General features: G+C 42.0%; 58 protein-coding genes, 1 pseudogene and 1 other annotated feature (1 of these 60 running past the window's edge). Of the genes and pseudogenes, 47 read left to right on the top strand and 12 right to left on the bottom strand.

Going from position 1 to position 57671, the window contains the following annotated elements; genetic code table 11:
- The 5 genes from ACTHRG_RS10400 to ACTHRG_RS10380 all read left to right on the top strand — a co-directional run.
- Window positions 1-761, top strand: the 3' portion of a protein-coding gene (locus tag ACTHRG_RS10400; RefSeq protein WP_076259238.1) for a branched-chain amino acid ABC transporter permease. Its footprint begins 124 nt before the window's first position; the window shows 761 of its 885 coding nt (coding positions 125-885); its start codon lies off the left edge, out of view; it ends in the stop codon at window positions 759-761.
- A 3-nt stretch (window positions 762-764) separates the two neighbouring features.
- Window positions 765-1826, top strand: a complete 1062-nt coding sequence (locus tag ACTHRG_RS10395) for a branched-chain amino acid ABC transporter permease (RefSeq protein ID WP_076259241.1) — start codon at window positions 765-767, stop codon at window positions 1824-1826.
- Between the two features lie 82 nt (window positions 1827-1908).
- The gene (locus ACTHRG_RS10390) at window positions 1909-3090 is read left to right on the top strand and encodes an ABC transporter substrate-binding protein (protein WP_440231149.1); all 1182 of its coding nucleotides are present in this window, start codon (window positions 1909-1911) and stop codon (window positions 3088-3090) included.
- Between the two features lie 227 nt (window positions 3091-3317).
- Window positions 3318-4106: an ABC transporter ATP-binding protein gene (locus ACTHRG_RS10385; protein ID WP_035329545.1), complete on the top strand. Its 789-nt coding sequence runs from the start codon at window positions 3318-3320 to the stop codon at window positions 4104-4106.
- The gene (locus tag ACTHRG_RS10380; protein ID WP_076259246.1) at window positions 4106-5278 is read left to right on the top strand and encodes a phenylacetate--CoA ligase family protein; all 1173 of its coding nucleotides are present in this window, start codon (window positions 4106-4108) and stop codon (window positions 5276-5278) included. Before ACTHRG_RS10385 ends, ACTHRG_RS10380 begins: the two co-directional genes overlap by 1 nt.
- Before the next feature lie 149 nt (window positions 5279-5427).
- Here the strand turns inward: ACTHRG_RS10380 and ACTHRG_RS10375 are convergent, their stop codons facing one another.
- Window positions 5428-6030 (bottom strand): class I SAM-dependent methyltransferase, encoded by a 603-nt coding sequence (locus ACTHRG_RS10375; RefSeq protein WP_083675357.1) that lies wholly within the window; start codon window positions 6028-6030, stop codon window positions 5428-5430.
- A gap of 95 nt (window positions 6031-6125) precedes the next feature.
- Entirely contained in the window at window positions 6126-6923 is a 798-nt protein-coding gene (locus ACTHRG_RS10370) for a DUF169 domain-containing protein (protein WP_076259249.1), read from the bottom strand.
- A 165-nt stretch (window positions 6924-7088) separates the two neighbouring features.
- On the opposite strand from ACTHRG_RS10370, the gene ACTHRG_RS10365 reads away from it, so the two are divergent.
- From ACTHRG_RS10365 to ACTHRG_RS10350, 4 genes are all read left to right on the top strand, one after another.
- Window positions 7089-7505, top strand: a complete 417-nt coding sequence (locus tag ACTHRG_RS10365; RefSeq protein ID WP_076259251.1) for an SRPBCC family protein — start codon at window positions 7089-7091, stop codon at window positions 7503-7505.
- On the top strand, window positions 7505-7828 hold the full coding sequence (locus ACTHRG_RS10360; protein ID WP_076259254.1) for an ArsR/SmtB family transcription factor: 324 nt from the start codon (window positions 7505-7507) through the stop codon (window positions 7826-7828). Before ACTHRG_RS10365 ends, ACTHRG_RS10360 begins: the two co-directional genes overlap by 1 nt.
- Before the next feature lie 118 nt (window positions 7829-7946).
- Complete coding sequence (locus tag ACTHRG_RS10355) at window positions 7947-9317, top strand: MATE family efflux transporter (RefSeq protein ID WP_076259256.1); 1371 nt, start codon at window positions 7947-7949, stop codon at window positions 9315-9317.
- A gap of 368 nt (window positions 9318-9685) precedes the next feature.
- The gene (locus tag ACTHRG_RS10350; RefSeq protein ID WP_076259259.1) at window positions 9686-10717 is read left to right on the top strand and encodes an STAS domain-containing protein; all 1032 of its coding nucleotides are present in this window, start codon (window positions 9686-9688) and stop codon (window positions 10715-10717) included.
- A 57-nt stretch (window positions 10718-10774) separates the two neighbouring features.
- On the opposite strand, the gene ACTHRG_RS10345 is transcribed toward ACTHRG_RS10350, so the two are convergent.
- Window positions 10775-11404 (bottom strand): flavodoxin family protein, encoded by a 630-nt coding sequence (locus tag ACTHRG_RS10345; protein ID WP_440231148.1) that lies wholly within the window; start codon window positions 11402-11404, stop codon window positions 10775-10777.
- A 133-nt stretch (window positions 11405-11537) separates the two neighbouring features.
- Here ACTHRG_RS10345 and ACTHRG_RS10340 point away from each other — a divergent pair, with 133 nt between their 5' ends.
- The 4 genes from ACTHRG_RS10340 to ACTHRG_RS10325 all read left to right on the top strand — a co-directional run bounded on the left by ACTHRG_RS10340 (window position 11538) and on the right by ACTHRG_RS10325 (window position 14070).
- Window positions 11538-11666, top strand: coding sequence for a hypothetical protein (locus ACTHRG_RS10340; protein ID WP_286148712.1), 129 nt, complete (start codon window positions 11538-11540; stop codon window positions 11664-11666).
- Between the two features lie 104 nt (window positions 11667-11770).
- The gene (locus ACTHRG_RS10335) at window positions 11771-12223 is read left to right on the top strand and encodes a GNAT family N-acetyltransferase (RefSeq protein WP_076259264.1); all 453 of its coding nucleotides are present in this window, start codon (window positions 11771-11773) and stop codon (window positions 12221-12223) included.
- A 122-nt stretch (window positions 12224-12345) separates the two neighbouring features.
- Window positions 12346-13023 (top strand): NAD(P)H-dependent oxidoreductase, encoded by a 678-nt coding sequence (locus ACTHRG_RS10330; protein ID WP_076259267.1) that lies wholly within the window; start codon window positions 12346-12348, stop codon window positions 13021-13023.
- 237 nt (window positions 13024-13260) lie between these two features.
- Window positions 13261-14070: a GNAT family N-acetyltransferase gene (locus ACTHRG_RS10325; protein WP_440231147.1), complete on the top strand. Its 810-nt coding sequence runs from the start codon at window positions 13261-13263 to the stop codon at window positions 14068-14070.
- Between the two features lie 222 nt (window positions 14071-14292).
- Here the strand turns inward: ACTHRG_RS10325 and brnQ are convergent, their stop codons facing one another.
- A complete protein-coding gene (brnQ, locus tag ACTHRG_RS10320) occupies window positions 14293-15633 on the bottom strand; it encodes a branched-chain amino acid transport system II carrier protein (RefSeq protein ID WP_440231146.1) in 1341 nt (446 codons plus the stop codon).
- Between the two features lie 46 nt (window positions 15634-15679).
- Window positions 15680-15922 (bottom strand) — a binding site (T-box leader).
- A 255-nt stretch (window positions 15923-16177) separates the two neighbouring features.
- Between brnQ and corA the strand changes: the two genes are divergently transcribed.
- Window positions 16178-17134 (top strand): magnesium/cobalt transporter CorA, encoded by a 957-nt coding sequence (gene corA / locus ACTHRG_RS10315; RefSeq protein WP_440231145.1) that lies wholly within the window; start codon window positions 16178-16180, stop codon window positions 17132-17134.
- Between the two features lie 106 nt (window positions 17135-17240).
- Here the strand turns inward: corA and ACTHRG_RS10310 are convergent, their stop codons facing one another.
- Window positions 17241-18440, bottom strand: coding sequence for an iron-containing alcohol dehydrogenase (locus tag ACTHRG_RS10310; RefSeq protein WP_440231144.1), 1200 nt, complete (start codon window positions 18438-18440; stop codon window positions 17241-17243).
- Window positions 18441-18737: 297 nt separating this feature from the next.
- Here ACTHRG_RS10310 and ACTHRG_RS10305 point away from each other — a divergent pair, with 297 nt between their 5' ends.
- From ACTHRG_RS10305 to zupT, 5 genes are all read left to right on the top strand, one after another.
- The gene (locus tag ACTHRG_RS10305) at window positions 18738-19676 is read left to right on the top strand and encodes a ring-cleaving dioxygenase (protein ID WP_440231143.1); all 939 of its coding nucleotides are present in this window, start codon (window positions 18738-18740) and stop codon (window positions 19674-19676) included.
- Window positions 19677-19965: 289 nt separating this feature from the next.
- Complete coding sequence (locus tag ACTHRG_RS10300) at window positions 19966-20568, top strand: alpha/beta hydrolase (protein ID WP_440231141.1); 603 nt, start codon at window positions 19966-19968, stop codon at window positions 20566-20568.
- 110 nt (window positions 20569-20678) lie between these two features.
- On the top strand, window positions 20679-21290 hold the full coding sequence (gene wrbA, locus ACTHRG_RS10295) for an NAD(P)H:quinone oxidoreductase (RefSeq protein ID WP_076259291.1): 612 nt from the start codon (window positions 20679-20681) through the stop codon (window positions 21288-21290).
- A 57-nt stretch (window positions 21291-21347) separates the two neighbouring features.
- On the top strand, window positions 21348-22193 hold the full coding sequence (locus tag ACTHRG_RS10290) for a pirin family protein (protein ID WP_440231140.1): 846 nt from the start codon (window positions 21348-21350) through the stop codon (window positions 22191-22193).
- 491 nt (window positions 22194-22684) lie between these two features.
- Complete coding sequence (zupT, locus tag ACTHRG_RS10285; protein WP_076259297.1) at window positions 22685-23494, top strand: zinc transporter ZupT; 810 nt, start codon at window positions 22685-22687, stop codon at window positions 23492-23494.
- Window positions 23495-23793: 299 nt separating this feature from the next.
- Here zupT and ACTHRG_RS10280 read toward each other — a convergent pair whose 3' ends face one another.
- Window positions 23794-24660: a YitT family protein gene (locus ACTHRG_RS10280; RefSeq protein ID WP_076259300.1), complete on the bottom strand. Its 867-nt coding sequence runs from the start codon at window positions 24658-24660 to the stop codon at window positions 23794-23796.
- Between the two features lie 148 nt (window positions 24661-24808).
- Between ACTHRG_RS10280 and ACTHRG_RS10275 the strand changes: the two genes are divergently transcribed.
- Entirely contained in the window at window positions 24809-25342 is a 534-nt protein-coding gene (locus tag ACTHRG_RS10275; protein ID WP_440231139.1) for a topology modulation protein, read from the top strand.
- Between the two features lie 29 nt (window positions 25343-25371).
- On the opposite strand, the gene ACTHRG_RS10270 is transcribed toward ACTHRG_RS10275, so the two are convergent.
- A complete protein-coding gene (locus ACTHRG_RS10270) occupies window positions 25372-27420 on the bottom strand; it encodes a molybdopterin-containing oxidoreductase family protein (RefSeq protein ID WP_440231138.1) in 2049 nt (682 codons plus the stop codon).
- Between the two features lie 197 nt (window positions 27421-27617).
- Here ACTHRG_RS10270 and ACTHRG_RS10265 point away from each other — a divergent pair, with 197 nt between their 5' ends.
- The 7 genes and pseudogenes from ACTHRG_RS10265 to ACTHRG_RS10235 all read left to right on the top strand — a co-directional run bounded on the left by ACTHRG_RS10265 (window position 27618) and on the right by ACTHRG_RS10235 (window position 33728).
- On the top strand, window positions 27618-28298 hold the full coding sequence (locus ACTHRG_RS10265) for a response regulator (protein WP_394579162.1): 681 nt from the start codon (window positions 27618-27620) through the stop codon (window positions 28296-28298).
- Between the two features lie 296 nt (window positions 28299-28594).
- Entirely contained in the window at window positions 28595-30109 is a 1515-nt protein-coding gene (locus tag ACTHRG_RS10260; protein ID WP_404355036.1) for a helix-turn-helix domain-containing protein, read from the top strand.
- Window positions 30110-30183: 74 nt separating this feature from the next.
- Window positions 30184-30378 (top strand): annotated as a pseudogene (locus ACTHRG_RS10255) (oxidoreductase); the annotation flags it as partial.
- Window positions 30379-30740: 362 nt separating this feature from the next.
- A complete protein-coding gene (locus tag ACTHRG_RS10250) occupies window positions 30741-31022 on the top strand; it encodes a DUF3219 family protein (RefSeq protein ID WP_048009952.1) in 282 nt (93 codons plus the stop codon).
- Between the two features lie 22 nt (window positions 31023-31044).
- Window positions 31045-32025 carry an LLM class flavin-dependent oxidoreductase gene (locus tag ACTHRG_RS10245; protein ID WP_404355035.1) on the top strand — a complete coding sequence of 327 codons (981 nt, stop codon included), beginning with the start codon at window positions 31045-31047 and terminating at the stop codon, window positions 32023-32025.
- A gap of 181 nt (window positions 32026-32206) precedes the next feature.
- Window positions 32207-32353 carry a hypothetical protein gene (locus ACTHRG_RS10240; RefSeq protein WP_206701441.1) on the top strand — a complete coding sequence of 49 codons (147 nt, stop codon included), beginning with the start codon at window positions 32207-32209 and terminating at the stop codon, window positions 32351-32353.
- Between the two features lie 313 nt (window positions 32354-32666).
- Window positions 32667-33728, top strand: a complete 1062-nt coding sequence (locus ACTHRG_RS10235) for an SDR family NAD(P)-dependent oxidoreductase (RefSeq protein ID WP_440231137.1) — start codon at window positions 32667-32669, stop codon at window positions 33726-33728.
- A 37-nt stretch (window positions 33729-33765) separates the two neighbouring features.
- On the opposite strand, the gene ACTHRG_RS10230 is transcribed toward ACTHRG_RS10235, so the two are convergent.
- Complete coding sequence (locus ACTHRG_RS10230) at window positions 33766-34875, bottom strand: aromatic acid exporter family protein (protein ID WP_404355033.1); 1110 nt, start codon at window positions 34873-34875, stop codon at window positions 33766-33768.
- Window positions 34876-35071: 196 nt separating this feature from the next.
- Here ACTHRG_RS10230 and ACTHRG_RS10225 point away from each other — a divergent pair, with 196 nt between their 5' ends.
- Window positions 35072-35587 (top strand): YbaK/EbsC family protein, encoded by a 516-nt coding sequence (locus tag ACTHRG_RS10225; RefSeq protein WP_440231136.1) that lies wholly within the window; start codon window positions 35072-35074, stop codon window positions 35585-35587.
- A gap of 89 nt (window positions 35588-35676) precedes the next feature.
- Window positions 35677-36855, top strand: coding sequence for a M20 family metallopeptidase (locus tag ACTHRG_RS10220; RefSeq protein ID WP_440231135.1), 1179 nt, complete (start codon window positions 35677-35679; stop codon window positions 36853-36855).
- Window positions 36856-36898: 43 nt separating this feature from the next.
- On the opposite strand, the gene ACTHRG_RS10215 is transcribed toward ACTHRG_RS10220, so the two are convergent.
- Window positions 36899-37108, bottom strand: a complete 210-nt coding sequence (locus tag ACTHRG_RS10215) for a methionine aminopeptidase (RefSeq protein ID WP_440231134.1) — start codon at window positions 37106-37108, stop codon at window positions 36899-36901.
- 623 nt (window positions 37109-37731) lie between these two features.
- Entirely contained in the window at window positions 37732-38622 is an 891-nt protein-coding gene (locus ACTHRG_RS10210; RefSeq protein ID WP_440231133.1) for a LysR family transcriptional regulator, read from the bottom strand.
- 196 nt (window positions 38623-38818) lie between these two features.
- Here ACTHRG_RS10210 and ACTHRG_RS10205 point away from each other — a divergent pair, with 196 nt between their 5' ends.
- The 12 genes from ACTHRG_RS10205 (at window position 38819) to ACTHRG_RS10150 (ending at window position 49100) form a co-directional block, all read left to right on the top strand.
- Entirely contained in the window at window positions 38819-40627 is a 1809-nt protein-coding gene (locus tag ACTHRG_RS10205) for an assimilatory sulfite reductase (NADPH) flavoprotein subunit (RefSeq protein WP_440231173.1), read from the top strand.
- 25 nt (window positions 40628-40652) lie between these two features.
- Window positions 40653-42374, top strand: a complete 1722-nt coding sequence (gene cysI, locus ACTHRG_RS10200; RefSeq protein ID WP_440231132.1) for an assimilatory sulfite reductase (NADPH) hemoprotein subunit — start codon at window positions 40653-40655, stop codon at window positions 42372-42374.
- Between the two features lie 244 nt (window positions 42375-42618).
- Window positions 42619-43053, top strand: coding sequence for a nuclease-related domain-containing protein (locus tag ACTHRG_RS10195; protein ID WP_440231131.1), 435 nt, complete (start codon window positions 42619-42621; stop codon window positions 43051-43053).
- Between the two features lie 606 nt (window positions 43054-43659).
- The gene (locus tag ACTHRG_RS10190) at window positions 43660-44820 is read left to right on the top strand and encodes a pyridoxal-phosphate-dependent aminotransferase family protein (protein WP_394579134.1); all 1161 of its coding nucleotides are present in this window, start codon (window positions 43660-43662) and stop codon (window positions 44818-44820) included.
- Window positions 44821-44834: 14 nt separating this feature from the next.
- Window positions 44835-45308, top strand: coding sequence for a GyrI-like domain-containing protein (locus tag ACTHRG_RS10185; protein WP_440231130.1), 474 nt, complete (start codon window positions 44835-44837; stop codon window positions 45306-45308).
- Window positions 45309-45367: 59 nt separating this feature from the next.
- Window positions 45368-45889 (top strand): DinB family protein, encoded by a 522-nt coding sequence (locus ACTHRG_RS10180; protein ID WP_404355026.1) that lies wholly within the window; start codon window positions 45368-45370, stop codon window positions 45887-45889.
- Window positions 45890-45979: 90 nt separating this feature from the next.
- Window positions 45980-46132: a hypothetical protein gene (locus tag ACTHRG_RS10175; RefSeq protein WP_440231129.1), complete on the top strand. Its 153-nt coding sequence runs from the start codon at window positions 45980-45982 to the stop codon at window positions 46130-46132.
- 13 nt (window positions 46133-46145) lie between these two features.
- A complete protein-coding gene (locus ACTHRG_RS10170) occupies window positions 46146-46805 on the top strand; it encodes a hypothetical protein (RefSeq protein ID WP_404355024.1) in 660 nt (219 codons plus the stop codon).
- Window positions 46806-46820: 15 nt separating this feature from the next.
- Window positions 46821-47279, top strand: coding sequence for a GNAT family N-acetyltransferase (locus tag ACTHRG_RS10165; RefSeq protein ID WP_440231128.1), 459 nt, complete (start codon window positions 46821-46823; stop codon window positions 47277-47279).
- A gap of 11 nt (window positions 47280-47290) precedes the next feature.
- Window positions 47291-48040, top strand: a complete 750-nt coding sequence (locus ACTHRG_RS10160) for a class I SAM-dependent methyltransferase (RefSeq protein ID WP_404355022.1) — start codon at window positions 47291-47293, stop codon at window positions 48038-48040.
- A 17-nt stretch (window positions 48041-48057) separates the two neighbouring features.
- Window positions 48058-48546 (top strand): NUDIX domain-containing protein, encoded by a 489-nt coding sequence (locus tag ACTHRG_RS10155; RefSeq protein WP_440231127.1) that lies wholly within the window; start codon window positions 48058-48060, stop codon window positions 48544-48546.
- Window positions 48543-49100, top strand: coding sequence for a GNAT family N-acetyltransferase (locus ACTHRG_RS10150; protein WP_440231126.1), 558 nt, complete (start codon window positions 48543-48545; stop codon window positions 49098-49100). Before ACTHRG_RS10155 ends, ACTHRG_RS10150 begins: the two co-directional genes overlap by 4 nt.
- Before the next feature lie 51 nt (window positions 49101-49151).
- On the opposite strand, the gene ACTHRG_RS10145 is transcribed toward ACTHRG_RS10150, so the two are convergent.
- On the bottom strand, window positions 49152-49292 hold the full coding sequence (locus ACTHRG_RS10145; protein ID WP_175609156.1) for a hypothetical protein: 141 nt from the start codon (window positions 49290-49292) through the stop codon (window positions 49152-49154).
- Between the two features lie 67 nt (window positions 49293-49359).
- Between ACTHRG_RS10145 and ACTHRG_RS10140 the strand changes: the two genes are divergently transcribed.
- The 4 genes from ACTHRG_RS10140 (at window position 49360) to ACTHRG_RS10125 (ending at window position 52770) form a co-directional block, all read left to right on the top strand.
- Entirely contained in the window at window positions 49360-49950 is a 591-nt protein-coding gene (locus ACTHRG_RS10140) for a histidine phosphatase family protein (protein WP_440231125.1), read from the top strand.
- Window positions 49937-50962 (top strand): DUF2332 domain-containing protein, encoded by a 1026-nt coding sequence (locus ACTHRG_RS10135; RefSeq protein WP_440231124.1) that lies wholly within the window; start codon window positions 49937-49939, stop codon window positions 50960-50962. Before ACTHRG_RS10140 ends, ACTHRG_RS10135 begins: the two co-directional genes overlap by 14 nt.
- Before the next feature lie 134 nt (window positions 50963-51096).
- Window positions 51097-52047 carry an oxygen-dependent tRNA uridine(34) hydroxylase TrhO gene (gene trhO / locus ACTHRG_RS10130; protein WP_440231123.1) on the top strand — a complete coding sequence of 317 codons (951 nt, stop codon included), beginning with the start codon at window positions 51097-51099 and terminating at the stop codon, window positions 52045-52047.
- Between the two features lie 102 nt (window positions 52048-52149).
- On the top strand, window positions 52150-52770 hold the full coding sequence (locus ACTHRG_RS10125; RefSeq protein WP_440231122.1) for a LysE family translocator: 621 nt from the start codon (window positions 52150-52152) through the stop codon (window positions 52768-52770).
- Window positions 52771-52847: 77 nt separating this feature from the next.
- On the opposite strand, the gene ACTHRG_RS10120 is transcribed toward ACTHRG_RS10125, so the two are convergent.
- Window positions 52848-53594 carry a hypothetical protein gene (locus tag ACTHRG_RS10120; protein WP_250800771.1) on the bottom strand — a complete coding sequence of 249 codons (747 nt, stop codon included), beginning with the start codon at window positions 53592-53594 and terminating at the stop codon, window positions 52848-52850.
- Between the two features lie 99 nt (window positions 53595-53693).
- On the opposite strand from ACTHRG_RS10120, the gene ACTHRG_RS10115 reads away from it, so the two are divergent.
- Together ACTHRG_RS10115 and ACTHRG_RS10110 are read left to right on the top strand one after the other, a co-directional pair.
- The gene (locus tag ACTHRG_RS10115; RefSeq protein WP_440231121.1) at window positions 53694-54158 is read left to right on the top strand and encodes a hypothetical protein; all 465 of its coding nucleotides are present in this window, start codon (window positions 53694-53696) and stop codon (window positions 54156-54158) included.
- A gap of 111 nt (window positions 54159-54269) precedes the next feature.
- Complete coding sequence (locus tag ACTHRG_RS10110; RefSeq protein WP_440231120.1) at window positions 54270-57482, top strand: DEAD/DEAH box helicase; 3213 nt, start codon at window positions 54270-54272, stop codon at window positions 57480-57482.
- The last annotated feature ends 189 nt before the right edge of the window (window positions 57483-57671 follow it).

The following is a 57671-nucleotide window of genomic DNA, read 5'->3' as shown; positions in this document are numbered from 1 at the left end:
TCCTTTTAATTGGAACGTATGTCTGTTTAACGCTTATTACAGCCTACAACATTCCGTTTGTGGCAGCCCTGTTAATCGCTCTCATGTTCAGTGCTGTTTTAGGATTTGTTATTGAACGGATCGTTCTGAGGCCGTTTATTGGAGAGCCCGTCATATCCATGATTATGGCGACCATCGGATTATCGAGCGTTCTTGCCGGGATTGTCCATATTATTTGGGGCCATGAAACACGTGTATTTCCCAAGATTTTCTCTGAACAGCCTGTTAACCTTGGTGAGATCGTCATTGCGCCGGTCTATCTATGGTCACTTGTAATCGTTGTGGTGATGCTTGTCATTTTTACCCTCTTTTTCAAATATTCCAAGCTTGGAATTGCGATGAGAGCAACCGCAGATGATCAGCAGGCGGCAATGTCAATGGGAATCAGCGTAAAAATGATTTTCGCTGTGGCCTGGGCGATTGCCGCCATTGTTTCGGCAGTTGGGGGAATCCTTCTCGGAAACATCAACGGTGTGAATGCATCCCTTTCAGCGATCGGCTTAAAGGTGCTTCCGGTTGCCATTCTTGGAGGACTCGACAGTATTCCCGGTGCGATCATCGGCGGGCTGATCATCGGCATTCTTGAGAGCCTGACCGGCGGATATCTGGATCCATTGGTTGGCGGGGGTCTGAAAGAGGTTATGCCGTTTGTCATCCTCGTATTTATCCTGATGTTCAAGCCGTATGGTTTGTTCGGAAAAAAAGAAATCGAGAGGGTGTAACCGATGAGAAATCCTTTTGTAATGGATTGTGGAGAATTCCATGTGAATTATAAACAAGATATGGCGATCTGGAAGATCACCAGGGTAAGGATGCGCATGTTCATTCTTCTGGCAGCATTTGCAGTCTTCCCGATGTTTGCATCCGATTATATCATTGGACTGGCTACACTTTGCGGAATTGCCGCTATTGGTGCGATCGGTCTGAACATCCTGACGGGCTTTACAGGCCAGATTTCAATCGGGGTAGGGGCCTTTTTGGGGGTAGGCGGGTATACATCGGCTATTCTGACAGCAAAGCTGGGATTAAGCTTCTGGATTGCCATGCCGACAGCCGGTATTGTGACGGCGATAGTCGGCGGACTATTCGGACTGCCATCCTTAAGGCTAAAAGGATTATATTTGGCGATAGCCACTCTTGCAGCACAGGTAATCATTTTATTTGTTATTTCCCGCTGGGATGCGCTGACTGGCGGAACAGCCGGAATGGTCTTATCCAGGCCTGAACTTGGCAGTTTTGTCTTTTACAGTGAACGGAGTTATTACTACCTTATGTTTGTGGTGCTGATTATTACAGCAATCTTCACCCTGAACCTCTTCCGTTCGAGGGTCGGCAGGGCATTCATAGCAGTCCGTGACCGTGATGTGGCAGCAGAGGTTATGGGGATCGATTTGTTTAAATATAAAGTTTTGGCATTTATAGTAAGTTCCTTCTTTGTTGGCATTGCCGGTGCTTTACTGGGCCATTATACAATGGTTGTCAGTCCTGAGCTTTACAGCATTACAGTGTCCATCGAATACTTAGCAATCATACTGGTCGGTGGTCTTGGAAGCGTATTCGGGTCGATTTACGGAGCTGTATTTATTACATTGCTTCCAGTTGTACTAAGATCAGGGGTTGAAATGATGAGCGGGGTATTCCCTGACTTATCAGCTGTCTTAATCGGGATGAAAGAGGTAGTATTCGGCCTTGTGATTATCTTATTCCTGATCTATGAACCGCAGGGCCTCGCGAAAATATGGAAAAACATCAAAGACTATTTTAAGCTCTGGCCATTTTCCTATTAATTCCCGGGTAATAATATCTGAAAATTTTGAAAGTAAATCTTTCAAATTTTTATAAAAAAGAGGAAAAATGAGGGGGAACATTATGAAGAAGGTTTGGAAGGGTTTATTGGCAGCAACATTAATGACTGGAATGCTGGCAGGCTGTTCTGGAGGCAGCGAGGAAGCTTCAGGTGACAAGAAAGGCGGCACTGTTAAAGTTGGCGGTATCTTTGACCTTACGGGAGGTACCGGTGATGTTGGAACACCATATGCAGAGGGTGAAAAAGCATTTTTTGAATCCATTGCTGGCGAGGAGATTAACGGCTATAAGCTCGAATTAATTGGTGATGACTATGCTTATAAAATCCCGGAAGCCCAAAAGCTTTATCAGAAATTAAAATCAAAAGATAAAGTATCAGCCATTTTGGGATGGGGAACAGGGGACACTGAAGCCCTTCGCCAGCAGGTGGCAGCCGACAAGCTTCCATTCATCTCGGCTTCATACTCAGAGAACCTGAAAAATATTGACGAAAGCCCATATAACTTCCTGGCTGCGGCTTCTTACTCCGACCAGGCAAGATCCGTACTGAAATGGATAAAAGACAATCACACCGGCGGCACACCGACTGTAGCATTAATTTACAATGATACGGCCTTTGGCAAATCGCCAATTGAAGATGCCAAAAAATTTGCCAAGGAAAATGGCATTGAAATTGTAGATGAACAAATTGTTGACCTGAAAACACTTGATGCAACATCCCAATTGCTGAACATGGAAAAGAAAGACCCTGATTATGCGATTATCAACCAAACTTGGGGTGCAACAGCAACTATATTAAAAGATGCTAAAAAGCTTGGTTTGGATACACAATTCATTGGATTAAACTGGGCTACCGGAGAAGGCTTGCTTCCTATTGCAGGTGATGCGGCTGAAGGATTTATCGGAGTCGTCACTCATGCCTTCCCATATGAAGATCTGCCTGGAATGGAAGAAATCAAGAAGTTCGTAGAAAGCAAGGGTGAAAAGCTGGAAGACAAGAACCAGAAGTTTATCCAGGGATGGGTGTCCGCCAAAATCATGGTTGAAGGCATGAAGCTTGCTGAAGACCAGACTTCAGGCGAAGGCATCCGTGCCGGCCTGGAGAAGATTTCAAATCTTGATCTCGGCGGTTTAGCCGCTCCGGTTACTTTTTCACCTGACAATCATGCTGGTACAAACCAAGTTCGATTGGCAGAAGTGAAGAACGGCCAGTTTGAAGTGTTCACTGATTATATCGGCTACTAACAAGATGGGGGGCGAGGTTTTATACCCGCCTCCTGTTCACTTTTAAAGGCTTGGCACTTATGTATTAGCAAATAAACTCGAAACTTGGCAAATAAACATGAAAATTGCAAACAAACGATTGAATCCGCAGACAAATTTTTGTTTGTAGAAATAAACAGAGAAGACCACGAATGATTCAGAACATGACCTAGGAACAAAAAAATAGAGATAGCCGGGAGGACAGATGCATGCTGACAATAAATAATGTCGAAGTGATGTACGACAAGGTCATCCTTGTATTAAAAGGGATGTCAATGGTGGTGCCAAAAGGGAAAATTGTCGCTTTGCTCGGCAGCAATGGCGCCGGGAAAACGACGACTCTTAAGGCTATATCCGGCCTGCTGAAAAGCGAAAACGGTGAAGTGACGGATGGATTTATCGAGCTTTATGGCGAGCGCATTGATGTAAGCGATGCTGAAACCATCGTAAAGAAAGGCATTTTTCAGTGCATGGAAGGAAGGCGCGTGTTCAAGCATCTTTCTGTGGAAGATAACCTGATCGCAGGTGCACATACCAGGAAAGACCGGAAGAATATTAAAGGCGATATCCAAAAAGTCTATCATTACTTTCCAAAGCTTGAAATGCTGAAGCACAGGCAGGCCGGATATCTGTCAGGCGGAGAGCAGCAGATGCTTGCCATTGGAAGAGGAATCATGGCAAAGCCAAAGGTGCTGCTTCTCGATGAACCTTCATTAGGACTTGCCCCTCTATTAGTAAAAGAGATCTTCGGGATTATTAAAAAAATCAATGAAGAAGAGGGAACCACTATACTGGTAGTGGAGCAAAATGCCAATGTTGCCTTATCGATTGCCGATTATGGATACATCATGGAAAACGGCCGAATTGTGATGGATGGTACGGTGGACCGGCTTCTTTCCAATCAGGATGTGCGTGAATTTTATCTTGGAATGGGAGATAAGGGCCGGAAAAGCTATAAAGATATTAAATCTTATAAAAGAAGAAAGAGGTGGCTGTAATGGAAGAACTGAAGGAAGTAATTCACCATGCATATAATAATGCCAGCGGATTTAAAAGGCGCCTTGAGGATGCCTGTATTTCCCCAGATGACATACAAACTTTAAAAGACCTTGAGAAAATACCTGTGCTTAAAAAAGATAGATTGCCGGAATTGCAATCTGCAGATCAGCCTTTTGGAGGCTTTGCAGCTGTAAAGCCTAATGAGATGGAACGAATTTTTATGTCGCCAGGTCCGATTTACGATCCGCAAACGACAGGGAAAGATTTCTGGCGATTCTCAGAAGCTCTCAAGAAGGCAGGCTTTGGGGAAGGGGATATCGTACAAAATACATTTTCCTATCATCTCTCACCGGCAGGCTTTATGTTTGACTCCGCACTTCGTGAATTAGGAGCAACTGTCATCCCTGCCGGAACCGGGAATCGGGAGCTTCAGATCCAGATTATGAAGGATGTCAGGGTAACCGGCTACGTGGGAACCCCGAGCTTCTTTAGCCTTTTGCTTGATGCCCTTGAAGAAAAGGGATGGGAGGCGGGAAAAGATGTTGTCGTAAATAAAGCTTTCTTTACTGCAGAAATGCTGACGGAACAAATGCGGAAAAGGTGTGAAGACAATGGGATTTCCGTATATGAAGGATATGGGACTGCAGATTGCGGGTGTCTTGCTTATGAGGACAAATCGGGGCCTGGTTTAAGAATTACAGATTCTGCTGTTGTTCAAATCTGTGACCCGCAGACTGGATCGGAAGTTACAGATGGAGAAGGAGAAGTGGTCGTCACTTTATTTGATAAAAGCTACCCGCTTATCCGCTTTGGCACAGGCGACCTTTCACGCTGGGTTAAAGGGTATGAGGGAAAAAGGATTGCAGGAGTGCTGGGGCGTGTCAGTGATGGGATAAAGGTAAAAGGAATGTTTGTAAGAGAAAAACAGCTGGCGCAGGTATTAAATGAAGCAGGGTATCCGGTATTCCAGGCTGTGGTAACAAATGAGCAGGGGCATGACCAGATTAAGATTTTCATAGAATCGGAAGAAGGATTAAACCCTGAGCTTTCTTCAAAAATCCAGAATGTGATAAGGGTTAAGCCGACACTTGAATTAATAGCGTCAGGCTCTATTAAAAAGGATGAAAAGAAGCTGGTGGATAAGCGGAACTACGAATTAAAGAGGGTGTAGTCAAAGGGGCTGATGGAATCGGCCTTCTTTTTTATGAGGATGTGAAATAGTTAACTTTGATTAATGCGGAAAAAGGAGTTATTCAGCGCAAGCCAAAAATCCCTGGACAATCATCCGCAATCTGTTCACAAATGGCGCCGTTAATGAAATTAACGGCCGCCATCAGGATTCTCACACTCCACCACTAGAAACAATCCTTTATAATAGGGAGTCACGTTCGTTATCTTCATGCCTGAATCCTGTATAGCCTGAAGTGTGTCACGGTTCAGATGGCAGCCGTCGCATATCCGTTTCCAAAGAGGATTGAGGGCTTCCTGGGCAAATGCGAGAGCGTGCTGCTCCATTTTCACATGTTCAAAGAATAGTATTTTTGCCTGTGGCTTGCAGACTCGTTTGATCTCTGTGAGTGCTTGTTCAGGATTTGGGATAGTGCAGAACACCAGGGTGGCAACTGCCGAATCAAAGGTATTGTCCGCAAATTCAAGTTCTTCAGCAGACTGCTGGTGAATGTGAATAGGAACTGAAGCCGCATTTTTCCGGGAAAGTGATTTTTCAATCATCGCCTGATTCGGTTCAATGGCATCGACCCGGTCAGCCTTTTTATATAAGGGGAAGTTAATGCCTGTACCGGCTCCGATCTCGAGCACGCGGCCGGAAGCCATGGAAAGAATCTTACTTCTGATTCGCCGGAATTTTCTTTTTTCGAGAGGCTGCATGGCCAGATCATATAGGGAAGGGAATAAGCTGCTCAATTATTTCACTCATTTCTTAATAGCTGTTTATTCTATTTTACCCTTTTCCCAAAACGAAACAAGCCGGCACCTCGATTGGAGGAGCCAGCTTTCAATCAGGGCATGCTGTCGAACATTTCGTTCAGCTTCTCATATGTGTCCGGATATTTTGCCTCATATTGAAGATAGGCTGGGATAGGGTAGCGCACACCGCCTTTGTGGGTTTGCTTTAATCCATCTGCAAATTCATCTGCCATGGAAAAAGGAATGGTGAAGGCCATTTCGTGATCATGCGTCTGACCGAAGACCCGGTCCCCATAGCATGGGAGGATTACCTGCGGCTTACCGGTTTGTATGGTCTTAATTACAATATCGGCGCAATCTGCCCGGGCAGTAAAAGTGGAAGTAATTTCGCCGCCCGTATGATAGAGTGCGCCAGCCACCATTCTCATGACTTGTGCTGAATTCCCATAAACAGTGATAACATCCGGTTCGAATGCTGCTCTCCCCAGAGGAGCCATCAGCACTGTCCCGGCTTCCTCTTTTGTAAACTTGGCTACGGCCGCTTCGGTTAAGGCGCCAAGATCACAGGTTTTTGTGTACATTCCATCTGTTAAATTTCCTTCTGAGTAATAGTCCAATTCCTCCTCAAACCCGAAAGCAATTTTGGCAATTGGACATGACAAATCTTCTTTGCCCATGGCAATCGCCCAGCCATATCTTCTTGACATCGTTACCCCTTGGCAGATGCTGAAAGTTTTGTTAAAGTCTCTTGCCGGACGCTTGACCCTGTCAGGCATAGAATCTTCCTTTTTCATAACTCTAATGGCAAGCGGAAAGGTGTCAGGACGCACATATGTATGAATAGCCGTTTCCAGATCAGATAGCTTTTGAGCGTGAATGGCTCCCTGCATTAAAATCCCTCCTTAAGATACAATAAGTATTCTGTAGATTATATGGATTAACCTGCATAGTTAGGCTTTATTTTTGCATATATCAGTTGACATGAAACCAAATGGTTTTATATGATACAAATGAAACCAAAAGGTTTTATTTTATATACAAAGGAGAGCTTATAAATGGAAACACTTCAGGATATTAAACAAACTGTAATTCTTAATGCGCCTATTGAAAAGGTCTGGAAGAAAGTTTCTACATCAGAAGGAATCGAAGCGTGGTTTATGCCAAATGATTTTAAGGCTGAACTTGGCTATGACTTTCATATTCAGTCCCCATTTGGCCCGTCTCCATGTAAGGTGACAGAACTGGATGAGCCAAACCGGCTTTCTTTTAAATGGGATACGGATGGATGGTTTGTATCTTTCATTTTAAAAGATTTGGACGGCAAAACGGAATTTACGCTTATACATGGCGGATGGAAACAGCCTGATGAATTGGTTGGGAAAGCTGGACAAGAGAGTGCGGTTATCCGTGAAAGAATGTCTCAGGGATGGACTGGAATTCTTTCGAAGCTTAGCAAGGCTGTTGAGGAATAATGGGTGCTTCTGCCAGGAAACATGATGTGTTTCAGGCAATCGCGGACCCTACGAGGAGAGAGGTTTTAAGGCTGCTGGCTGAAAAAGAACGCCCGATCTCAGAGATAAGCGCGCATTTCCCTATAAGCCGTACCGCCATATCAAAACATCTCCATATTCTCTCAGAAGCCCAATTAGTAAAAGGGGAAAAGGCGGGGAGAGAAAGAATTTACCATCTCCAGCCTGAGCCACTGACTGAATTGAAGCAATGGCTGTCCTTTTATGAGCAATTCTGGAACAATAAGCTGCAAAAACTGAAATATTTAGTTGAAGAAGATGAATGATTTTCTCGAAAAAGAGCGTCCGCAGCTCTTTTTTCTTTTAAACCAAAATGAGGTCTTTATTATAAGAGATATAATATAATAATATTTGTGTTAACTATTTTGTGAAGGAGTCATCAGGATGTATCAGACATTTACTTTACAGGAGAAGATCAGGCAAATAACAATCATGTTAATTCCCATATTAATCACGCAGTTTGGCATGTTTGCAATGGTCTTTTTTAATACAATTATGTCAGGGAGATATAATGCTTCCGATCTTGCTGGCGTAGCGATTGGCTCCTCCATTTGGAATCCTGTGTTTACCGGGCTTAGCGGAATATTAATGGCTGTATCCCCAATTGCGGCTCAAGCGATTGGAGAAAAAAAGAACAAAGAAGTTTCATCTATTGTAAAAAATGGCATCTTATTGGGTTTTATCATTGCCTTTGCAGTCATTCTATTGGGTTCAATTTTGCTTGACCCGCTGCTTACTAGCATGAATCTGCCTGATGATGTGGAAGCAACAGCCCGTGGCTATCTTGTGGGTCTCAGTTTTGGAATCATTCCATTATTCCTATTTAATGTTCTAAGATCTTTCATATATGCACTCGGCAAAACAAGAGTTGTGATGGTGATTTTATTTTGTTCACTTCCTATCAATTTCTTCCTGAATTATGTCCTGATTTTTGGCTATTGGGGATTTCCTGAATTGGGAGGTGCAGGAGGAGGGTATGCAACTTCTTTTACTTATTGGTTCATCCTTGTCATGACTGCACTTATTATCAAAACGAAGGATCCTTTTTCAAGCTATGCCGTTTTCAGCGGTCTTAAGGAATTTTCGTGGAATAAATGCAAAGAAATCTTAAAGATAGGGGTACCCATGGGACTGTCCATCTTTTTTGAAACGAGTATGTTTGCCGCGGTGACCATCTTAATCAGTAAGTTTAATGTAACAACTATTGCTGCCTATCAGTCTGCATTAAACATAGTTTCCTTCCTGTATATGATCCCAATCAGCATTTCCATGGCTCAGACCGTGTTAGTCGGATTTGAAGTGGGGGCAGGCAGGTATAAGGATGCAAAATCCTACAGCTGGCTGGGCATCTATCTGTCTATTTTTATTGCGCTGTTCACAGGCCTCCTGGTTGTATTTTTCCGCTATGAGGTTGCAGGCTTTTACTCTACTGATCAAGCGGTAATTGCCCTGACTGCCCATTTTCTGATTTATGCACTGTTTTTCCAGATTTCCGATGCCATCCAGGCTACTGCGCAAGCGGCTTTAAGAGGATATAAAGATGTGAATATATCTTTTGTTATCACACTGGTTTCTTATTGGCTGATCTGTCTGCCTGCTGGCTATGTTCTTGCACACCATACAGACCTTGGCGCAACTGGTTACTGGCTTGGCCTTACGTTTGGGCTTCTTGCTGCAGGTGTTTGTCTTTCAATGAGGCTTATCTTTATCCAGAAGAGAAAATTTATCAATGAAGAAATCAGGGAAGCAGGCTAAAGCCGTCTATCCGCTTATTGCGGCATGGCGGTTTTTTTGTGCTTGATGTCCGAAAACAAATATATTTTTTAAGAAAGTTTGGCAAAAGGCACTGCATTTGCGATTAAGCAGGAAGAAGAAGGGTAGGTATAAGCGGGGAGGACTTGTTTCCCTATTCTTTTTGGGGGTGAATATAAACTCAGCATGCGAAAAATTATATTTTGCGGCAATTCTCAGCAGCTATATTATATGGATTTTTTTCATCTTTGATAGGTTTTACCAGCAGCATATACATTTTTGACTCCGAAATAACCTCGAGGTTAGAATAATATTGTTATTATAATAGATGACTTGACATCAATGAATGTTATAGAAAAGGAGGACATTTGATGGAGACTAACTCTTCCAAATATGAAATAAATGTAAATGGATCTCTGTTTGATTGGGATTTGGATGATGCAACGTTTAAATTTGAAAATGACGAAGTGGTAGTGTTTTGGGTAAACACAGCTTTTAAGACTCTGCTGGACTCCATTGAGGAAATCTCTGGTGAAAAGTCAGCCGAGCTTGTTCTTGAAACCGCCGGCTACAGGACAGGGAAAATTGTCAGCAAATTTTATCTGGAATCGAATAATGAAAAAGAAGACATTATTAATCATTTACCCAATATATATTTAACTGCAGGATGGGGAAAGACAGAGATTGCATCTTTTTGTGCAGAAGAAAAGAAAGCGATCATTCGTGTTAAAAATGGCTGGGAGTATAAGATTAATGTGGAACAAAAAAAAGAAGCAGAAGGCACTTTTTTGCCTGGACATTGGGCAGGGGTGTTAAGCGGCCTGTTTGAAACAAATATATGGTATAAAGTGAGACAAAGCCAGGTTAAGGGGGATCATTATTCCGAATACGAATTTTTTGAGTCCGACATTACGCCCTCTCTAAATATCAATGCCATGATTAAAGAGCAGAATCAAAGCGCCCAGAAGAAGCTGGAAAAGGAAATTGCTGAGCAGACCAGAGTACTGTCTGAAATCATTAAAGAGATTTCTTCTCCTATTATTCCAGTGATTGATTCTATTTTGGTCATTCCTTTAGTGGGAAGATATGAAGAGCTGCGGGCGGAGGAACTGCTGAACAGAACATTACTGAATCTTCCCCGGTATAAAGCAGAGTATTTAATATTGGACTTAACTGCATTAAAGGGTGTTGATCAATATACTTTCGATTTTCTGCAGAAATTCGTGAAAGCAGCTTCCCTATTGGGCACAAACTGCATATTTGTCGGTATTTCACCCGAACTTAGCCTGCAAATCATCGAGAGCGGCAATAAAGAAACACAAATTCCTTGTTTTTCAGTTCTGCAGCAGGGAATCACCCACGCGTTAGATCAAGTGGGATTGGAGATTTCCCCCAAAAAATAAGCAGTAAAAAGCCAGCATTAAGGGCCAGTGCTGGTTTTTTACTGCTTATTAATGTTACTAGCCTTTGACGATATTTCCTTCTGCAGGTATCGGATGAGCTTTTAACATTCTGGCAAAATGGATTAAATTATAGGCCATTATTCTGGCATGCTGTCTTGTAAAGTCATTTTCATAGCCCTTAGCTTTGATGAAGGAGGGGCCGGGACCAGCCTCTCCAACCCAATAGGTGTCAACGTTTGGCGGTATGGTGAATCCCATATGGGAGAGTGAATATAGCACAGAACGGGAAACTTGTTTGGCCCCATCTTCATTGCCAGTCACCACAACGCCGCCAACCTTGTTGTAATAAATATACTGGCCTTTTTCATTGGTCAGACTGCTTCCTCCATATAATCTTTCGATTACTTTTGTGGTGATGCTGCTCTGCTCGCCAAGCCAGATGGGAGAACCAAGGATAAGGATATCTGCCTCTTCAACCTTCTTAAAAATATCCGGCCATTCATCCTCCAGATCCACAGCTTCAGAAGTAATACCGTAACCAATCTTGAAGTCTGCAGCTGTAATAACCTCTGTTTCCACTTCCGTTTCATCAAAAAATTTAACAACCTCATCTATAAGTGCTCCGGTATTGGAAGGTTCACTGCTTTTTTTTAGTGTACAGTTTAAAACTAAAGCCTTAATTGACATGTTTCATACCACTCCCTTTCTGTATATTCACTACTCTTAATTCCCTGTGCAAAGGCCCAAAAACAATCAAAATGAAGGAAATGTGAGAAATTCAACGAATTACCTAGTTTGGTACGAGATTGGAGGAGCTGAAATGATCTATGAAATGACGGTTCAATTCCGGGTGCTGGATATGAAAAAGGGATTGTGGTGGTATGAAACTTTGCTTAATAAAAAACCTGATTTGAATATATCGATAAGCATGAAAAGGAGACTCAAATAAAAAAAGTAATCAAATATAAACTGGGGAGATGACTGGTATCGATCATTATTATATAGAAAGAGAGAAAGGTTATTTTGAAAGCTTGGCATAAAAGGGAGGACAAAATGAAGATACGGAAAATTGACCATTCAGAGCCCCCTCCCATGAATCTGCTATTATTGGCAGATCCTTCAATTGATTTTATTGAGGATTATCTTAATCGAGGGGAAATATATATTGCTGAACTTAATGGAGTAGCAGCAGGCGTTTATATTCTTCTTGCCACAAGACCAGGAACCTGTGAAATTGTTAATATTGCCGTTAGTGAAAAATATCAGGGAGAGGGAATAGGCAGAAAACTTCTACAGCATGCAATAGAGATTGCGTTTCAAGGTGGATATAAGACCGTTGAAATTGGAACGGGGAATTCAAGTATTGGGCAGCTGGCTCTTTACCAAAAATGCGGTTTTAGAATCACAGGGGTCGACAGAGATTTTTTTGTGAGGCATTACAAAGAAGATATCATTGAAAATGGAATCCATTGCCGGGATATGATCAGGCTGTCTATGGATTTATAATGAAATTGCCCCAAATGATTAGGAACAGCAGTGAGAAGGGCAGACTAAAAGCTGATTTCATGAATGTTATGCTGTAATATGTTACGTTAAAGTTAGAACAGTCAGAAAAGGAGTGTTTGGTTTTGCGTGAAAAGGAAGTTTTAAAGGAAGAAATACTGAATGCCTATCAATTCAGGCATGCGACAAAGGAATTTGATCCAAATAAAGAAATCCCCGAGGAGGATTTCCGGTTTATATTGGAGACAGGCCGTCTGTCACCAAGTTCATTTGGTTTTGAACCATGGCGTTTTGTGGTTGTTCAGAACCAGGAGCTCCGTGAGAAAATTAAGAATGCCTCCTGGGGAGCATTCGGGAAATTGCCTGAAGCAAGTCACTTTGTTTTAATCCTGGCAAGAACGAAAAAAGATACAAAATATGATTCCCGCTATCTGCAGGATCATTTTAGAAATACCCTGGGGATGCCGGAAGAAATGATGGAAAAATATCTGCAGCGGATTGAGGAATTTCAGAAGTCCGATTTTGACCTTCTGGAAGGAGATCGCCCTCTCTTTGATTGGGCCTGCAAGCAAAGCTACATAGCACTTGGGAATATGATGTCCGCCGCTGCACAAATTGGTATAGATTCCTGTCCTATTGAGGGGTTTGACATTGAAAAAATGAATAAACTCCTGAATGAGGAAGGCTTGCTTGAAGAAGGAAGCTTCGGACTGTCGGTAATGTGTGCCTTTGGATACAGAGTGAAAGACCCAAGACCGAAAGCGCGCAGACCATTCGATGATATAGTAAAGTGGATTGATTAGGAAAAGAGCATTGGCTCTTTTTCTTTTTTATTTTTGTCAGTTTTGGCAAGGTTTGTTGCTTTTTGTATCTTATTTACTGAGTTGATTGCAGCGAGCAGCCTGGAGCGGAAATTACCGGACATCATTGATAGGCGAAAACAATAATTTATATGAAAATAGCCTTGTTTTTAAAGGGGAATTCATTTCAAAGGGAGAACAATACTTTTGAATGAGGCTTGCTTAAATGAGGTGAAGACTATGAATCTAGTGATGAAAAGTGACTTAGCTGAAAGATTGGACAAGGCAGAGACAAGTGTGCTGCTATCCAGATTGACAGCAATTAAAAATCGGGATGGAAACCCAATGGGCGTGGAAATAAAAAGGATAGGCGGGACAACCGCTTTTGCTGCCAGGAATATACCGGGTCCATCCTTCAATCTTGTAAAAGGATTTAACGAAGCAGATATCGAAGCTCTGGATCAAATTATTGATTTCTATCAGGGAAAAGGAATTCCCATACGATTGGAGATTACACCATCAAACGGATCATCAGATTTACTGAAGATCCTTCATCAAAAAGGGTTCTATCAATGTGATTTCCATACCACTTTGTTTGCGGAACCTTCAGATCTTGTGGACATTCCCATTAATGGCGATATTGATATACGAAGGATGCAAAGAAGCGATTTTGATCTTTTCGGCGAGCTATATACAAAGGGGTTTGGAATGCCTGCTTTCCTTAGCCAAGGAATAGCTGAAAATAATGAAGTTCTTTATGACAATAGAAACTGGGTCTTTTACCTTGCCTTTGTAAACAATGAACCAGCGGGAATAGGTGTGGTTTATATCGATGACGGAGTAGTGAATCTTGCGGCTGCTGCTGTTGTGCCTGCTTTCAGAAACAGAGGAGTCCACAGCGCGCTTATTCAAACCCGTATCTATCAGAAGATTACACAAAATTCAGAGCTGGTGACAGGTCAGGCAAGGTTTGGTTCTGCAAGCCAGAATAATATGGAAAAAGCAGGATTGAAAATTGGATATACAAAAGCAATCTGGGTAAGGGAATAAAACTATGCATGAAGGCAGGAAGGTGTCAAATGGAGCTTAAAATACATACCAGGAAAGCAGCTATCGGGGATATTCCCCAGCTTGCAAGCTTAATGGGAGATCTGGGCTATCCGGTGTCGGAAGAGCTGTGATTACTGCACATTATAATTAAGTATTTATGGAGCCGTCTTATAATGAAGTGAAGGAATAGGAAAACCAGGCTGTTTGAAGCAGCCTGGCTCTTTATAAAGAAGCTTTTACATCCATCTGTTTTGCCGAATCCGGCTGCTGCCTGTCAGTTTTGCTTAGTAGGATGCCCAGTGCAGTACCTGCTGCAGCTGGTACAACCCATTCCATTCCAACCGATGCGAAAGGCAATACTTCCCTAAGGGATTGAAGGGCTCCGAGATCAAAGCCAAAGGTGCTTAACCCTCCTAGCGCTGCAAATACTCCTGTGAATAATAGCGCACTCCCGTAAACTTTTCGCGGATTTCGGAAAAAACCATTAAAGAAGCTCAGCGTAATCAGCACAATGGTTAAAGGATAAGCTGTTACCAGGAAAGGAACAGATACTTTGAGAATTTGATTTAACCCAAGATTTGATAAGGTGAAGCCAATTAGGGTTACGGCAGTAATGACTAATTTATAGCTTACCTTTGGCAGCAGCTTTGAGAAATATTGTCCGCAGGCTGATGTTAAGCCTACTACAGTCGTAAAACAGGCAAGAGTGAAAATTGCACCGATGAATGCCGTTCCGGCTCTTCCGAATAACAGGGTAGCGGCAGATGATAAAATGGCTGTCCCGTTTTCAAAAGTGCCGTTCGCAGCTATTTTAGCTCCCAATAATCCAAGGGAAATATAAACGGCTGCCAGCAGCACGCCGGCTATTATTGCAGCTCTTAGTGTATAGAGGGATAATTGCTTTTCGTCATGTACACCTTTTTTCTGGATGGCAGTAAGAATGACAATTCCAAAGGCAAGAGCGGCAAGGGCATCCATTGTATTATAGCCCTCAAGGAAACCCTTAAAGAATGCGCCGCTGTCATAACCGCCAGATGGAGCCAGCTGCTTTGTATCAAAATTCATGATTGCAGCTGTACAAAGGATAACAACAGACAGCAGCAGAACAGGAGTAAGCCAGCGGCCCATAAATCTTTCCATTTTGGACGGATCTAAACTGACAACATATACAAGCAAGAAAAAGACTGCGGAATACGTAAACAATATAAGTGATTGGTTCCATGAATCATTAATAAATGGCATGATACCCATCTCGAAAGCAACACCTGCATTTCTGGGAATAGCCAGGAAAGGACCAATGGACAGGTAGATGATAACCATAAATAAAGTGCCGAAAAGAGGATGAACCCGGCTGGCAATCGCTTCAATTCCACCCTTTGCCATGGAGATGGCAAGCAGGACAATAAATGGCAAGCCTACAGCAGTCAGAATAAAACCTGCAATCGCAAGCCAAAAGGAGGTACCTGATAAGGCACCGAGGTAGGGAGGGAAAATTAAATTACCTGCTCCAAAAAACATTGAGAATAACATGAGACCGATAAAAAAGCTGTCAAATTTCTTCATTAGCTGTTCAAACTCCTTTATTTAAAAATAAAAAGACCCGTCCCCAGAAAGGGACGAGTCTATACTCGCGATACCACCCTAATTCCGCAGTTCAAAAAACTGCAGCACTCAGCTGCGTACAATCATACGCGTTCCATTGTAACGGCGGAAAACCCGACAAAGCTTACTGTATTTCAGCTTTGCATCTCAGAGATGATCTTCGGATCAGGTACTGAACACCGGCTTTCACCATTTGCCGGCTCTCTTTGGAACAGCATTCCTGTCTTACTCTTCTCTTCAGCGATTTATTATTTGAAAATAATTTATCAGATAAGTTTAGATAAGTCAATATTTTTTGTTAATTAAAATTACTTTTTGCAGTAAAAGCGTTAAAGTAGTTGAAGATGTAAAGGGTTTATTTTCTATAATTACCGAGAAAAGCATAAGCTTGTTTAACAGAGCAAGGAAAAGAGGTAAATAATAATATAACCAATGGAAGAGTTAGGATATCATTATCAAAAATGGAAAAAATACGTTTGCAGATTGGAAAGACTAGGAGACAATCATGATTAGAATACAAGCTGTTAATAAAAAAAATGAATTGAAGAAGAATATTACTTTAGAGAGTCTGAAGGCGGAGTGGGAAAATTATAAGTGGTTTTGGGTTGATTTTGATCAGCCAACCGAGGAGGAAACTGCTGAACTTGACAAGACTTTTCATTTTCACCCCCTGGCAATAGAGGATTGTGTTGTCAAACTCCAGCGCCCTAAAATGGACTATTATGAAGACTATAGCTTTTTTGTCACCCATAGCCTAAATCATATTAACGAAGATAAACAGGAAATTAACTTTTTTATTGGTTCAAATTACATAGTATCCTACCATCATGAACTCTCCAGGGAAATGGATGATGTTTGGGAAAGGCTGAGCTTAAGTAAGAAGATTAGTAAATGGGACCCTTACCTGGTCATGTACCATATCATTGATAAAATAGTGGATAATTACTTTCCTATCGTTTATCAGCTGGAAGATCGTTTGAGTCTTATTGAAGATAATCCAAATGATGAAACAATGGAAGAATTATTGGAGAAATTATTTGATATCCGCCATCATTTATTGCAGATTAGATATACTGTGATTCCAATGCGGGATTTAATATACCGTGTCATTAATTCCCATAGGCTTAAGGGTGTAAAGGAAAGATACGAATACTTTGCTGATATTCATGACCACTTATTAAAATTGACAGAAATGATTGATGGAAACAGGGAATTGACGAACGATATCCGTGACAGTTATTTATCGATCAACTCCCATCAGACAAACCGGGTGATGAGAGTCCTTACCGTGATAACCACCATTTTCATGCCCTTAACCTTCATAGCGGGCATTTATGGTATGAATTTTGAAAACATGCCGGAATTATCGTGGAAATATGGATATTTTGAAACGCTGTTATTAATGTTTATCATTGCCTTAGGCATGTTTTGGTGGTTTAAGAAGAAGGGCTGGTTCAGATAAACGGGTTTAAGGCAGAATGCATTAATGTGCATCTGCCTTTTATTTGTGTGAGCAACTGGTATTTTACACGTGGAAATACATGCGTTCGAATGGCATGCCCTGAAAATTATTCCTTTATAATCTGATACAGTTTTAACATATCATTTCTGCCGAAGATTTTCGGTACAGGATACAAGGGATTGGCTTCCTTTAAGGCACGTTCAGCCATTATGGGAATGTCACTGTCTATTATTCCGCTCACCTTTAGGGGGATCCCCATTTTATAGTTGAGGGTTTTTATGCTGCTTATAAAGCTCTTTGCATTTTCTTCAGCTGAAGCTCCCGGATCACCAATGCCCGCCGCCATTGAGAGTTCATCTAGGGGTTCCCAGACTGCCTCGCGGTAATGCTCCAGTACATATGGAAGAATGATGGCATTAGCCAAACCATGAGGGACAGAGTAAAATCCTCCGAGCGTATGGGCGATAGCATGAACATTGCCTACATAGGACCTGGTAAAAGCCAGCCCGGCCAGATAAGAAGCTTTTTGCATATTGGCTCTAGCCTCCAGATTTTCGCCATTCTGATATGTTTCGTAAAGATTATCATAAATCAGCCGGACTGCATCTATGCTGAATTTTTTCGTCTCTGCTGTATTGCTTCTCCCAATGTAAGCTTCGATGGCATGGGTTAGTGCATCCATACCGGTTGCAGCTGTAATATGAGGAGGCAGTTTTATAGTAATCATAGGGTCTAAAACCGCATAATGGGGAATTAGACAAAGGTCAATAATGGCGTATTTCTCGTGTGACCGGCTGTCAGTAATGACCGCTGCAACAGTAGCTTCACTTCCTGTACCTGCTGTAGTCGGGACTGCAAAAAGGGGAGGGAGCTTTTTTCTGACTTTAAATTGGCCTTTCATTTGCGGGATGCTTTTTTCAGGCCTCACAACTCTTGCACCAACGCCTTTAGCACAATCCATCGGTGAACCCCCGCCAAAGGCAAGAATACCCTGGCAATTATTCTTCATGTATACTTCCAGTGCTTCTTCAATATTGTTAATTGTCGGATTTGGAACAGTTTTATCATAAATATAAAATTCAATATTCCTTTTCTGTAAATTTAATAGCAAACCATCCATCAGCCCAAGAGAAGTGATACCACTGTCCGTTACAATCAAAATTTTGCTTATGCCTGTTTTCTTAATAATATCAGGAAGTTTGTCCAGGCTATTGGCGCCTCCTATCAGTTCCGGTTCCCGCCAGGGCAAAAGAGGCGATACCAGCTTGAAGGTTTTCTGGTACATTCGGCAGTATGCATTGTACATATCCTTACCTCCAAATATTCGTCTGAAAATTCTAATATTATAATTAATATATACCTTTATGTTTTAGGAGATGTCAATATGCTCAATCAAAATAGTCCAGTTTCTGCTTCAATCCGAAAGATTGACACAAGCGTGAGTATATTTTATAATTATCTTGAATTCGAGATAAATTAATTCGAGGCATCGAGTGTTTTCTGATTGAGAAATAAAATTTTATCTTGAAATGAAAATAGTTGATTTAAAATGAGTTTCATAGATTGAATTTTGGTTACATTAATGAGAAAGAGGTGTGAAGAAGTGAATAAAGCCACAAGTGGAATTCATCATATCAGTGCGATCGTCGGCCACCCTCAGGAGAATATCGATTTTTATGCAGGCGTTTTAGGTTTGAGAATGGTCAAGCAGACTGTGAATTTTGATGACCCTGGCACTTACCACCTGTATTTTGGCAATAATGAAGGGAAGCCGGGGACAATCATTACCTTTTTTCCATGGGCAAATGCCTTCGGGGGAGAGATTGGGGATGGTCAGGTCGGGGTCACCTCCTATGCCATTCCCAAGGGTTCCCTTGGATTCTGGAGAGAAAGATTTGAGAAATATAAAATTTCTTACACAACGGAAAAAAGATTCGGCGAAGAATCAATTAGATTTCAGGATCCTCATGGTCTGGTATTAGAAATGGTGGAAAGAGATGAGGGTGAGAGGAATACTTGGACATTAGGAGGCATTACTCCTGATGTTGCAGTAAAGGGCTTTGCAGGGGCGACTCTTTATTCATCCCAGCCGGAACAGACAGCAGATCTGCTTGAAAGGGTGATGGGTCTTGAACGCATTGGGGAAGAAGGAGAAATAATCCGGTTCCAATCGTCAGCCTCAATCGGCAATGTCATAGACCTGAATAAGACTTCCGGCAAGCGAGGCAGGATGGGTGTCGGAACTGTCCATCATATCGCCTGGCGGGCTGAAGATGACGAGGATCAATTGGAGTGGCAGGAATATGTGAGGTCTAATGGCTATGGAGTAACACCAGTCAGGGACCGGAATTATTTTAATGCCATTTATTTTAAGGAGCATGGGGATATTCTTTTTGAAATTGCAACTGACCCGCCTGGATTTGCACATGACGAATCACCAGGGAAAATGGGGGAGAAGCTGATGCTTCCTGAACAATATGAGAATATGAGAAATCGCATCGAGCAAAAATTAATCCCGATTGAAGTCAGGGAACTGGAATAAAGTGAAACTTCAATCAGTGGGGGTTTTCCTTATCCCCCACTGATTGTTAGTTGAGGCCCACAGGACAAGGAAGGCTTCGTCAGCATGAGCATCGCACGACCAAATGCGACAGCTTTTGGGAGGAAGTGGGTCACAAAGAGGTTGCCACAGGACGTGGCGTTCTTAGTCTTTGTTCATTTTTGCCTTTACGGGCAGTTTGACCCCTATATCCTCCTTAGATTCCTCTGAGTCTTGAAGTGGGGGTCTTACTGCCCGTTAGACTGCGATAAAACAAAGAGAGGAAGAGACGATGAAACATATTTTTCAAAAAGGAAAAGATCCTTCCAAGCCTGTATTATTGCTGCTTCACGGAACGGGAGGTACAGAAACTGACCTGCTGCCGCTTGCAGGTCATATTGATCCGGAGGCTTCTGTTCTAAGTGTGCGCGGTAATGTGCTGGAAAATGGGATGCCCAGATTTTTCCGCAGGCTGGCAGAAGGTGTCTTTGATGAAGAAGATCTGCTTTTTCGCACAAAAGAATTAAACGGCTTTTTAGATGAAGCCGCACAGAAATACGGCTTTGAGCGTGACAGCATTGTGGCAATCGGCTATTCAAATGGAGCTAATATTGCAGGGAGCTTATTATTCCATCATGAAAACTCTTTAAAAGCAGCGATTCTGCACCATCCAATGGTTCCAAGGCGTGGTGCTGAATTGCCTGATCTCAGCGGAACATCCGTATTTATCGCGGCCGGGACCAATGACCCCATTTGTCCTGCAGAAGAATCGACTGATTTACAGTCTTTATTGGAAGGTGCAGGAGCGAAAGTAGAACTTCACTGGGAAAGTTTTGGCCACCAATTAACCATGGGTGAAGTTCAGGCTGCAGCCCGCTGGTATAAAGAAATATAAAAAAGTTAATCGAATGAATTATAAGGGAAGAGAATGAAAGAATAGGGAGTGCGATCAGGGGTATCCTATCAAGGTTATTTGGAAATTCACCTAAAAAGGAGAAGATTAATATGGAAAATGTAAAATTGGCCGTTATTTTTTACAGCATGGGCGGAACAAACTATCAATTGTCTAAATGGGCGGAGGAAGGCGGCAAAGAAGCTGGTGCGGAGGTTAAAGTTTTTAAGGTTCCGGAACTGGCGCCGCAATCAGCAATTGAAGGCAATCCTGCATGGAAAGCCACTGTCGAGGCTACAAAGGATGTGCCTGAAATTAAGCCGGACGATCTTGAATGGGCAGATGCCATCATATTCAGTGTGCCTACCCGTTTCGGCAATATGCCTTCCCAAATGAAGCAGTTCCTTGATACAACTGGCGGTCTTTGGGCAAAAGGAAAGCTTGCGAATAAGGCAGTAAGTGCGATGACATCAGCCCAAAATCCGCATGGCGGCCAGGAAGCAACGATTCTTTCTCTTTACACCACAATGTATCATTGGGGAGCGATTGTAGCTGCTCCAGGTTACACCGATCCTGTTCTTTTCGGAGCAGGCGGCAATCCATATGGAACTAGCGTAACGGTTGATCAGGATGGAAAAATGATTGAGGATGTAAAAGAAGCTGTGAAGTATCAGGCAAAAAGGACAGTCACTGTTGCTGAGTGGATTAAAAAAGGAAATCAATAATATAGTTGGAGCAATTGTTTTCAATTGCTCCTTTACATAATAAAGGGGAGAAATGTGATGCAGAATAAAAAAATAACTAAGCGGGAGATTGCTTCAATCAGGAAAGTAAAATTGCAGGAGCACAGTCCCATTCATGCAGCAGGTCCTGTTATAGAACCGGGAAATTGGGAAAAGTATGACCCCTTTCTGCTGATGATGGAAGATAAGTTTCAAAAAGGAGCGTTTGACGTTCATCCCCATCGCGGGATTGAGACGGTAACTTATGTCATTGATGGGGCCATTGAGCATTATGACAGCCATTCCGGTGAGGGCGGTGTGTTAGGTCCTGGTGATGTTCAATGGATGACAGCAGGGAGCGGTGTCGTTCATAATGAAGTGCCATCTGAAGGAATTACTGCCCATTCGCTGCAGCTGTGGATCAATCTTCCACGGGAAAAGAAAATGACAGCACCAAGATACCAAAACCTTAAAGGCAGTGAAGTACCTGTCCGGGAGGAAGAGAGTGCTGTTTTTAAAGTCTTCTCCGGATCCTCGAAAGGAGTTGTATCTCCAACCTTAAATCATGTGCCTGTCACAATGGTTGAAGTAAGGATGGAAAAAGGCGCTGAAGCTTCACAGGAACTGCCTGGAAGCTACAAAGGCTTTATTTATATTATAGAGGGCAGCGGGATTTTTGGAGAAAATGAAGTTCAAGGGGCCAATGGCCAGGTCCTTGAATTGGGGGATGGCGGGAACGCTGAAAGCGAAATAGCCGTTAAAGCCGAAGGGCCTTTGCGCTTTCTGCTATATGCAGGTGAGCCGGTCAAAGAACAGGTTGTGGCCCGTGGCCCGTTTGTCATGAATACGGAAGAAGAAATACGGACCGCTTATAAGGAATATATGAATGGTATCTTTCTAAAATAAGATACGGGTCAGGAGCAGTCTAAGGCTGCTCTTTTTTGCCGGAGTTCTTCCTTTATGGCTAGTATAAATTACAAGGTTACTTCACCTTCAGAATCATATATTTTTTAATTAACTATATTTTTTTGAAGGTGAGCTTATGCAGCCAAGTCTAACACCCATCAAGCCGAGGGTAAGGCCATATCTATATTGGGTACCTTCAGGAACTTCTCAAATCAAAACGAGTCTGGGAATGATCCTTCGCTGCATTAAATGGCGAAGGTTTTTTGTTTTTATTATGCACATTTTCCTCTATACTTCTTATAATATTGAAGAAAAAATAATCGAATAGTCCTTTTTTATTGCTTTTGGTTTGGGTTGGAGATAAAATGTTTACCAAAGTAAACTTTTTAAGTTAGGCGCATATACTTATAGTAATTTGGCACATATATTTTTTTAACGCAAAAGTTGCCCTGGAGAAACTTTTTGGCAATAGAGAAAAAGGAGAGAGTGAAATGTCGCAGGAAGTATTATTTGCATTAGGTCTTACTTTGTTTGCCGGCTTAGCGACAGGTATTGGCAGTTTAATGGCTTTTTTTACTTCTAGAACAAATACGAAGTTTTTATCATTGGCACTTGGCTTTTCCGCAGGTGTAATGATTTATGTCTCCATGATTGAAATCTTTGTTAAAGCCAAAGATGCACTTGTAGGAGCATTAGGTCAAGTAAGCGGCAACTGGGCAACTGTTGGAGGTTTTTTTGGGGGGATCCTCCTTATTGCATTAATTGACCGGTTTATCCCTAAAAAGGATAATCCCCATGAAGTGAGGACAGTGGAAGAAATGAATGATTCCGGCAATGCCGTCAAAGATCCGGCACTCTTAAAGATGGGGACCTTTGCGGCATTGGCAATTGCAATTCATAACTTCCCGGAAGGAATTGCAACATTTACTTCTGCCCTCCAGGATCCTTCGCTTGGTATCGCCATTGCGGCGGCCATTGCCATCCATAATATACCAGAGGGGATTGCTGTTTCAGTTCCTGTCTATTATGCCACAGGAAGCAAGAAGAAGGCTTTTAAGCTCTCATTTTTATCAGGGCTTTCAGAGCCGATTGGTGCAATAGTGGCCTACTTGATATTAATGCCATATTTAAACGATGTCATGTTTGGGGTAATTTTTGCGGCAGTTGCCGGAATAATGGTGTTCATTTCTCTTGATGAATTATTACCGGCTGCCAAGAAATACGATGAAGCCCATACCTCCATTTATGGTCTTGTGGCAGGGATGGCCGTCATGGCGCTCAGCCTGCTGCTGTTTATATAACAAAAAAGCAGTCTCCCGCACTGTTGCATGTGTGAGGGAGGCTGCTTTTTTAAAAAGATAAGAAAGTATATAATTTTTGAACGTCGATTCCTGTCTAGCTCCACCAGGAAAGCTTCGACAGCATCATCGCACGGCTAAAAGCGTTAGCTTTTAGGAGGATGCGGGTCATGCAGACGTTGCCACAGGACAAGGAAAGCTACGGCAGCGATACATCGCACGACCGAAAGCGGCAGCTTTCGGGAGGACGTGGCGTTCTTAGTCTGCGTTCCTTCGTGGGCAAGGCGCTTGCGCTTTTCTTTTTAGTGCGCTGTACCTTTATCAAAGTTGCTGCCGCTGACATCGGCCATATTTTCAATAGCCACTAATGCCCCGGGATCAATATCTTCGACAATGGAACGGAGAGTTGATAGTTCAATCCTTGTTACGATTGTATAAATGATCTTTTTGGGCTCTCCTGTAAAAACACCCTGGCCCTGAATATAGGTCATTCCGCGTCCCAATTGCTTTTGGAGCTCGGCTGAGATTTCTTCAGGCACATCAGAAATGATCGTAACCGACTTCAGCTCTTCCATACCTTCCACAACTATATCAATCATTTTGTAAGCAATATAATAGGTGATAATGGAGTACATGGCTGTTTCCCAGCTGAAAACGAGGAAAGCTGCAAGAATAAAGATAAATACGTTGACAATCATGATAAATTGGCCGACAGATACCGGACGGTTCTTGCTGACCAGGATGGCGATAATCTCTGAACCATCCAAAGCTCCGCCAGTTCTGATGACAAGGCCAACTCCTGTTCCCAGAATGACTGCTCCAATGACTGTAGCCAGAAATAAATCATCTGTAACAGGCTCAAAATGGTGGAGATAGGCGGTACTTGCGGATAAAACAATTACTCCGAATAAGGTATGTATCGTGAATTTCATTCCGATTTTGCGGTAGCCAATATAGAGAAATGGGAGGTTAAGAAGGATTAAAAATATACTCATGGTCATCCCGGTCAGCTCTGCTGCAATTATGGATAGACCGATAACACCGCCATCAAGGATGCTGTTGGGAACGAGGAAAAACTCAAGTCCTGCTGCTGCAATCATCGCACCTATCGTGATCATGATAAGCTGTTTTATTTCTTTTACTACCCGTTTTTTTTTCGTTAATGCCATATAATCATGCCCCTCTAATTAAAATACTTACATATTATAGCACTTATTAGGGTGGTTTTTAAGTAAGTAAAACTTTAGCTTCCAAAGAGGGAATAGAAGCATAGATGTTGAATGTAATTAAACGGATTCGGCAAGGGAAGGTGATTATTTGAATAGAGTTATGGTGATTGGAACTTCTGCAGGCGCAGGAAAATCAACCTTCGCCAGAAAATTGGGCGAGAAAACAGGCATTGAGGTACTTCATCTTGATGTTTTATACTGGAAGCCCTGCTGGGTGGAAAGGGAGCTTCAGGAATTTTCGGATGCCCAGCGTGAAATAGTGAAAAAAAAGCAGTGGATTATTGAAGGCAATTACAGCAATACTTTTGAAATCAGGGCAGCGGCATGTGATACAGTCATATATCTGGAACTGCCCCTGTACCTCTGCCTGTACAGGGTATTAAAAAGGTGGGTGACCAACCTTGGCAAAACCCGGCCAGATATGGCTCCCGGGTGCAGGGAGAAAATGGACTGGAAGTTTATAAAATTCATAGTGACAACATATGGTCCTCGCAAAAAGAAAATGGCTGAGCGGCTTGACAGGTTTGCTGCAGAAGGAAAAAAGGTCGTTGTATTAACGAACAAAGCGGATATTGATTCATACATAGATGATCTTAATTTTAAGACTAACAATGTTTCATAGCATACAAAAACCCCTGATTTTTACAGGGGTTATTCTATACTAATTTTCGAAACATTTACCCGGCCTGAAAAGAACACGGCACCGCCGCCCATATCGGAAAGACGATCCGGTGTCAGCGAATTGACCAAATGTTTGGTTCCCGGGATATCTGCCCAGATTCCCTGAGAAACTACTGTGCCTGGAAGGACAAGCTCCCCAACAGCCGCTTTGAGTTCGCATTCTCCGCGCTCATTCCAAATGCGTACCATCTCTCCATCCACAATACCAGCATCCTCCGCATCCTTTCTATTCAAGTGAAGGCGGGGCTCCTTCTCCATGCCTGCATGTTTTTCATTATTTGAAAAGGTTGAATTCAAAAAGTTATGATTGGGTGCAGGCACAAATAAAAACGGGAAGGTGTCGTCTTCCTTTAGCGGTATATAGGTAGGCAGAGGAGGATGCCCATCATCTTTCATTCTCTGCGAATATAATTCAATTTTTCCGCTTGGCGTGGGGAGGCTGCCGGGAAACAGCGGTTTTACCCTCGCTTTGATAAACTTGTTTTTCTTTAGAGATTCAGCATTGATTTCCTCAATGAAGGGGTTAGCTGGAAAATCCAATGCTGCATTAATCATTTCTTCTTCCGTTTCATGAAATACAGCATCATGATAGCCCATTCCTTCTGCAAGAAGCCGAAACACTTCCACATTTGACTTTGACTCGCCGTAAGGTTCAATGACTGGATCCTGAATCTGCATGTAGTGATGCCAATAGGATGAATATATATCCGTATTTTCAAAAGAAGAAGACGCCGGAAGCACAATATCAGCATATATAGCCGTTTCGGTTAAGAACAGATCATGGACAACAATGAACAAGTCCTCCCTTTGCAGCCCTTGCCGGACTTTATTCCCTTCCGGTGCCACAAGTGCAGGGTTGGTTCCATAGACATACATGGATTTTATCGGTTCTTCCAGTTCAAGCAATGCAGAACCGATCAGATTCATATTAACTATGCGTGTATTCTTTTTGTGCAGGAGATCAGGCCTTTGAAGGGCACCAGTATTAAAAGCAAGATAGCCGGAGTTTCCCTTGATGGCACCGCCGCCCTTTATGAGCCACTGGCCAGTAAGTGCGGGCAGGCAGGAAATCGTGCGGATGCACATTCCTCCATTGTCATGATGCTGTGGCCCGTTGCCGATCCGGATAAAAGCCGGGGAAGTCTCACCATATATACGGGCTAATTTGATAATATCCTCTATCGGCACACCTGTTATGCCGGCTGCTGTTTCAGGGTCATATTGTTTCACATGTTCGCGAAGTTCCTGATGGCCAACCGTAAACTCCTCGAGAAAGGCCTCATCCACTAAATTTTCCGCAAACAGAACATGCATGATGCTAAGTGCCAGAGCGGTATCGGTGCCGGGTGTAATGGGTATAAACCAGTCGGCCATTTTCCCTGTCTGGTTTTTATGGACATCAATTACAACGATTTTCGCACCGTTTTTCCTTGCTTTCTGGGCGAGAATCATTTGATGCATGTTTGTGCTGACTGCATTAATGCCCCATAAAATAATGAGCTTTGAATGGATGGTATCCTCCGGGTCAATCCCAAAGCTGCCTCCCATTGTATACGCATATCCTGCTGTACCGGCAGATTGGCAAATCGTCCTTTCTAGACGGGATGCTCCGAGTTTATGGAAGAAACGGCGGTCCATTCCTTCAGCGCTTAATCTGCCCATATTACCATAAAAACTGTATGGCAGGATGCTCTCAGGACCGTTTTCGGTAATTAGGTCCTTCCATCTGGATGTTATCGTGTCTATAGCTTCTTTCCATCCAATCTGTACAAAATGCCCTTCACCTTTGGCTCCGGCACGCTTCATTGGATACTTGAGCCGATTCCGATCATAAATCCTTGAAGGCATGCTGCGGACCTTATTGCATATATTCCCCTGTGTGACAGGATGATTGGGGTCGCCTTCAATCTTAACGATTTTTCCTTCTTTTTTATGTACCAGAAGGCCGCATTGATCCGGGCAATCCAAGGAGCAGACAGATGGAAAAACACCATTTAAGGTACTGCTGTATGAGTTCATATCAGAATACTCCTTCCTTATAGTAAATCGATCATACCATAAAATTCAGATTATTTGCTTGGTGTCAGGAAGCAACAGGGAAATTTCTAATTTGAAACAGCAAACCTCATAATTGAAACTGTGCTATGAAAAAACTTTTGTAAAATAGGTTTTATAGACTTTTTGGTTCAGAATACAACTGAGCAGGTGAACAGGAAATGGTACTGAAAATTGCGATTATAGATGATCATAAGCTTTACAGAGAAGGGGTTAAACGAATACTGGAAATGGAAGAGGGCATTGAAGTAGTTGCTGAAGGGGAAGATGGCCGTGATGCTCTCAACATTGATAAAGTTTTTAAGCCGGATGTCATCATTATGGATATCAATATGCCAAATATGAATGGCATCAAAGCAACGGATAAGCTGATTGAAAACAAATCGAAAAGCAAAACCATTATTTTATCTTTTTATGATGATGAACATTATGTCACCCGGGTGCTGCAGAATGGTGCTGCCGGATACCTGATCAAAGATATTGGCGCAAATAGGCTGATCGAAGCAATCAGGGTTGTTGCAGGCGGCGGAAGTTATCTGGATCCGAAGGTTACAAAAAATATTATTAAGGAATATAGAAGGCTTACAGAATTAAATTCAGTCAGCAATTATGTCTCAAGTCAAGGTTATCAGCGTCCGCTGCATATATTGACCCGACGCGAATGTGAGGTGCTGCAGCTGCTGGCAGATGGAAATAGCAACACTGATATCAGTAAGATTCTTTTTATAAGCGATAAGACAGTTAAAAATCATGTCAGCAGCATTCTGAGAAAGATAAAGGTACATGATCGGACTCAGGCAGTATTACTGGCGATTAAAAGAGGCTGGGTTAGAATAGGTTAGAAATTAAAAATGCGCTGAATTTATTAAAAAGGCATGTTCTCCAGAGCATGTCTTTTTATGGTTGTGCTTCAATTTAGAAGGAGTAAGCATTGACGTTAAAAGAAAAGATAAAGTGAAACTTCAATCAGTGGGGGTTTTCCTTATCCCCCACTGATTGTTAGTTGAACCAATCGGGCCTTTACGGGCTGTTTGACCCCCACTTACCCCTCCATTGATTCCTCTGAGTCTTGAGGTGGGGGTCTTACTGCCCGTTAGACTGCGATAAATTGAAAGAGCCTGAAAAGATAGGTGATAACATGAATAGGTTTTATAAACGCTACTCAGATTTGATCTTTCATTTGCTCAGTGAAAATAATTGGATCAGCTTAGCGCAGCTGGCAGAACGAACAGGCTTTTCCAAAAGCACGATATGGCGTGATTTCGAATTCCTGGAGACAATTCTGCCGGAGGATTGGAAGCTCGAAAAGCATGATACTTTTGGCGTTAGGCTGAGAAAACCTGAAAGCGGGACTCTGGAGAGCATTTTAAGAGAAATTCGCGATAAGAATACTTATTTCCATACGTTAAAGCTGATTTTATTAAGCGATGGAATAGATATTTCTCTGATATCCAATGAGGTGCATATAAGCCGTTCGACCGCATACCGCCACATTGAAAAGCTTCAGGAGGTTCTTCAGGAATCACAGCTTACTTTAACTTCGAGTCCTTTCAAAGTAATCGGTGATGAAAGAAATATCAGGCGTTTTATCATGCAATACTTAGATTTAATGAGCTTTAAACCGGAAGCTGAGAAGGATTGGCTGTATTCCGGCGATTTTCAATCGGCGTTGCTGGAACAGACCTCGAGCTATTCGATGACTCTCCGGACAGGAGCCGTTCAACGCCTCAAAATGATCTTATATATTTCAAATCTACGTATGTCTATGGGCTATTTTGTTTCATTTCCAAAAACTTTGGTGGATGCATATAAAGAAAGTAAATTTTTTCTCTCTGCTAAGGAAATAGTGCATTTTATGGCTAAAGCCAATATTCCTTCCAGGGAAACACAGCTCCAGGAAATACTTTTCTTTGCCATTTATTTAATGAGTGAAGAAAGGCCGACGAATAGATCGCAGCATCTGCGTTATCTCCGCAGGAGGAGGATAGGCGAAAGGGAACATCCTTTTTCTGTCTACTTAGAAAACCTTTCGAATATTGCTGGCTTTAATTTAACAGATGATGATATCTTTCTTTTTCACATTTACCAGACATTCAAGAGAATTTATCTTGAAAAAGAATTAAATACTGAAACACTCCATAGCTCAATGATACAATATTTTCCATATTATGAGACTAATCCACTTTTCAAAACAATAGAGGACCTGGGAGTCAAAACATTCTCGAAAGTCCCCCTTATTTTTAAAAAGCTGGATGTTCTTGAAATCTTTACTCTTCTCCAGGCTGCTATTCTGCGAAGGAGGAATAGGCATGTAATCCAAGCTGCGCTTGTATGCCGGACATATTATGAAAAAGATTATATTAGGGAAGTGCTAAATTATCATTTTGGAAAACAGCTTTCTATATCAACGCTTGATTCATCAAGCATCGATTTAATTTCAGAATATGAAGAGTTTGATCTGGTCATTTCAACCGATCTTGATCATTCATCCAAGCTGATAGGGGATCTGCCAGCCATAAATGTTTCTGCATTTCCGACAGGATCAGAGCTTATGGAAATCAGGCAATTCATTCATGATCATTTTTTAAAACAAATGGACCTGGACGAAGAGATGATCTATCCCTATGAAAAGCAGGATGAGACATACAAATAAGGAGACGCCTTCAAACTGGAGGTGTTTTTCTTATTTATTTTTAAAACGTGTTAATTTTGATAATCATTATCAATTTCATTAACCAAATAGTTGATGCTGTTACTGAGATCGTGGATAATTCAAATGTTCAAGATTTTATTGTGGGATATCGTTTTTCTCCAGAAGAACATGAAGAATCTGGAATAAAAATATCAGATACCCTTTATCTTGTTGATAAATTAGCTGATAAAAAGTTAGACTATTTGCATATATCATTGGGTGACTTTAAGTGAGTATCTGTATCTGAAGATTATAAAGAAAAATCTATTATGCATCAGAAGAGTACTAGTTGACCAAGATAGAGAAGAATTCATGATAGGGAATGGGATTGTAGATTTCCTGAGTATTATGATGCCTGATCGATTCCAAATTCAATAAAAGCGCGGGTCACAAGTAAGTTGGTTACATTCTTGAAAATACAGCTAACGGGGGTATTAACGGTTGAATAACTTTTTACATGGTTGTGAAGAACGCAGAAAGTTTACGTTCGTCACATATTCTAGAAAAATCATATCATACGGCGTCATTTCGAAGTTAGAGTACGTTAAATGTATTAGGAATGTGTTACCTTTTAGAAAGGGACGATGATGAAATGGTTACAGAAATCCAACTAAATGATACTAAAATTAAAATCACACAATATGATGAAAAAAAGATAGAAGGTAAAACTCAGATATCTTTAACTTTTTATGTTACAAGTGACGACTACCATGACATAGCAACGTTACTTTACAAAGGAACATTTGATGTAATCGTACCCGAGAGACATCTTGAGTTCCGTGGAACGATTCAAGAATATTCAACATCAATTACGAATCTATACGAAAAAGGGCAAATTGGTGAATATAAACTGACTTTGAAAGAAGCGGAATAATACAAAAGGGGATTTTCATCTTATGAAATTAAGCATTTTAGATCAGTCTCCCATTTCAACTAATCAAACGGCAGATGAAGCATTACAGGAATCAATGAAACTCGCACGCATAGGGGAGACATTAGGATATTCACGTTATTGGATTGCTGAACATCATGCAATGCCAGGGCTTGCATGCTCCGCGCCCGAGGTAATGTTAGGGTATATAGGGGCAAATACAAAAAATATACGAATTGGCTCTGGGGCAGTGTTATTGCCATACTATAAGCCGTATAAAGTAGCAGAAACCTATCACATGTTATCCACTCTATTTCCTAATCGAATTGATGTAGGGATTGGAAGGGCACCGGGTGGTCCTGCTGAAGCAACAAATGCATTATCGGATAACTATTTGCAACATGTCTATAAAATGCCTGATTTAGTAAATGAATTAATTAAATACATAGATAATGAAGGGACCGTATTAGAGGCTTCTCCGTTACCGCAAATTAGTCCTGATCTATGGATGTTAGGTACAAGTAGAAAAAGTGGGATTTTTGCGGCGGAAAACGGTTTAGCCTATAGTTTCGGACAATTTATGAGTGATGAAAACGGAGCAGAAATCGTCCAACAATATCGTCAGTCATTTCAACCAAGAAAAAAAGGCCAAAAACCATACGTCATTATGGCTTTGTCAGTAATATGTGCAGAAACTACTCAAAAAGCAGAAGAAATTGCTTTAAGTTCAATTGTTTGGGAACTACAAAATGAGAGTATGGAAGGAAACAAAGGAGTTCCTTCTGTTGATGAGGCAAAAAAAATTCTATTAAATCTACGTAATCAAAAGTCTATTGAAAGAATAAAAAAGAAAATGATTATAGGTACTCCTAATGAGGTGAAAAGTAAAATATTAGAAATTCAATCTCATGTATTAGCAGATGAAATCATGATTTTAACTATCACTTATTCATCAAAGGATAAGCATCAATCATATCGATTAATCGCAGAACAATTTATTAAATGAAAAAGATAAGGTTAAAAGGAGGAAATTGTCATGAACCAGACTACAAGGAAAAACAGGGATCATCACCGGTGCCAGCGCTGGAATAGGGGCTACTATTGCTAAGGAATTAGCTGTGGAGGGAGCAAATGATTGATGTAAATTCATAGGTGTGCTTTATGGCATTCATGCTGTATTGCCATCTATGCTGAGCCGCTCAACAGGCCATATTATTAATATTGCTTCGGTTGCTGGACCTGAAGTTTCAAAAACAAGTATCGTCAGCTGCAGGTATTTTGCGATATGCAAACTCGGAGAATTAATGAGGAAGCTGCAAAAATGGATAACGTAGAATTTCTCTCTGTAAGCGTAGAAAGATAGCCTTGAAGCGGGATTAAACTATTTGCAGATGATGAAGGCGCTTCTCGAAGACACAAAGCAGTTTACGGATTTGTATAATTTGAATGAGTGTCCAGCCTGTCCATTTCAGAATGTCTGTGAAAGGGATGAAAAGAATGTGAGAAAACAAAAATACTTATCCTAAAAAGGCGCCTGGGGAAACCAGGCGCTTCTGCTGTTTAGTAAATGTTTTTCCATTGCTTTTAATTGGATTTCCCGCTAAAGTTTTTAAAAGGGATGTCAGATAGAAAGGCTGTGATTATTTTTTGAATATACTTATCACGGGTGCAAACGGATTTTTGGGGAAAAAGCTTTCATTAAAGCTTTTGGAACAAGGTCATGAACTTTATTTACTAGTCAGAAGCAGAAAGCGGCTGGATGCCTTCATGCAAGGCGATGGAAGCGATTTTTCCAGACAGATTCATATATTGGAAGGCGATGTTACAGAAAAACATCTTGGATTAAATAGAGAACTTGTGGGTTTATTAAAAGGAAAGATAGATGCCTTATACCATAGTGCAGCACTTCTGTCATTTGATGAAAGAGATCGGGATAAGACTTTCGAAGTGAATGTGAGTGGAACAGAAAATGTTCTGAAGCTTGCTTTGGAAATATATTGTCCTAAGGTTTTATATATCAGTACAGCTTATACGGTTGGGACAGAGACTGAGGGGGAGGAGGCTCTTTATTCAGCCGACAGGCATTTTGTAAATCCCTATGAAGCTTCCAAATGCGAGGCAGAGCACCTGGTATATACATTCCGGGATAAATTGGATATTGTTATTCTCCGGCCCGGTATTATTATCGGAGATTCCAGAACAGGTGAAGCTGATACAAACTTCGGTTTATACGGATTTTTAAAAGGCATTAAGATCTTAAAAAAACGGTCGCTGCGAAAACCAAACGGCCAAACCTGCAGAATCTATCTGGATCCTGAAGTGGCCCAGAATTTCGTGCCGGTGAATTTTGTGATAGATACACTGCATGCCGCCTTGATTCATGCAGAGAATGGCGGGATTTACAATATTACAAATCCTAACCCGCCTCTGCAATCAGATGTGTATGAAATAGTAAAAGAGGTATTGGATTTTCCGCAATTGGAGATGTGTGTCCCTGGAGACTCTGCAGAAATGACAAGTGAGGAAAAGGCTTTTCATGATTCAATGAGCATTTTTAACAGTTATTTCCAGAGGACCGTTGATTTCCCATCAGATAATACGGAAAAACTGCTTGCAGATGCAGGGGTTCCCATGCTGCAAATGGATTGTGATGCTTTAACGAGAATCATAGCAGGATATTTGATGGGTAAAGCGAGTATATCTTCATAATGGAAAAAGACCGGGGATTTGAATCCCCGGTCTTCCTTTATTCATCCATGTCTGTTTCCCGCCTTTTGGCCACCTGCTTCAATGGGGCTTTTAAAAGCTTCCGGTGTTTTATTTCCATAATTTGAATTTGATTTAATTCCTCAATTAAGTCATGGATAGAGAGAATTTCATAGAGAATGGCTGTTTCAGGCTGGACATGGTGGTGTGTGCGCGGTTTTAAACCGCCTGCAGGGTCCAGCTGTTTTTGCTCAATAAACCAGTGTGTTACCAGGCTGATTTTTTCCCGCTGGGTTTCTGAAATATGAAAGCCCGGATCATACAGACTGTCTTTTAAATCCTCAAGGACTGACAAGGCGAACTTCTTCCTGCTCTTCTCAATGTCCAGCCGGCCAGGCGCAAGAAAGATCAAGTTTCCCGTGTGATAGGTGATTTGCCTTAAGATGGTCAGTTTCTTATATTCATAATGAAAGTCGCGCATATCCTCACGGCTGAATCGGTGATATCTGTATTCAGCTTTTTGATAGTGGCATAATGTTTCGGTCTTATCGATATCTTTTATAAGTCTTTGAAAATCAGAGCGGACATTCCTATCAGATTCCTGTGAATTAAAAATCTCAATGCCTCTTTTAAGTAAAATGTCACCGGAACCTCTGTATAAGGCATGTATGTTTTTTATGATTGATTTTGAGTAATTGGGAGGCATGACAAAAAAGTTAACTGCCGTGGAAACGACAATACCGGTTGTGGTAGTCCCCAATCGAATGAAAAAAGACGACAAATAATGGTCATGAACGGTAGAAATCATAGCAACACCAGTCAACGTAGCCACCAGCATCCCGTCATGAAGCTTCAGCTTATGGCAAACGATGATTGTCGCAAGCGAAACAGAAGCATAACTGTAAGGGCTGTCCCCGAAAATGAACGTAAATAATACAGCAAATCCCGCTCCAATGGCAGCCGCCGGAAACCTGACATATGCTTTCCGGATGGAGTCCGCAACAGTGGGCTCAATGGTAACGATGGCCGTAATTACAGCAAACATGGCTGGCCAATTCAGCATATGACAAATAAAAGCTGTTATAAAAACAGCCAGTCCGGTTTTGGCAATGCGTCCTCCTATAAATTTATATGGAATAGTCTGTTTCATAAAAAATCCTTCTTTAAATCTGTGTTTTTAATATAAATTTATATTAGTGCAAGGAACCAATAAGAGCAAATGCAAATCTTCTGATAAAAGAGTATTATCACGGTGACAGGCTCAGATAATATGTTAAAATAGACAACTATAAAGTATACATAATGAATATATATAACATTTTAACAAAGGGGAAGGGTGAGATTGAGTGTCAATTGAAAATGTGAAAGCCCATTTTAAGAAATGGGACAGGGAACAGGATGTAATGGAGTTTGATTCTTCAAGCGCAACAGTGGAACAGGCTGCTGAAACAATCGGTGTCTGCTCTGCACAAATTGCCAAGACGCTTTCCTTCAGGGGTAATGGGGACGAAGCAATTCTTGTGGTGGCAGCAGGCGACGCGAAAATTGACAACAAGAAGTTCCGGAAAACATTCGGATTTAAAGCCCGTCTGCTTTCAGCGGATGAAGTTCTCGAACAGACCGGCCATGCTGTTGGCGGGGTGTGTCCATTTGGACTGAAGAATGACCTGGAAGTCTATCTGGATGAATCTATGAACAGATTCGAAACCCTTTTCCCTGCATGTGGAAGCAGCAATTCCGCCATTGAACTGACTCCTGATGAAATCAATACATATTCAGATGCCAAAGCCTGGGTAGATGTCTGCAAGGATTGGGAGGATGCACTGATCGTTGAACGGCCTTTGGAGAAAATAACGAAATAATTCGTGCTGTAAAATAGTATAGAAATGTATTATTATAATTATATATGAATAAATATATAGATAGATTGACGGATTAGGAGAGCAGATATATGGGAAAAAATCTTATTATTAACCAAATCGATGAACTTCAAGATGATTTTAATAGAATAAGCACTTACATAGGGGAAAATCCCGAACTGGGGCATGAAGAGTACAAGGCATGCAAAGTATTGACAGAGGAGCTTAAGAAGCATGGTTTTACCGTGGAAATTGGCACTTGCGGTTTGCCGACTGCTTTCACGGCTACTTATGACAGCGGGAAAGAAGGGCCTGTAATTGGATACATGTCTGAATATGATGCATTGCCTGAAGTTGGGCATGCATGCGGCCATAATCTTATTGGGACAATGGGGATTGCTGCCGGAATTGGACTGAGCAAAGTGATTCATGAAACAGGAGGAAAAGTCATTGTCTTTGGCACGCCTGCAGAGGAGACAAAGGGCGGCAAGGTGACCATGGCCGAAGCGGGTATTTTTGACGCTTTGGATGCAGCGATTATGGTTCATCCCCTCGACAATTATGTGAAGAGCCGTTCATCACTGGCGATGGATGCGATCCAGTTTGAGTTTTTTGGAAAGTCAGCACACGCAGCTGCCAGCCCGCATTTGGGCATAAATGCGCTGGATGCTGTTCTTCAAACCTTCAGCAGCATAAATGCCTTGCGTCAGCATATCAAGCCTGATGCCAGAATTCATGGGATTATCACAGAAGGGGGCAAAGCGGCAAACGTTGTTCCGGATTATGCGGTTGCCCAATTTTATGTTCGCGCTGCAAAGCGTGAATATGTAAATGAATTAGTAGAAAAGGTCAAAAAATGTGCTGAAGGGGCAGCTCTGCAGACTGGTGCAGAAATGAAGTGGTCCTTTTATGAATTCTCATATGACGATATGGTTACGAATAGTCCTTTATCAGAAGCATTTAATAAGGAACTGATTTCCCTAGGTGTCAATGAGGAGGAAATAATGGAGCAAAAGGATGGCTCAGGTTCTCTGGACATGGGAAATGTCAGCCAGGCAGCACCTTCCATTCATCCCTATATTAAAATTACAAATGAGGCTTATGCCTGCCATACACATGAATTCCGTGAAGCTGCAATGAGTGAGCAGGCCAGAGAAGCCATGATTCTTGGAGCGAAGGCTATGGCACTTACCGGGTATGAAGTATTAACAAATAAGGAGCTTTTAAAAAGGGTTAAAGAAGAATTTGAGTCGAATAAGACATTAGCATAAGTTCAAAATAAGGCCATGATCCCCAATGGATCATGGCCTTTCATTATGATATGCTATTCCATTCTGAATACAGTCCGGTTCCATTGCAGCCCTGGCAGTCAAATTGATTTGCATGATAAGCGAATTCATTCCCCGGATAAAGTGAAAAACCCCTGCCGTAACAGTCCGGACACTTGTTTTCTTCCTTCATGCGATTGACATGATTCTGATATCTCATTTCGCGCCATTCATTAAAGGCATTCAATAATCCCATTTTTTTCACCTCAGCCATTTTTTCCTTATTTTGAATAAAATGGACAGATTTTATACACGTCTACACTATAATATATGAATAAAGTGGGACTAGTGTGAAAAAAAGCTTGTCTTATTTTTTAAAATCTGACCCTGGGCAACTTCGGACACAGCGACCAGGTTTTTCTATTTTTGAGTCTGAACCAGAAGCAACTTCGGACACAGCAATCAGGTTTTTTAATGATGAGTCTGAACCAGAAGCAACTTCGGACACAGCGATCAGGTTTTTCCAATGATGAGTCCGAACCCGGGGCAACTTCGGACACAGGGATCAGGTTTTTCCAATGATGAGTCCGAACCCGAGGCAACTTCGGACACAGGGAACAGGTTTTTCCAATGATGAGTCCGAACCCGAGGCAACTTCGGACACAGCGACCAGGTTTTTCTATTTTTGAGTCCGAACCAGAAGCAACTTCGGACACAGGGATCAGGTTTTTCCAATGATGAGTCTGAACTTGGAGCAACTTCGGACACAGGGAACAGGTTTTTCCAATGATGAGTCCGAACCCGAGGCAACTTCGGACACAGGGATCAGGTTTTTCCATTATTGAGTCCAAACCCGAGGTAACTTCCGACTCAGCGCCTTTATTTAGGATGCCATCTTTCGCTGAGAGCTTCGATAAAAATGCTGACATTCCTCTTTTCCTGCATAATGGGAGAAAGTACATAGGACAGAGTGCGTTTGAATTCCTGACTTTTCACCTGAATGATAGACAGGTTGTTTTGTTTTACGTCTCTTGCGACTACGCTTCCGGAAAGAATGCTCATTCCCAGCCCATTGATGAGTGTTTCTTTTATTCCCTGGTTGCTTGAGATTGTCAGGAGTGATTTCACCTTAAGGCCATTTGATCTGACCACATGGTTAAAATATTCCCGGGTTCCTGAGCCGTTTTCCCTCATGATCCAGGCCTGATCCTGGAGATCAGCAATAGTTGCTTCTTCTTTTTGTGCCAATGGATGCTGGTTAGAGGTCACAATAAATAATTCATCCTCTAAAAAAGGAGTCACGATAAGCTCTTTTTCATTTGTCTGGCCCTCAATTAAGCCGATATCGACATGATGGGAGCGGGTCGACTGGACAACTTCCTCCGTGTTGGCGATCGTAATCTGGAGATTCAGTTCAGGATATTCATTCTGCAGGTCAAGAAGAAGGGGAGGAAGGATGTATTCCCCTATTGTGAAACTGGCCGCAATTTTCAGATCCCCTTTAATGGTATGCTGCTGATCTAAAATTTCCTGCCTGGTTTGCTCATAAATGGTAATCATCTGCTTGGCCCGGTCATATAATATTTCACCGCTGGGCGTAATCTTCAAGTATTTTGGTGAACGCTGAAAAAGCTTTGTCTGAAATTCCTTTTCCAGATTTTTTACGTGCATGCTGACACTGGGCTGCGACATGAGAAGGAGCTCAGCCGTCTTTGTAAAATTTTTCACCTCAGCCAAGGTTACGAATGTTTTTAACGCATCATAATGCAAAATATCACCCTTTTGTAATTAATAATGTTAATAGTTATGATAATTAATATTTATTTTACTAATGCTAAATCATTCGGTAAAGTATTAGATATATATTTTTTTAATTATAAACCCGACTTTTTTTATAGGAAAAGAAGAATTTTAAAAAAATAAGAATAAACCAGCCCTACTCTGCTGGTTTGCGAGGTGGATCATGTTGCAACTTCAGGTAATGAACAGTCCGTTTAACCAGGAGCAGACAGAGCTCCTGAATCGTCTTCTTCCGACTCTGACAGAGACTCAATCCCTCTGGCTGAGCGGGTATCTTGCCGCGATACAGTCCTCAACTTTGCAGGCTGCCCCTGCAGTGGAAGAGCGTCCAGCACCGGCAGCGGCGCCGGCTATTCCAAAGGAAGTGACCATTTTATTTGGATCACAAACCGGGAATGCGCAGAATCTGGCAAAAAAAGCCGGGAAAACGCTTGAGGAGAGAGGTTTTCAAGTAAACGTTTCAGCAATGAGTGACTTTAAACCTAATAATCTTAAAAAGGTCAAAAACCTGTTAATTGTCGTCAGTACTCATGGTGAGGGAGATCCTCCGGATAACGCTTTAACATTCCATGAATTCATTCACGGAAAAAGAGCTCCAAAACTTGAAGAGTTCCGTTACTCAGTTTTAGCTCTTGGCGACAGTTCATATGAATTCTTCTGCCAGACTGGGAAGGATTTTGATAAACGTCTCGAGGAGATTGGCGGAACGAGAATAACACCAAGGGTAGATTGTGATCTTGATTTCGAAGAGCCTGCAGCAGTGTGGGCGGAAGCTGTATTAGCCGGCTTGAGCGATGGGGAAAGCAGCAGTCGTTCTCCTTCAGCCGCTTCATTTTCAGCTTCAGCACATGCCGAGTCAGTTTATTCCCGATCGAATCCGTTCCGTGCAGAAGTGCTGGAGAATATTAATCTCAACGGGCGCGGCTCCAATAAAGAAACACGTCATCTAGAGATTTCGTTAGAGGGTTCAGGACTGACGTATCAGCCTGGTGACAGCCTGGGAGTATACCCTGAGAACGATCCTGAATTGGTTGACCTGCTTTTAGCTGAGATGAACTGGGATCCTGAGGAAGCAGTCAGAGTGAAGGAGGAGACAGTAACATTAAAAGAAGCACTGTCGTCTCACTTTGAGATTACTGTCCTGACCAAGCCGCTTGTAGAAAAGGCTGCAAACCTTTCCGGTAATGAAGAGCTGCACCAGCTTGCATTAGACAGCAGCCGATTGAAATCCTATATCGATGGCCGTGATTTAATCGATTTAGTCCGTGATTTTAAGCCATGGAGCAGTTCGGCACAAGAGTTTGTCTCTATACTGCGTAAGATGCCTGCGCGTCTATATTCTATTTCCAGCAGTTTTGAAGCAAATCCTGATGAAGTACACTTAACTATCGGTGCAGTCCGCTATGACGCCCATGGCCGTGAACGTAAAGGGGTCTGCTCGATTCTATGTGCAGAGCGCCTCCAGCCTGGTGATACACTGCCGGTATTTATTCAGCACAATGAAAACTTTAAACTGCCTGAAAATCCGGAAACACCAATTATTATGGTTGGTCCCGGAACAGGAATTGCACCGTTCCGATCCTTTATGCAGGAGCGTGAAGAAAAAGGCGCGGAAGGGAAGTCCTGGCTATTCTTCGGCGACCAGCATTTTGTAACCGATTTTCTATATCAGACTGAATGGCAAAAGTGGCTAAAGGATGGAGTCTTATCGAAGCTGGATGTCGCTTTTTCCCGTGATGATGATGAGAAGGTTTATGTTCAGCATAGAATGCAGGAAAACAGCAGGGAACTATTCCAGTGGCTCGAGCAAGGTGCGGCAGTCTACATCTGCGGCGATGAGAAAAACATGGCTCATGATGTCCATAACACACTCATAGATATTATTGAAAAAGAAGGCGGAATGAGCCGCGAACAGGCTGCGGAATATCTTGCCGATATGCAGAAAAATAAACGCTACCAGCGCGACGTATATTGATTTGGAAGGAAAGGAGTTTTTCAGCATGGTAAACCCAAAATTAAAAGCACCGGACGGACCTCCCAGTGATGTTGAGGGAATTAAGGATCGAAGCAACTTTTTGCGCGGAACGCTGGCGGAAGTTATGCAGGATCGGATCAGCTCCGGTATCCCGGATGATGATAACAGACTAATGAAGCACCACGGCAGCTATCTGCAGGATGACCGGGATCTCAGGAATGAACGCCAGAAGCAGAAACTTGAGCCGGCTTATCAGTTTATGCTCCGCCTGCGTCTTCCCGGAGGTGTCGCATCACCAAAGCAATGGCTAGTCGTGGATGACCTGGCTGAGAAGTATGGCAACGGCACTCTCAAATTAACAACACGCCAGACCTTCCAGATGCATGGAATCCTGAAATGGAATATGAAAAAGACCATCCAGGCCATTCATTCAACGATGCTTGATACGATCGCAGCATGCGGAGATGTGAACCGGAATGTCATGTGCATCTCCAATCCCGATCAATCTGAAATTCATGAGGAAGTGTATGAGCTGGCGAAGATGTTAAGTGACGATCTTCTGCCCCGCACACGTGCCTATCATGAAATTTGGCTGGATGAAGAAAAAGTAGCCGGCTCCCCAGAAGTGGATGAAGAGATTGAGCCGATGTATGGCCCGCTTTATTTGCCGCGGAAATTTAAGATTGGGATCGCTGTACCGCCTTCCAATGATATTGATGTCTTTTCACAGGATCTCGGCTTTATAGCGATAGTTGAAGATGGCAAGCTGGCAGGCTTTAACGTGGCAATTGGCGGAGGAATGGGCTTCTCTCACGGAGATAAAGCCACATACCCGCAGCTTTCGAAGGTAATTGGCTTTGTGACGCCAGATAAAATCTACGAAGTGGCTGAAAAGACTATTACGATTCAGCGGGATTACGGAAACCGCTCCGTCCGGAAAAATGCCCGATTTAAATATACGGTTGACCGCCTCGGGCTGGAGACTGTTATTGAAGAGCTGGAAAACCGCTTAGGCTGGAAGCTGGAGGAAGCACGCGGATTCAAGTTTGATTCCAACGGTGACCGCTATGGATGGGTAAAGGGTGTCCGCGGAAAATGGCATTTTACGATGTTCATAGAAGGAGGCCGTGTGGCAGACTTCGAAGATTATCAGCTGAAAACAGCATTGCGGGAGATCGCCAAGATTCATAAAGGCGATTTCAGGCTGACGGCCAATCAGAACCTGATTATCGGCAGTGTGGCTGACGAAGATAAAGCTGCGATTGAGTCGCTGATTGAAAAATATGGCTTAACAGACGGAAGCCGCTACAGTGCGCTGCGCCGTGGATCCATGGCCTGTGTGGCTCTGCCGACCTGCGGTTTGGCGATGGCTGAGGCTGAACGCTATCTGCCAGGATTGATCGATAAAATTGATGAAATCGCTGATGTGGCGGGCTTGCGGAATGAAGAAATCACGATCCGCATGACCGGCTGCCCGAACGGCTGCGCGCGTCACGCACTCGGAGAAATCGGCTTTATCGGCAAGGCGGTCGGCAAGTACAATATGTATCTCGGGGCAGCCTTTGACGGAAGCCGCCTCAGCAAAATGTACCGCGAAAATATCGGGGAAGAAGAAATCCTGAACGAGCTGCGCGTCATCCTGCCGCGCTACGCCCGTGAACGTCAGGACGGCGAGCATTTTGGCGACTTCGTGATCCGGGCGGGTATTATTGAAGCGATAACGGACGGGACTAATTTTCATAATTGAGGTTGAGGAAAGATGGGGCTGGTGCCCTGTCTTTTTTTCTGCTCAAGTTCGATAAACGACTAAAGCTAAACGAAAATAAAAAGAGCTTATACGAAAGTAAATTTATCCATAAGAAAGAAAAAGTTCCTTTTCAGCAAGTAATAATACTTATCCGAAAATAAATCCATCATAATGAATGAAAAGAAGGGATTTTTTCTCAATAAGTAGAAATCTAAACAAGACTAATATAGATTGGAGTGAAAAAATGATTGTAAAACAGCGTGAAATTCCTCTTGTGATTCTCAAATTGGAAGCTCTTCTTCGCAGGCTGCCACCTCACCATCCAAAAATACCCCTAATAAAAGAAGAAATCAGTAAACGGAAAGCTGGATTCAAAGGAGAGACTTCTATTGATTTTCCTTTGGGATTTTTAAACGACAAGCGTTACTATATCCTGCACGATCTTCGTCTGCCTGATGCGAACCGGTATTTTCAAATGGATACATTAATATTATCCCTGAAGTTTGCTTTAATTTTAGAAGTGAAAAATATTTCTGGTATTCTCCATTTTGATACAATTTATAATCAGCTATTTCGAAATAAGGATGGGGAAGAAAGTGTTTTTCCGTGTCCCATTGTTCAAGTGAATCGTCAGGAAAACCAACTAAAGAAATGGTTTGCTGAAAATGGTCTCGGATAGTTACCTATTTTTTCAAAAGTTGTAATCACTAATCCTCATACTGGAATTAAATCAATTCCCCCAAATGTAAACCTCAGTCAAAAAGTCATCCACAAAGAAGTATTGCCATCAAAAATAATACAAATTGAAACAAATATCTCCGAAAATCAAATCTCTGAAAAACTACTTAAGAAATCCATCCGACTCTTAAAGAAGGCAGCTGTTAAATCAGATTCATCTATTCTGGATAGATTTCACATAATTAAGGAAGATATCGCAACAGGTGTATTTTGTCCTAATTGCAATCTTATGCCTATGCAAAGGGCAAAGCGAACATGGCATTGTAAAGCATGCAGGAGGAATTATAAAGAGGCCCATATAAATGCCATTAAAGATTATAGTTTGATATTTAGAACCAGCATAACAAACAGGGAACTTAGGAGTTTTCTTCATATAGAATCTATTACTGTTGCTACGCGACTACTCAACTCTATGGAACTACCCCACACCGGAGGATATAAGAACAGAAAATATGAATTAACATCAATTGATGATAAGAATAAAGGTTTTTAAAATAAAATGTCGAAACATTTAGATATCTAAAAACCAACCAAAGGAGGATTTATCATGCCAAACGAGGAAATGCTTTTGATCCCGGGACCTACGCCTGTTGTGGATTCGATTTACGAGGCGATGTCACAGGAAACAAGGGGGCATACGGATCCGAGATTTGCCGCTGTTTATAAGAGTGCGATAGAGAAAACGAGGGAGATGCTGAAGACAGATGGAGAGGTGTTTGTTGTTTCCGGCTCCGGTACGATTGCGATGGAAATGGCTCTGGTAAACACGGTAGCAGCAGGAGAACGGCTATTGATTATAAGCCAGGGCTTTTTCGGTGATCGTTTCCTGCAATTAGCCAAGGCGTTCGGAATACAGGCAGATATTATTCAATCTGAATGGGGGAAGCAGGTAGATCCCGCCGCTGTTGAGGAAAAACTTGCATCACATTCCTATAAAGCGGTGACGATAACCCATGCTGATACCTCAACAGGTGTTGCGGCAGACCTGGATTCCCTGGTGCCTATCACTAAAAAGCATGGGGCACTCGTTATTCTGGATGGAGTCTGTGCGACGGCTGCGATGGAAGAGGATATGAGCAAGTCATATGGCGAAGGGAAAATTGATGTCGTTTTAACAGGCTCACAGAAAGCGATCGGTGTGCCGCCAGGACTCGCTGTTGTGGCATTCAATGAGACAGCATTGGCTGCCCGTGAACAAATGGAACGGGTTCCTGCCTACTATTGCGATATTTATAATTGGATTCCCATTATGCATGATCCGCAAAAGTACTTTGCTACACCACCTGTTAATCTGATTTATGCTTATGAAGAGGGAATGAGGCTGGTGTTAGCGGAAGGAATGGAAAACCGTTACAAGCGCCATGAAGCATTTGGAAAAGCTGTCAGGGCTGCGCTTGCTGAATATGGAATGAAGGCAATTGCTGATGAAAATGCTGCTGCAGCTACTCTCAGCTGTATCCTTTACCCTCAAGGTATGGATGATGCTGAATTCCGGGCCTCTCTTGCGAAAAAAGGTGTTATTGTTGCCGGTGCCCTGGCTCATCTTGCGGGGAAAGCATTCCGAATCGGCCATATGGGGAATACGACTGAAGAGATGCTTGAAAGGGCCATTGTGCTGATCGGTGAAACAATGAACGAAATGGGCTTTGACACAGATATCCGAAAAGCAGCTGAGAGGTTTAGAGAACTGGCATTACCCATTGCTTAATAAGGAGGGAAAGGATGTCTGAATTGATTTTGCGGGCTGCTGAGACAGAACGCGGAAGTTTGAGACTAATAGGGATCCGCGTCTTATGCCCGCCGGATCAGTACCTGGCTGAAATTCCGCGGGCTATTAATTTATTTACGGAACGCCTTACAGAAATTAAGGGAGCTGTAAATCCAGACCGGCTTGTTGGTGCTTTTAAAGTGGTGGAAGACTCTCCTGAAGAAGACGGCTATTGGATTGGCATTGAGGTGAAGGAATTTATCGGAGTTCCTGATGGAATGTTTTCATTAGAAATTCCACCGCAAAAATATGCCTCTATCCGGCACAAAGGACCTAATGATGAGATTGGAAATTCCTATAGGGAATTGCACAGCTGGATTGAAGAAAAGGGATACAATCGGCTGAAAAATGAGTGGCATCTAGAAATCCATCATAGCTGGGAGAATATTGAGGATTTAGATATTGAGCTGCTGGATACGATAGCATAATGGAAAAGACTGCCTTCCCGGCAGTCTTTTCCCTGAAAAAAAGAATGGAGAGTTTACAATTGATAGATTATCGGATTAAACATGTAAAGGGCTATGATGAAAAAATAGGAGAACTTGTGTCAATGCTGGAACATGCCAGGTCTGTGACGCTTAAAGATGTTGCTGGCTTGACACAGAATGAGCTGGATTTTCTTCCCGATGAAAACAGTAATTCAATAGGATCACTTTTGAAGCATATTGCTTTTGTTGAATATGTTCACCAAATCATTACTTTTGAAAATAGAGATCTTAACGATGAAGAATATTCAAAATGGGCCGCGGCGTATGAATTGGGTGAGAAAGCAAGGAATGAAATTAATCATCATCCTCTAGAATTTTACTTGGAGGAACTATCAGCAATTAGAGAGAAAACGTTAAACCTTTTAGCATCCAAACAGGATAGCTGGCTATATGAAGAAGGAAAGTGGAACAATGGAGTCCCTTTCAACAACTATTGGTTCTGGTATCACGTTATGGAGGATGAAATCAGCCATCGGGGGCAAATCCGAGTGTTAAAAAGACAGCTGGCAGCCCAGAGGTGATAAGATATCCGCCTGCCTTTTTCCAAAAATATGAAACTAAATTTCCATTAGTTCGTATGTAAGGTAAAACATTTAAAGGCGGTTTAATGGATGAGAAAAATGAACTGGGGTTTTTCAGGAAGCGGAATGGGCTATGGTCTGTCGCTGGGTTTAGTTTTTGGAATGCTTTTTGAAAATTGGGCTTTGGGCATTGCTATGGGAGTTGCTTTTGGGGCATCGTTTGGATCCTCAGAAAAGAAGTAAAGGAGGATCTGCCTTGATTAAAAATAAAAAGTTCTTTTTGACATCAATTGTCTTAATCGTTATTTCCATGGCATTAAACTTTCCTTTTCCGCATGAAAATTCACTAGGTGATACAGCATTAACGATTATAAATATTCCAATCAAATCAGCAGATGGATTTAATTTTGCAGGAGTATTTATTCTCATATTACTTGTGCTGGGTATGGTCTTGCTTCATCGTTCACTTGAAAAATATCATTTGCGGTCTTTTTTTGCCGTTATCATCATCGTTTCCCTTCTGCCTCCTTCTCTGGCAGAGGCTTATCAAAAAACGCTGGCAAATGGCATCAATGCAGTTTCCTATATAAAAGATGAAAGTCAATGTAAGTTTGTAATGATTGGTGAAGATACTTTAAAGGGAAAGTGTGAGCTGCCATTTGAAAATTACAGCAATGAAGAAGTGTCTTTTACTATCGGCTTTTATGACAGATATTTATTTGAAGAGGATGTAAAGATGCTTTCACTGATGAACAGCGGTGAACCTGCTAACGTTAAATTGCTCCCCAACGAGGTAAAGCTCATCCGGATTGAGAAAGAGATCGATGTGTCACAAATCAAAAACCATGTTGAAAATGGAGAGGCCGCTTATGTAAGCATCATTATTCATGATGGTGAGAAAAACAGGAAATTGTAAGAGGGGCTGAGGCTAATGACCATTAAGTTAAAACCCGTCACAAGAGACAACTGGGAAGAAGCCATACAGATGAAGGTAAAAGAATGGCAGCGTGATTTCGTTCCCTTAGCGGCTGTATCACTTGCCAAGGTTTATATTAAACCAGATGGGGATGCAGTAGAGTATATTCCATTCTCAATCTATGACAATGATAAAATGGTTGGTTTCATCATGCATGCCTATGAGCCGGATACGGTTAATATGTATTGGATAAACGGTTTTTTTATTGATCAGAAGTATCAGGGCAGGGGCTATGGCCGTGCAGCATTAGCCGTGATGATCAGCTGGATAAAAACTAAATTTCCAAAATGCGAGGAAATCCGCTTAACGGTTCATAAAGATAATCAACACGCAAGGATACTTTATAAAAACTTTGGATTTTCCCCCACTGGAGAGAAATGGGGAGAGGAAGAGGTTTACTATTTTTCAGTATAAAGGAGTTATTTATGATTAATGAAACACTGGAAATAAATAAGAAAAGCTGGGATGAAGCGGCTAAAAGGTTTTATGGTCGCAATCCGCTGCCTGAATATGGACCATTGGCGCCAACTGAAGATGACCTTCACTTGTTTGGAGATGTGAGCAGTTTAAAGATGCTGGAGATTGGCTGCGGAAGCGGGCATTCCCTAAAATATTTGGATCAGCGCGGAGCGGGTGAATTATGGGGATTGGATTTATCGTCCAGACAAATCGATGCTTCCAAGGAACTTTTGAAAAATTCCTCCTCAAAAGTAAAGCTGTTTGAATCCCCGATGGAACAAAATCCCGGAATCCCTGCTGATTATTTCGATGCCGTTTTTTCCATTTATGCGATTGGCTGGACCACGAATTTAGAAGAGACGCTGAAAAATGTTCATTCCTATCTTAAATCAGGCGGGATGTTTATTTTCAGCTGGGAGCATCCTCTGTATAACCGGATTAAGGCTGAAAATGGAGCATTAATTATGGATAAATCCTATCTTGAAGAGGGCCCCTATCAGCACATAGCATGGAAACAGCCTGCCTTTATGCAGCAATATAAATTAAGTACATATATTAATCTATTAATTGAAAACGGGTTTGTGATTGAGAGGGTAATTGAAGATGTAAGTCTTACTGAGCAAGATGTTCAGCGGCATGCCAATCGATGGTATTCCTATGAAAAGGCGAGAGCTATACCTGCTGCTTTTATTATTAAATGCAGAAAGTTATTTTAGGAGGCAGCTGAGAGCGAATGAACTATCATATTAGAGTCAGAGCAGGTGCAGTAATTATAGAAAATAATTCAATTCTGCTGATTGAGTTTCAGGATGAAAGAGGCCTTCATTACAATTTGCCTGCAGGAGGGGTTAAACCCAAGGAATCAGTAATTGATGCAGTAAAAAGGGAAGCAAAAGAAGAGGCATCTGTAGATGTGACGGTCGGTCCATTGGCGTTCGTTTATGAATATGCCCCTCATTTAAATGAATTTAGGTATGGACAGATACATTCACTGGGCTTAATGTTTGAATGCCAGTTAAGGGAAGACTCATTGCCTAAAATGCCTTCAGCCCCGGACCCTAACCAAGCAGGCGTTAGGTGGGTGCCGCTTTCTGAACTGGCCAATATAGTGTTGTATCCTAATATGAAAGAACATATTTTAGAATATGTTAAAAATAAAAGAAACATAGATTTGATTGAAGAACACACACTGGATGTTTACGCAATGGAGATGAAAGAATGAAGAAGGAAATCATAATTGATTGCGGTGAAGTAATCCTCAGGGAATACCGGATGGAGGACGTCCAGGCACTCTATGAAATTACTTCGCAGCCGGAAGTTTATAAGTTTATTCCAGGTGCACAGGCTACGCTTGAGCAGCGGGTGGACTGGATGAAGAATTATGAAATTCCGGCCAATGAAAAATTCAAATCTTCAATGCCAGATCTGAAAGATGCCGGCTTTCTGAATTTGGGAATCATTTTAAAGGAAACTGGAGAGTTTATTGGCTTTTGCAATACAGGAATAAAGGATGAACTGCCAGAACCGAACAGGGAAATTGGCTATGCCATCTCGAAGCACTGCCGGAATAAAGGTTACTCCACCCTTGCAGCAAAAGGGCTAATAGATTTTCTTTTTGAAAAAACGGCTCTTGACACACTAAATGCTGTTGCATTAACCAGCAATGCCAGTTCCAATAGAGTTCTGCAAAAATGCGGCTTCAAGCTTGATGGCGAAATAGAGATTGATGGAGAACTGTTTCTCCATTACACCATTAGAAAAAGGGATTGGGCTTAGATAATTTTCAAAGACACCCGCCATTCAATATGGGGGTGTCCCGCGTTAAGGTTATAGATCAGATTTAGGATTTGTATTAAATGTGCCATTTTTATTTTCCTTTTCATGTCCGCGAACCTGGTCTCCGCCATTTCCCTTTTCGTGCACCTTTTTGCCGCCGAGTTTTACGTTTGGATATTCTTGTTCCCGCATGGTCTTCACCTCCATGTTAATTAAATTATCCATAAAGGAAATAAATATATATTTTTGGGGTTATTAAATGGAAATTACACTAATCAGACATGGCAGGTCAGCGCATATAGAAGACCACCGCCTGAATAGCCGTGAATTTAAGAAATGGGTTGAAACGTATAACCGTTTAGGGATTCTTGTAGATGAAGTTTGTCCTTCAGATGCTCTGGAAAAAGGGGTTTCAGCATCTTTAATACTTACAAGTAATCTGAAGAGGTCTATCGAGTCCGCTAAATGCATAAATCCCTTCGCAAAGATTCATGCAGATCCAATATTCAGAGAAGCTGAATTGCCCATTCCTGCCAGTAATTTGGCGGGACTGAAATTAAGGCCCAAAACCTGGGCACTGGTATTAAGGTTACTTTGGATATGCGGCTATTCGCAGGGGTGTGAATCATATAGGGATGCAAAGCTGCGGGCAAAGCAAGCATCATTATTATTGACCTCAATTGCAAAAAAACATCATTCTGCTGTTCTCGCTGGACACGGTTTTTTTAACCTGTTAATTGCGGGGGAGCTTCAAAAAGCCGGATGGACCGGTAAGAGGAAAACAGGTTCAAAGCATTGGAACACAGATACTTACGTTCGGCTCGGAGGGGATGAAAATGTTAATACCTAACCTATCATCGAAATTCAAGACTTTTGGACAATATGAATGCCGAGGTTCCAGTAATCTTTATGAATTTTTATCAAATAGAATTTCAGAGGATAAGGAATTGCTGGTTTTGGCATCTGAAGCGAGAGATAGCCAGCCTGTGCCAAATTTGTTTTTGGGGGCCATTCATTATCTGCTGTTACAAGGGAAAGAGCATGTACTTAAGGAATTCTATCCAAGTATAGTGGAGGATCCAAGAAACCCTCAAGATTCCTTCCAAAGCTTTAAAGATTTCTGCAGGCTGTATTCACAAGAAATTAAAGAGATAATACAAACAAGAATAGTTCAGACGAATGAAGTAAGGCGCTGTGCTTACCTATTCCCGGTATTCGCTTATATTTACCAGCAAACCAAAAAGCCCCTGGCCCTGATTGAGATAGGGACCAGCGCCGGCCTGCAGCTTCTTTGGGATCAATACAGCTACTCTTATGGGACAGGAGAAACATACGGGACTCCAAACGCGTACGTTCATTTATCCTCTGAAATTAAGGGGAGCCAAGTCCCGATTTTTCCTGAAGAAATGCCGCCGGTTGCTTCAAGAATTGGGATTGATCTTCATATAAATGACTTGAATATCGGGGAAGATTTTTTGTGGCTGAAATCACTTATCTGGCCTGAACATGAGGAGAGAAGAACTCTATTTGAAAAAGCTGCCCAATGTGTAAGGGAAAACCCAATCTCCCTTATAGAAGGAGATGGTGTTGAGCTTTTGCCGGGTTTGATTGAAGGTATACCTGACGAACATTCAATCTGTGTATTCCACACACATGTGGCCAATCAAATGCCGTCAGAAGTAAAAGAGAATCTGCTTGCAAAAATAAAAGCAAGCGGATGCATGAGGGATATCTTTCATATTTATAATAATATTCAGGACCGGAATCTGCATCTTGATTATTATTTGCATGCCGCAGAATACAAGAAACTGGCCGGCCAAACAGAAGGGCATGGAAAGTGGTTTACATGGGAATTGTATTAGACTCCATTAATCTTTCGCTCTCCGAAAATTTTGAAACTTGACATCATCTGTTATACTTATCTAGGTAAGTATATATTGTTTTAACCTATTAACAGATATATCTTGCAAATATTAAGTGATAGGTGGAAATACAAATGAGTCAAAAACCGTACAGAGTATTACTTTACTACATGTATGTTCCAATTGAGGACCCTGAAGAGTTCGCAAGGGAGCATAAAGCATTCTGCAATGAGCTGGGCCTTAAAGGGCGTATTCTTGTTGCGAATGAAGGAATTAATGGGACTGTATCCGGACCAGTGGAACAGACCGACCGCTATATGGAAGCGATGAAGCAGGATCCGCGCTTTGCGGAGATGGTTTTCAAAATAGATGAAGCAGATGTACATGCATTTCCTAAGATGAAGGTTCGTGCACGCCCTGAGCTTGTAACACTCCGCCTTGAAGACGATGTGAACCCGAACGAGATTACTGGCAAATACCTCGAGCCAAAAGAGTTCTACGAAAGACTTCAGGATGAAGACACGATTGTGCTGGATGCACGAAATGATTATGAATATGATCTTGGACACTTTAGAGGAGCAATCAGGCCGGATATTGAAAACTTCCGCGATCTGCCAAACTGGGTCCGTGAAAATAAAGAATTGCTTGGTGATAAAAAGATCATTACGTATTGCACAGGCGGCATCCGCTGTGAAAAGTTCTCCGGCTGGCTTGTAAAAGAAGGCTTTGAAGATGTAGCCCAGCTTCACGGAGGAATTGTCACATATGGAAAGGATCCTGAGGTACAGGGTCAGCTCTGGGATGGCCAGCTTTATGTTTTTGATGATCGCATTGGCGTTCCGGTTAACCAAAAGGAACATGTAATCGTAGGTAAGGACTACTTCACAGGCGAGCCTTGTGAACGCTATGTCAACTGTGCAAATCCTGCCTGCAATAAAAAAATCCTTTGCTCTGAAGAAAATGAGCATAAATATATGCGCAGCTGTTCTCATGAATGCCGCACGAATCCCCGGAACCGTTATATTGCTGAGCATGGCCTTTCAGAGGCAGAAGTGGAAGAAAGATTAGAAGAAGTAAAAGCATAAGATGATTAGAGCAGATTTTCTTTATGGAAACTGCTCTTTTTTATTGGAAATTTCATGAAAACTGATATAATATTCTTAAAATTTTTATCAGGTGGGTGTGATATGGAGAATTTGCTATTATTTTTGTTTATGTCGTTTCTGCTAGTCATTTTGCCGGGACCTGATACAGGAATACTAATTCAAAACACGATTTCAAGCGGGAAAAAAAGCGGCATTAAAACGATGTTCGGATCTGTCGCCGGGCTGATGGTCCATACAATGGCTGTCGTTTTTGGCTTATCGGCATTAATTGTAAAGTCTGCATACATTTTTTCTTTCATTAAGTATGCTGGTGCGATATATCTTATTTATTTGGGCATCGTTTCGTTAAAGTCTCTATCGAATAAACAAAAACCGGCTGACATGGAGAGAAAGCATAAGAAGAACAAATCGCATTTTCTTCAAGGCTTTTTCACTTGTGTGTCCAACCCAAAAGTGGCTGTATTCTTTTTAACTTTTTTTCCTCAATTTTTAAGCACGGAAGGGAATCACTTTGCGCAATTTCTTGCCATGGGCTTACTATATAGTCTTATAACAATCATATGGTTCTTTTTCTATGTATATTTGATAGACTTTTTCAGGGCCTGGCTGAAAAAACCTGCTGTTAATAATATGATCCAAGGATTATCTGGTGCGGTTTTAATGGGATTTGGCATTAAATTGGCACTTGAGAAACAGCCTTAAGGAAACGGCTGCTTAACCTCTAAAATGGGTTTAAGCAGTTTTTTTATGGTGTTTAAAGAAGGAAATAGACTCTTTGATTATAGCTGTTCTCCCCACTTTCTAATGATTCCGGTCATAGCATATTTGTTCTGCTCAAACTGCTTAATCCTGTGGCCATTTGCACCTGAAGGATGCGGGAAGCCAAATAAAATGGTATGTCCTGTAAGCTGATTGGCTGTGTACAGGTGACGGAGGATCCTTTCAACGGTTATCCCCAGCGGAATAATGAGTGCATCACTATTAATTAGTTTCAGCTCTTCCGGGAATACTTTTGTTGCGTACTCAGCAAGAATTTCTGTTTTTAATGGATCAGGCTGGTGTCCGGTATAATTTTTGCCCCGGTAGAAAACAGGGTACTTTACAACGGAAGTGGTGTGCAGGAGTTCTCTATTTCGTTCAAATAGCGCAGCAGAGCTATCTATGCCAAGGGCATCCTGTACGCCGCATTGATCCAGCATGCTTATTAAATTTCTCCTCATCCCTCCTGCAAAACTGGCAGTTTCCTTGGTTTCTTTCAGTATTGTGTCTAGCTTCCTTTCTGCTTCCAGTCCTTTCATGAATGATTCAAAAGCAATCCTCATTTGGCTCCAACCAGGAGTAATTCCGACCATGACAATTTTCGCATTATTATTGATATATTCGTTGTGCGGGGCAAAATATATTTCTAAATCTCCATTCTTACTTATTAAAAAATCCCGGGTAATCAATTGATCCCTTGTCAGCGGCCTGCCAAAAGGAAGCTGCTGAATGGCCGGAAGAAACATTGAAAGTAATGAGGGCTCCATTAAATTCTCCTTTTAATCACAGTTAATATGATTAATGTTACCAAATCAGGAATAAAAAAAGCCATTTAAGAGACATTAACAAATAAAAAGGATTTTGCTATGATTGGACTGCTGGCAGCCACTATTCTTTTTAATCTTATTGCCTTTAAAACAAATAAGCGTTTGTCGAAAAACCAAATTTTACATATATGGACATTCACAATATCCCTTCAGCTGATATTTGATGTTATGATCGAGTTTAAATATTGGGGATATTGGTACTTTGACAAGGAGCCAAATTGGCCAGGGCTCTTGGCGCACATTGCGCTGGTGCCCCCGGTGAATATGATGTTTCTGAACTGGTATCCTTTTAAAGGAGATCTTATTAAACGTTTTTCTTATATCTTTTTTTTTGTCGTGGCCATTTTGCTATATGAAGTCATCGCCTTATTGCCGGAACCCTGGGGGTATTTTAACTATGGCTGGTGGAGATTATGGCATGCGGCAATAGTTGACCCAATTCTCCTTCTATTAGTGGTGGTATTTTATAAATGGATTATCCGGCTGGAGGGGGAACTTAAATAATTGATGGTTCAAAGGGGGATATGCTCCCCCTTTTTGTGTTGCATAAAAATGAATTTAGGCAGATGACTATGATACAATTTTGGTATAGATTTTCCCGGAAGGAGAACATTTGTGGATATTAAAATGACTCACAAAATGATAAAAGAAATGTGCGGTACTGTCTCCTTCAAAAGAGGGGACGCGTTTTTCAGGAATCATAAAGTAACGATAAATAAATTCAATGATGATATTTGTGAAGCAACCGTTTCTGCCGGTGAAGATTTTTATGTTGAAGTAGAGAAAACTTCAGGTAATGGGTTCAAAATTACATGCAGCTGTCCCAAGCTTGCATCATTTGATAAAGAGTGCCAGCATGCCGCGGCTGTACTGCTGGCAATTCATGATATGCAGCAATATAAGTTGCCAGCCCTATCAGCTGGAAGCCTTGATGCTTCTCCGGAACACGCATTAACAGATAGCCTCATGACACTATTCAGTGAACATCCGGGAAGGTCAAGCGGGCACCAGCTTCATTTTGAAAACAGGCAAGTGCTCCAGCCTGAGTTCACCTGTCTGCCTGTTCATTTGGGAAAAGGGCATTATCTGTTTGCCATTAAAATTTCAATCGGCCCAATGGCTGTCCTGGATATCCGTCAATTTCTCCATTCAGTTAAAGTGGGGAGTCCAAGCCTATTATCACTTTCTTTTTCCTATGATCCCGCCCTGCATTGTTTCCCTCCGGAAGCGGATGCCGTCCTTCAGCAGCTGATACAGGTAATACACGATGAATCTATCTATATCAATGCTTTAATGGATGATTTTGATTATACAGCATCGAAGCATATGCTTTTAGTCCCTCCATCATCATGGGAACGGCTGAAGCCAGTTTTGGCGTTTGCTGAAAAAGTAAAGCTTGAAATAACAGGAAAAACATTTGATCGGATGACATTTTCAGAGGACCGGCTGCCATTACGATTTGAACTGGCCGAAACAAAAGATCATTGTTATTTACATGTTAAAGGACTGGATCGGCTGGTGATCCTGGATATGTATAGTGCGGTTCTATCCGGCGGAAAATTCACCACGCTCAAGAAAGATGACTGTAAGCGTCTGTATGATTTAACACAGATGCTTGAGGCTGCCGGAAAAAACAAGATTCCGATTGCTGCTGAACAAATGGAGATGTTTTTGGAAAAAGTGGTTCCTGGATTGAGAAAACTGGGGGACTTCCATATTTCTGAAGACATGTCACACAGGTTTATGAAAACTCCTTTGACTGCCAAGCTATACTTGGACCGTCTGCGTAACCGTCTGCTGGCAGGAATTGAATTTCATTATGAAAATATCGTGATCAATCCGCTGGAGAGAAGAGAGCCAAAGGGCGGCACGCGGATTATTAGAGATGTGGCACTAGAGGATGAGATCCTTCAGCTTATGGAGGAAAGCTCTTTTGCGAAGACGGATGGCGGCTATTTTCTGCAGAATGAAGAGCTGGAATATGAATTCCTTTATCATGTTGTCCCTAAACTGCAGAAACTGGTGCAAATATATGCGACTACGGCTGTCAGAAACCGGATTTTCAGGGAGAATGCCAAACCGCAGATACGGATAAAAATGAAAAAAGAGCGGACCAATTGGCTGGAATTCAAGTTTGAATTGACCGGCATAGCTGACCAGGAGATACGGGATGTATTATTTGCACTTGAGGAGAAACGAAAATTCTATCGCCTGAAAAATGGCGCGCTCCTTTCTTTGGAAACAAGTGAATTTGAGGAAATCCAGCGTTTCTTGAAAGCTGTGCCCGAGCAGGCAGAGGATCTGGAAAGCGGTTTGAATATGCCGATTGTATCTGGTCTTAGAATGCTGGACGCATCTGGTGTTCAGGAAGTGTTCTGTCATGAGGAATCGTTTAGGACGTTTTTGGCGGAGCTTGAGGATCCATCATGCCTGCAGATTTCTGTGCCGGAAAAACTGAATTCTACTTTAAGGGAATACCAGAAAAGTGGATTTAAATGGTTAAAGACAATGGCGCATTATGGATTTGGCGGCGTTTTGGCTGATGATATGGGACTTGGGAAGACACTGCAAAGCATTGCTTTTATTCAGTCTGAGCTTAAGGATATTCGGGAAAGTACCCGCCCTGCCCTTATTGTGTGCCCTTCATCCTTGACGTACAACTGGTTAAGCGAACTGACGAAGTTCACTCCGGACCTCCAGGCAATTGTCATTGATGGAAATCAAAAAGAACGGGCTGAGCTTCAGATGGATTTATCCGGCGTTGATGTGGTGATTACTTCCTATCCGCTGGTGCTTAAAGATATTAAATGGTATGAGATGCAGCAATTTCACACAGCATTTTTCGACGAAGCACAGGTATTTAAAAATCCGGTTACCCAAACAGCGAGAGCAGTAAAGAAAATCAAAGCGAAATATCGGTTTGCATTAACAGGCACACCCGTTGAAAACTCAGCAGAAGAGCTGTGGTCTATTTTTCATGTTGTCTTTCCTGAATTGTTTGGCGGGCTAAAGGATTACGGTAATTTAACAAGGAAGACGATTGCCAGAAGAGTTCGCCCCTTCATGCTCAGGAGGCTGAAAGAAGATGTTCTTTCAGAGCTGCCTGAAAAGATGGAGCTGATTGATTCGTCTGAATTGCTGCCTGATCAAAAGAAGCTCTATGCTGCGTACCTGGCAAAACTGAGAGAAGATACCTTAAAGCATTTAAATAAAGACACAATCAGAAAGAACCGCATAAGAATCCTTGCCGGTTTGACAAGGCTTCGCCAGATTTGCTGCCATCCTGCTTTGTTTGTGGATGGATATAAAGGGAGTTCAGCAAAATTTGAACAGCTCAAGAGAATTATTGAAGAATCCAGGATGTCTGGCAGACGTGTACTGATCTTTTCACAATTCACTAAAATGCTGGACTTCATTGGCAGAGAACTGGCCCTAATGGATTTGCCGTTTTTTTACCTGGATGGACAGACACCTTCGGGGGACCGGGTGGAAATCTGCCGCCGGTATAATGAGGGGGAGCGCGATTTTTTCCTGATTTCATTGAAGGCAGGCGGTACAGGCCTCAATCTGACAGGTGCTGATACCGTCATCTTATACGATCTGTGGTGGAACCCTGCCGTTGAGGAACAGGCAGCCGACCGGGCCCACCGCATAGGACAGAAAAACACCGTCCAGGTTATAAAATTATTGTCGAGTGGCACCGTCGAAGAAAAGATGAATGAACTGCAGGATAAAAAGAAGAACCTGATCGAGGAAATCATCGATTCGAATGAAAGTGCAGCAGGAAGTCTGACCGAAGAGGATATACGGGAGATCTTGATGATTTAACATGGTGCAGCATCGGACTTGGACTCAAAAAGGAAATCGTAGTTCTGGAGTCGGAAGTTTGCTTAGGTTCTGACTCAACATTGGAAAACCATGGTTGCATAGTCCGAAGTTGCTCCAGGTTCCGACTCAAAACCAGAAAACCCTGGTTGCAGAGTCCAAAGTTGCACCGGGTTCCGACTCAAAACCAGA

Source organism: Cytobacillus sp. SAFR-174, assembly GCF_051964675.1.
Taxonomy (GTDB): domain Bacteria; phylum Bacillota; class Bacilli; order Bacillales; family Cytobacillaceae; genus Cytobacillus.
Note: the sequence above shows the minus strand (reverse complement) of the source record. Positions and strands in the feature narration are given on the sequence as shown.

Coding starts and splice junctions, on each gene's coding strand:
- ACTHRG_RS10360 (WP_076259254.1), top strand. CDS start 7,505: ATGGGTGCTTCTGCCAGGAAACATGATGTGTTTCAGGCAATCGCGGAC.
- ACTHRG_RS10365 (WP_076259251.1), top strand. CDS start 7,089: ATGGAAACACTTCAGGATATTAAACAAACTGTAATTCTTAATGCGCCT.
- ACTHRG_RS10250 (WP_048009952.1), top strand. CDS start 30,741: ATGGTTACAGAAATCCAACTAAATGATACTAAAATTAAAATCACACAA.
- ACTHRG_RS10145 (WP_175609156.1), bottom strand. CDS start 49,292: ATGCGGGAACAAGAATATCCAAACGTAAAACTCGGCGGCAAAAAGGTG.
- ACTHRG_RS10370 (WP_076259249.1), bottom strand. CDS start 6,923: ATGCAGGGAGCCATTCACGCTCAAAAGCTATCTGATCTGGAAACGGCT.
- ACTHRG_RS10280 (WP_076259300.1), bottom strand. CDS start 24,660: ATGGCATTAACGAAAAAAAAACGGGTAGTAAAAGAAATAAAACAGCTT.
- ACTHRG_RS10175 (WP_440231129.1), top strand. CDS start 45,980: ATGAGAAAAATGAACTGGGGTTTTTCAGGAAGCGGAATGGGCTATGGT.
- ACTHRG_RS10115 (WP_440231121.1), top strand. CDS start 53,694: ATGATTGGACTGCTGGCAGCCACTATTCTTTTTAATCTTATTGCCTTT.
- corA (WP_440231145.1), top strand. CDS start 16,178: ATGATTAGAATACAAGCTGTTAATAAAAAAAATGAATTGAAGAAGAAT.
- wrbA (WP_076259291.1), top strand. CDS start 20,679: ATGGAAAATGTAAAATTGGCCGTTATTTTTTACAGCATGGGCGGAACA.
- trhO (WP_440231123.1), top strand. CDS start 51,097: ATGAGTCAAAAACCGTACAGAGTATTACTTTACTACATGTATGTTCCA.
- ACTHRG_RS10340 (WP_286148712.1), top strand. CDS start 11,538: ATGATCTATGAAATGACGGTTCAATTCCGGGTGCTGGATATGAAAAAG.
- ACTHRG_RS10355 (WP_076259256.1), top strand. CDS start 7,947: ATGTATCAGACATTTACTTTACAGGAGAAGATCAGGCAAATAACAATC.
- ACTHRG_RS10260 (WP_404355036.1), top strand. CDS start 28,595: ATGAATAGGTTTTATAAACGCTACTCAGATTTGATCTTTCATTTGCTC.
- ACTHRG_RS10385 (WP_035329545.1), top strand. CDS start 3,318: ATGCTGACAATAAATAATGTCGAAGTGATGTACGACAAGGTCATCCTT.
- ACTHRG_RS10195 (WP_440231131.1), top strand. CDS start 42,619: ATGATTGTAAAACAGCGTGAAATTCCTCTTGTGATTCTCAAATTGGAA.
- ACTHRG_RS10135 (WP_440231124.1), top strand. CDS start 49,937: ATGTTAATACCTAACCTATCATCGAAATTCAAGACTTTTGGACAATAT.
- ACTHRG_RS10300 (WP_440231141.1), top strand. CDS start 19,966: ATGAAACATATTTTTCAAAAAGGAAAAGATCCTTCCAAGCCTGTATTA.
- ACTHRG_RS10325 (WP_440231147.1), top strand. CDS start 13,261: ATGAATCTAGTGATGAAAAGTGACTTAGCTGAAAGATTGGACAAGGCA.
- ACTHRG_RS10350 (WP_076259259.1), top strand. CDS start 9,686: ATGGAGACTAACTCTTCCAAATATGAAATAAATGTAAATGGATCTCTG.
- brnQ (WP_440231146.1), bottom strand. CDS start 15,633: ATGAAGAAATTTGACAGCTTTTTTATCGGTCTCATGTTATTCTCAATG.
- cysI (WP_440231132.1), top strand. CDS start 40,653: ATGGTAAACCCAAAATTAAAAGCACCGGACGGACCTCCCAGTGATGTT.
- zupT (WP_076259297.1), top strand. CDS start 22,685: ATGTCGCAGGAAGTATTATTTGCATTAGGTCTTACTTTGTTTGCCGGC.
- ACTHRG_RS10310 (WP_440231144.1), bottom strand. CDS start 18,440: ATGTACAATGCATACTGCCGAATGTACCAGAAAACCTTCAAGCTGGTA.
- ACTHRG_RS10155 (WP_440231127.1), top strand. CDS start 48,058: ATGAACTATCATATTAGAGTCAGAGCAGGTGCAGTAATTATAGAAAAT.
- ACTHRG_RS10245 (WP_404355035.1), top strand. CDS start 31,045: ATGAAATTAAGCATTTTAGATCAGTCTCCCATTTCAACTAATCAAACG.
- ACTHRG_RS10335 (WP_076259264.1), top strand. CDS start 11,771: ATGAAGATACGGAAAATTGACCATTCAGAGCCCCCTCCCATGAATCTG.
- ACTHRG_RS10140 (WP_440231125.1), top strand. CDS start 49,360: ATGGAAATTACACTAATCAGACATGGCAGGTCAGCGCATATAGAAGAC.
- ACTHRG_RS10125 (WP_440231122.1), top strand. CDS start 52,150: ATGGAGAATTTGCTATTATTTTTGTTTATGTCGTTTCTGCTAGTCATT.
- ACTHRG_RS10345 (WP_440231148.1), bottom strand. CDS start 11,404: ATGTCAATTAAGGCTTTAGTTTTAAACTGTACACTAAAAAAAAGCAGT.
- ACTHRG_RS10380 (WP_076259246.1), top strand. CDS start 4,106: ATGGAAGAACTGAAGGAAGTAATTCACCATGCATATAATAATGCCAGC.
- ACTHRG_RS10120 (WP_250800771.1), bottom strand. CDS start 53,594: ATGGAGCCCTCATTACTTTCAATGTTTCTTCCGGCCATTCAGCAGCTT.
- ACTHRG_RS10215 (WP_440231134.1), bottom strand. CDS start 37,108: ATGGGATTATTGAATGCCTTTAATGAATGGCGCGAAATGAGATATCAG.
- ACTHRG_RS10220 (WP_440231135.1), top strand. CDS start 35,677: ATGGGAAAAAATCTTATTATTAACCAAATCGATGAACTTCAAGATGAT.
- ACTHRG_RS10270 (WP_440231138.1), bottom strand. CDS start 27,420: ATGAACTCATACAGCAGTACCTTAAATGGTGTTTTTCCATCTGTCTGC.
- ACTHRG_RS10150 (WP_440231126.1), top strand. CDS start 48,543: ATGAAGAAGGAAATCATAATTGATTGCGGTGAAGTAATCCTCAGGGAA.
- ACTHRG_RS10190 (WP_394579134.1), top strand. CDS start 43,660: ATGCCAAACGAGGAAATGCTTTTGATCCCGGGACCTACGCCTGTTGTG.
- ACTHRG_RS10290 (WP_440231140.1), top strand. CDS start 21,348: ATGCAGAATAAAAAAATAACTAAGCGGGAGATTGCTTCAATCAGGAAA.
- ACTHRG_RS10230 (WP_404355033.1), bottom strand. CDS start 34,875: ATGAAACAGACTATTCCATATAAATTTATAGGAGGACGCATTGCCAAA.
- ACTHRG_RS10395 (WP_076259241.1), top strand. CDS start 765: ATGAGAAATCCTTTTGTAATGGATTGTGGAGAATTCCATGTGAATTAT.
- ACTHRG_RS10165 (WP_440231128.1), top strand. CDS start 46,821: ATGACCATTAAGTTAAAACCCGTCACAAGAGACAACTGGGAAGAAGCC.
- ACTHRG_RS10185 (WP_440231130.1), top strand. CDS start 44,835: ATGTCTGAATTGATTTTGCGGGCTGCTGAGACAGAACGCGGAAGTTTG.
- ACTHRG_RS10240 (WP_206701441.1), top strand. CDS start 32,207: ATGCTGAGCCGCTCAACAGGCCATATTATTAATATTGCTTCGGTTGCT.
- ACTHRG_RS10160 (WP_404355022.1), top strand. CDS start 47,291: ATGATTAATGAAACACTGGAAATAAATAAGAAAAGCTGGGATGAAGCG.
- ACTHRG_RS10265 (WP_394579162.1), top strand. CDS start 27,618: ATGGTACTGAAAATTGCGATTATAGATGATCATAAGCTTTACAGAGAA.
- ACTHRG_RS10390 (WP_440231149.1), top strand. CDS start 1,909: ATGAAGAAGGTTTGGAAGGGTTTATTGGCAGCAACATTAATGACTGGA.